The following is a 57,042-nucleotide window of genomic DNA, read 5'->3' on the forward strand; positions in this document are numbered from 1 at the left end:
TGATTTAGGCAACAACGCCGAATATAACTATAACTTCTCTCATGCAACAACTAGCCTAGAAGTTCAAACAATCTATGAGAAGTTATGGGTGTTTGAGGTTCAGTTGAATCAAGACAAAACTATTGAGAAGCTAAACCATGAGAAAGCAGAACATGAAAGGATTAGGGCACAAGCTACCCGGCAGCTAGCAAATCAAGGTTTTGTTGATAATGCTGCTCAAGAACTTGTGCAAAATTGCAGAGACCGCCTTGAAAAAGCTAATAGTGAGTTAAGGTTGTTGAATAAGATTTTAGAACAAGTTTAGGTGCATCATGCTTGGTCTAATTTACATCTTGACCCGTCTAAAGCTTCACACTTTATAGTAGCTATATTGATTGAGAGGGGCACTTTTTGTGTGCCCTCCAAAGTAAGTAGAGATACACTATGAAACGTTTAATTCTAAATATCACACTTTTGGTATTCATGACGCTTAGTAGCATTAGTGCCATGGCTCATGATTCAACGGTTAAGTACAGTATTGCGATATCTCACGATGGTGAGCAAATTGCGTATGGCAAAAGTGGGAGCTGGGAGACGGCGCTGATCTTCATTCACGGCTGGAGCCTAGACAGCAGGCTTTGGCAAAACCAAGTGGGTGAGGGCTTTCTTACGTGCTGTACAGCTCCCGAAACGACTAGGGCAGATTCACGTGAGAATAGGCTGATAATCCCCTCCTAACCTCCCCTTGGTTTACATCTCCAATCTCTTGTTGGTAATGGGAAAGGGGAGGAACTAAATACCGATCGCTATATGTGCTGGCATATGTTCAGCGACAAAGAATGTTCTCCCCCTCATTCTTGTGTCTCAAGAGATCGGGTCACTCCATTCGAGGGGGAGCTAGAGGGGGAGGCTTTGGCTTACTAGAACCATTCCACAATGTTGATGAAAGCGGTGGAGTCAGTGAAGTAGGGTGCTGTAGTTATTAAAAGATGGATGTAATCATTCTATAGATAAAACTAAGGCCTCGCATGTGCGGGGCCTTTTTGTGAGTTGGAGGTTTTGCTAGATACATTCATTTCAATTTGCGAGTAATGATCGCATCGTTCATTCGTTTATGGTCCTTAAACTTGTGCCTCATAGTTATATAAATGGTCTACCAACCACCTCTAGATATGTAATTAGCACCCCTGTTATTAGTAAGGGCTGACCGAATCTAGTGGTGCTTTCTACTGATAATCACTTTAACTATGTGTTTAGGACGTCCTGTTATGGCTAAGAAAATAATATTCATTCATGGTCGCGCTCAAAAGCCCGATAAAGCTTCCCTTCAAGCACTCTGGTACGAGGCTATAGAGCATGGCTTACAGCGAGATTGTATCGGCTCAAGTTCATTACAAGCTTTTAAAGATGTCGATAAACGGTTTGTCTATTACGGTGAGCTATCAAACACATTGTTAGAGAAACCAACGGAAGATCCTGCAAGTCGACAGCAAGCTCTGTCTGAACTCAAAAAGTACAAAACAAACCAGTTCAATAAAACAACGTATAACAAGGTATCTAAAATTGGTTTTCTAAAAGAGGCGTTAGCGGATACTTTTTCATCGCTATTTGGAAAGCTAGGTGTGGCCGAGACACTCATAACTAAGGTCGCGCCGGACATGGCGCACTATTGGAATGAAGATACCTATTTTGGCAGTGATGTTAGGCATAGGCTAATGGTTGAACTGAAGGAAGCGCTTGATAATCAGGATGATGTGATGATTGTATCGCATAGCCTTGGGTCGATGATCAGTTATGACGTGCTGTGGAAGTTGTCTCATTACGGAGAGTATAGACACGACTATGGTGCAGACAAGAAGGTCAACTTATTGCTGACGCTCGGGTCCCCGTTAGGCGATGAAAACGTAAAAGATAGGCTAAAAGGGAGCCGCTTGAAAGATGAGAAGAAGTACCCGTTAAACATTCAGCAATGGATAAACATATCGGCAGAAGATGATTTTATCTCTCATGACAGCAAAATTAAAAATGACTTCAAGGATATGCTCAAACTGGATCTAATACCCGGTGGAATGAAAGATATCCACCCGATTTATAACCTCAATATTCGCAACGGGAAAAGCAATCCACATGCTTCCATCGGTTATCTCATTAACCCTAAATTCATCACAGTACTGGACGAATGGCTCTCGAGTTGATTTGGTTTACCATCGTAAATTGCTTCTCTGCTTGTTCGTTGGAACGAAGATAAAACAAGGCCTCGCGTGTGCGAGGCCTTTTTGCGTTCTTACTAAAACTAAATATTAATCGAGCTTAACGAAAGCTTGGGATAATCGCCGGTATGCCCGGTAGAAGACCAACCAACGCCATTACACCACTAAGCACAATAAACATAGTTCCAGGCAACACCCAACGGCTCATTTTACTCAGTTCACTACTACGTTCTTTACAACCGACTAAGCCTAAGTTATCTAACAGCATGGTGAGAGCCCAGCCAAATGCAGGGTTAACGAGCGCTGAAGAAAATACAACAATCGCTGCCGACTGTGTGGTTTTTCCTTCACGCGTCATTTCCATTCCAGCTTCTAGCAATGGAACAAATACCCCAACAATCAGCGCCACACACAGTACAGGTTGCCAGATAGCTAAATCCATCGGGTAGCCCCAAACAGCAGCGATAATACAGAACAGAGCTGTGAGCAGCGCGCCGGCAGGAATAGGGCGTTTAGCAATCGCAGCCGGTACGATATAAGTCCCCCATGAAGACGTAAAGTTAGTACCGCCAAGCAGAGAACCGAACGTTTGACGAATTGATGCCGTGGTCATGGTGTCGTCGATGTTCATGTGTACTTTTTCGGTACGTTCTGGGTAGCTGATCTTTTGGAATACTTGATGCCCTAAGAAATCCGGTGACCACATCGCTACGGCTAGAATCGCAAACGGCAATACCACCATGAAGTGTTCAATCGTCGGTAGGCCTAGCATCCAACCTGTATCTTCTCCCCACCAATACATAGGGTTCATGTTGGGCAAGCCTGGCTCAGTGTGGAAAGCAAATGGGGCGCCCATGGCAAATGCAATCGTACCACCCAACAAGCAGCTAAGAGGTACTGCTAACCAACGTTTGCGGAAGTGTTCCAGTAGCGCGTACAAGATAATGGTGCAAAAGATCACCACAAACGCGATGTGGCTCATACCGATTCCTTCAGCCCAAGCGAAAAGCTTTTTCACTTGAGAGGCGGTTCCAACAAAGCCGAGGTAGAGCAATAAGCCGCCACACACGCCTTTACTGGTGAGGTTGGCCAACATGCTGCCACCTTTACTGATGGCTAAGATGAGGCCAAAAGCGCCAATCAACAGGCCAAACGCCATCGGGTGTCCACCTGCTGCAACCACAATCGGAATCAAAGGGATAAGTGGGCCGTGGGTCCCTGCGAGGTTTGCAGTCGGCAATAAAAAGCCAGAGAAAATAATAATGAAAACAGAGGCGATGAGCAGTTCATAACGAACGTTTTCTAGAATGAAGTCTTCATTTAATCCGAGAGCCCCAGCAAAGGTGGCTGCAATCGCGCCCACCATAACCACTTTACCAATGGTCGCCGCCATCGCTGGGATGGTGTCTTCTATCTCAAATCGATAATCTTTAAACGGCAAATTTGGACGCCAGCGCTTAGGCGACATGATTTGCAATTCGTGTTCTAGATACTGTTCTCGGGATTCAAACTCTGAGCTTGGTTTATGTTGTTGTTCATAGGTGAGTTCATCCTCATTGGCTTGAGGCTTCTCTGTTTGTATATGTGCGGACTCTAAAGTAGTGCTCATTTTGATTCCTTTCGTTCACACTCTTAGGTGTGTTATTCCAACAAACGTTGTTGACTCACGGTATGAAGTGCAAACAATGCGTCAACTTATAATTAAAAACCCATTAACATTTAGTTGTTAGTACCTTATACCAAACCAAAAAAAACAAATAGACTCAGTCGGTTAGACATTAGTCGTAGAGTCGGACGACTAGTATTAGACCCTGTAGATAGTATGTGTCTGGTTATTTGTAGTCCCTTAATTTCTCCCACGTTCTGCACTTGATAGTGATAGAATCTCCGCATTAGAGTTATCGAGAAACTAGGTATTTATAAACAATGTTTATCCATCACGTAAATGGCATCGACTGGCTGGTAATTACAGCCTTTGAAGAACTGAAAACTATGTTTATCGAAGATGCAGGCCCAATCCCAGCTTGCTTTTCTACCGCCAGCGAGTTGAGCCTGATTGATCAAGCCAAACGCAGTTATGGATTTTTGCCTAAACTCCGCGGTGTGATCACCGATACCGGCACTTTTCAAAGTAGAGATATTGAAGAAGATTTGAACCCACAGCTTGCGTGTATCGTTGAAGGGCGTGGTCGGGTTTTTATCTATCACGGCGACTACGTGGCTTTTGTCGATGACGAGCAAACCTTCATTACCCGTATGGACTGAGAGTGATTCAGTGAGTTGAGATCGGCGAATTGGTAAATCGGCGAGTTAGCCCACCTAGAATTTAAAACTAAAGGATTAATATGATGGCAAAAACGATCTCATTGGTACTTGGCAGTGGTGGCGCAAGAGGCTTGGTTCACGTTGGAGTCATCCGCTGGTTAATTGAGCATGGCTATCAGATAAAATCCATTTCTGGCTGTTCAATTGGCGCACTTATCGGTGGTGTCTACGCTGCGGGCAAGTTGGATGAATTTGAAGAGTGGGTCACCAGTATCGACCAAGGTGATATGGCGATGTTGTTGGACTTTTCATGGCAGTCGAGTGGTATGTTCAAAGGGGACAAGATCATCGACACTCTGCGTGGACTGATCGGCGAGATTTCAATTGAAGATCTGCCCATCCCTTATACCGCAGTTGCCGCTAACGTCGCCGATGAAAAAGAGGTTTGGCTGCAATCAGGTTCTCTGTTTGATGCCATTCGCGCCTCTATCTCTTTGCCACTGTTCTTGACCCCTCACGTTATCAATGGAGAAGTGCTGATTGATGGCGGCGTTCTTAATCCCGTACCGATTGCGCCTACCTTTGGTGATAATACAGACTTTACACTGGCTGTGAATTTAGGTGGTGAACCTGAAATGGTTAAACAGGAAGTGATACCGGTTTCCCTGCCAACAAAAGAGAGCAACCTGCATGAGAAGGTTGTGCATTTTATCGATAACCTCGGTAGCAGTGTAAAAAGCAAAATGAGCTTCAACTTTGCTTTTTACGATATTGCCAACCAAGCATTTGATGCGATGCAATCGACCATTGCTCGCCAAAAGCTGGCCGCTTACCCCGCCGATATCACGCTTGAGATCCCACGCAATGCTTGTGGCACCCTAGAGTTTGATCGCTCACAAGAGATGATCGACAGAGGCTACCACTTAGCACAGGCTAAACTGGGCAATCGACTTTAATGTATTTGCTGCTGAATGAGGGTAACTATGGAAACTGAACTCAAACTATCTGAACTCAAAGAATTGGTCACAACAAAAGATGTCATCGTGCTCACCAGCATAGAAGAGCCTGCTGTATCTTGGTTGATAGATTGCTATCAAGAGAATGCTGATATCCAAATTATCGAGAACGCACACCAACTAGATACTGAAGCGGTTTTGGCGCAATGTCGAAGCAGCCTTAACGAAAGTAAAAAGGTCATCCTTACAGCGCAGTTTCGTAGTCAACTGCCTATCATCAATATCGCTTCACTGTGTAACGAGAAGCGCAAATCATTGATCAATATTGAGCTATCAGGCTGGGATGAAGACAAACGCGTTCCTCATTCTTACAGTAGTTTCTAGCTTATATTTGTTGCTAGGTAACTGCAGTTTTTAGGTAACCGACAGCGTCTCTATAACCAGAGCAGTTCAACACAAGGTTGATCAAAGCGGTTAAGTCAGTGTCCGGAATTTGTTGACCACTACAGGGTGGTTGTATCGAATCAGGAGTAGAAAAGTCTCTTGAGATTTTACTTGTCTAAATTGTGCTTAATTATTTGTTCCACCACACCATTCATCGTCCTTGAGCTAATCTCCGGTTTCAAATACAAGGAATGATACTCAACTCCTGTTCGGTCTATATAGGCTGCTTGTAAGCCAGCGGATAGCGCACCATGAGTGTCCCAATCATGAGTAGCGACAAGACGAAGGTTTTCGACAGGCTCTTTTAAAGTTTCGGCTGCAAAGTTATACACATCTGAATTGGGTTTGAAACTGCCTGTTTCTTCAACGGAAATGACGGTGTCGAAATAATCTTCTAAGCCTGAGTTCTTGATTTGAGAAGTGATGAGATCGAGGGATGAGTTGGAAAAAGCGACGGTTTTAAACCCGTTCTCGCGCAATTTGAGCAAAGACGCTTTGATATCTGTGTGCGGTGGTAGATTGGCAAAAGAAGTTAACAAGGCACCTTTGCTTTCCGCCGTTAAATCACACTTGTACCGTTGTGCAATAGCGTTGAGCGCTGCATTCGCTAATTCAGAAAAAGTAGATTTTACGTTTGTTGCGATGCAAACCGTTGAAGAGTGTAAAAGCTTTGAAAACCAAAGTGATAATGCATCCTCCTTTCCAAACACCGCTTTAAATTTAGGCTGTAATGACTCCAAATTTAAAACCGTTTCGTTTATATCAAAAAGTATCACTTCTTTTTTCATGCAAAGCCCCCAGATTTAATTGAATTTTATGCTTACATAATCTGCTCTGACGATATGGTTTTCAACCTCCATTCAAGTAACTAAAGCTTTGCTCTCTAATTTGAAAAGAAGCTGGAATGCGTCAACGACAACCCGCCAACTCAAATCTGGCGTTGCTTTATGAGTATCATGCAACGCCAAATCTGAAACGATTTAGCTTATTTTGCGGCTTCGATGGTGCCTTTGAAAGTGCTGTCTAAAAAGTCATTGATCTCTTGTGAGTGGTAAATTGAGATAATCTTTTTATACGTTTCATTATTTTTGTCTTCTTCTCGCGCCGCAACAACCATCACTGCTAAAGGTGCGTCTTTTTTCTCTAAGTAAATGCCTTGTTTCTTAGGGTCGAGTCCAGCCGACATTACATAGTTCATGGTGATTGCAGCAGCATCTACATCGTCAAGAGAGCGGGGTAGCTGCGCGGCATCCACTTCAACAAATCGAATGTTCTTCGGGTTGCTAACAATATCGTTTAAAGACGCGTTGAAACCAGCGTTGTCTTTTAATGAGATCAGCCCTGCATCTTCAAGCAGTAATAGTCCACGCCCGCCATTCGTTGGATCGTTTGGAATCGCGATTCGAGCGTTTTCGGGAATAGAATCAAGCGAAGTGTACTTGTTCGAGTAAACGCCCATACGCATCAAAATTGAACGTCCGATAGAAACTAACTGGCTATCGTGATTGGCATTAAAGTTATCGAGGAATGGCTGATGCTGGTAACTGTTCAGTTGGATACTTCCATCATCTAATGCTGCGTTAGGGGTGATATAGTCTGAGAACTCGACGAGTTCAATGTTTATCCCTTGCTTTGCTGCTTCTTTGGCAACAGCTTGTACAACTTGTGCATGTGGGCCAACTGTCGCCCCAATCTTGATGACAGCCTCGTCTTTTTTTCCACATCCTGTTACACCGAATACGAAAGCTAATGCCAACAGGGATGCTGTGATTTTTTTGTAGCTGTTCATGATAACTCCATTTAATAAATAAAAGACATGTAGACGTCTAGCTATCTATATTATCTATTTGCGCGATCGGGTCAATAGGTTTGTTTGAAGCGAAGTTACATTGATGAGCGGTTAAGTCAGTGAATCAACGAGGCTTCTGTACGTGAGACTCGACCGACAATCCCCTTCTAACCCCCTTGGTTTACATCTCAAACCTATTGTTGGTAATGGGAAAAGGGAGGAACTGATTACCGACCAACAAAGGCCTCGCGAGTGCGAGGCCTTTTGGGTTTTGTAGGGAATAGGGCAGTCACTCGGAATCTAAAGAAAACGGGTTCAGTAAAGCTAACTATTAAGAAAGCTTTTGGTTAAAGAACTCAAGTGTACGTTTCCAAGCTAACTCTGCTTCTTCTTCAGCATAGCGGCCAGTTGAATCGTTATGGAAGCCATGGTTCACGCCGTCATAGATGTAAGCTGTGTAGTCTGCTTCGTTCTCTTTGAGTTCGGCTTCATAATCTGGCCAAGTCGCATTCACGCGTTTATCGATTCCCGCAAATTGGATGAGCAAGGGGCCTTTTACATTTTTTCTTAAATCTGGTGCGGCAGGAGTACCATAAAATGGAACGCCTGCATCGAGTTGCTCTGGCATGACAGCGGCCAACATATTCACGATATAGCCACCGAAGCAGAAACCGACTGCGCCTAGCTTACCGTTACTTTTTTCATGGGACTTCAAGAAGTTTGCCGCTGCGATAAAGTCTTCTTCGATTTTCTCTTTTGATAGCGACTTCTGCATCGTTCGACCTTCATCATCATTACCTGGATACCCGCCAAGCGAATAGAGTGCATCAGGTGCAAACGCAATAAACCCCGCCGCTGCGAGTCGTCTTGCCACATCCTTTATGTATGGATTGAGGCCTCTATTTTCATGAATGACCAATACAACAGGCGCATTGCCCTCTAACTCTTTGGGTACAACCAAGTAACCATAGCCTTCGCCGTGTCCTTTAGGTGAAGGAAACTTCTCGTAGGTTGCTTTGATGGAAGGGTCATTGAAAGAGACTTGCTCTGCCTGCGCATAATTAGGAATCAGTGCAGAAGTTAGCGTCGTCATGGTTAAGCCAAGTACAGCTAGCCCAGATAGACGAGCCATAAACTCTCTGCGATCAATCAGGCCGTGTGCATATTCGTCGTACCAATCAAATGCTTCTTGAGGGATAGATCGAGTCGGCGTTGATTGAGATTCGGTATTTGGATTCATAACTTTTCCTTGTTGTGAGTTGTTTGACCAATCAACTATAGTGGAAAATTTGATATAATTGAACGATCACTCAATAACTTTTGAGCTATTTGTTATATCAAAGTACAAAAATTAGATGACAGTCCGATAAAACGATCACTTCGAATCGATTTCCATCGCTTTGGTTTGTTTTACGGAGCAATTCAATACAAGGTTGATTTGAGGGTTAAGTCAGTGAAGTCGGGTGTGATGATTGTTTGTTTTTAGGGAGGCTCTAAATCGAAGTTGGGCACATTAGAGCTAGGCTTATTTTCCGCAGACATGGACAAGTAAGTTTCAATGCAAAACGCTTGATTTTACTCTGGTATAATCTTTCTCATAGGGACGACCTTAGCGTTATCAGAACCTTCTTGATGAGAGATAAAATAGATGTTGAAACTTCTGCGTCAGATAAAAAAATGGAAACTTGTAACGTTTGGCTTACTGATGCTCATTGCCGCTTTTTTTATCTACAACCAGTTCGGGAACCGTATGTCCCGTGTCGACGAGGCAAAATTTCTAATCGGCCAACTGAATACTGTTTTGGATGCCGCTGAGCAATATTCTCGTGACAATGGCTCTCTGCCTCCTATTACTTCCGATACCGACACGAACTTCGGCTACTTAAACATCAATCACTTAATTGAAAATCCGGGCTTATCAACATGGCGAGGACCATATCTACCTTATGGCGATACATGGATAGGTGGTGATCAGTACATCGATCACCCAGATTACATAGCAACGCAATTACTGCTTAAGGAAAAGGGCAGCCAATGGGCACGAGGAAGCTCCGAGACAGGTTGTGAATCGTCATCATCCACTTGCTCTGTTGCAGCTTGTATCTGGTTGGTACCAACAAAAGTCGCACAAGAAATTAATAAGATTGTGGACGGCAGTTCGAGTATAGAAAGCTCAGATGCGACAGGAAAAATACGTTACGAAAAAGCTTTTGGTGGCGCTCTTATCTGTATGATTGGAGATGACTATCCAATGCCTTCAGCACAGACAAATTAAGTCGTTTCTAATTACCTCACTGGCAACTTGGTCTTAGTTTTTACCTGACCGAAGGCGAAGCTGGATTCAATAGAAGCAATATTAGGCAGGCGAGTTAGTTGTTTACGGATGAACTGCTCGTAGCTTTTGAGCGATTCACTGACCACATGCAAAAGGTAGTCGTGATTGCCTGTCATCAGAAAGCACTCTAACACCTCATCAATCACTTCAATGTGTTGTTCAAAGTCTCGCATATTCTCTTCAGTTGGCTTTTCAAGCTTCACCAACACAAACACATTAACGGGCAGGCCACACGCTTCTTGGTCAACGCTGGCGTGATAGCCACGTATAATCCCTTGTTTCTCTAATGACCGAACTCGGCGTAAGCAAGGAGAGGGCGACAGTGCTACTCGATCGGCCAACTCTTGATTAGACAGCCGAGCGTTGTTTTGCAGTTCAGCCAGTATTTTCTTGTCGATCTCGTCCATTGGCATAATCCATCAATATTGAATTTAGTTTGGCAATATTATTGCTCAAAGTGTATGTCTTACTTCGCAAATAGCAATTTTTAACATCTGCCCAAAACTAAAATTAAAGAAGGAACAACAAGCATGGAATGACTTAGGAATTATGAATACTTCAACTCAACTTAGCCCGCTGCGTAAAACCACCAAACACGAACAAGCAGAAGCTCTTGCCGTTGAGCAAGCAAAGCATTTTGGTATCGACCCAAATAGCGATTACGGCATCACGCTGATTGAACTGGCGACGACACTGTACCAAGCCAATACCAAGACACACGATCTTTGGGCATTGACGGTTGATGGACTTTCAGAGCTCGATAAAAGTGACCGAATCGCTTGGTTTAACGCCAAACGTTTTTTGTCATTCCAGATCGCTAAGATCCTCGATAATCTGCAAAACCCAATGCGCGCCACTTACCAGTCTATTGCCACCAATAATGGTAATTTTGCGTCTAAAGGTGCGTATCCAATTTTCGATAATGTCGCTGCTATATTTTCTGCAAGCCCTGTGATTACACGTACCGCGACCTATTTGTTTGCGTGTACAGAATGGATTGAAGATGCGTTTAACGGTAAAGAGCCGTTGCACGATATATATTCTCGACTGCTTAACCCTACATCGATTTCACTGGCTAACCATATGGTTGATATCGAGGCAGGCTCTAGAGCCAACGAATACCTCGCATGGAACTTTAACTCGGGTATGGCGGCTATTGATGGGTTGTTGAGCCACTTGCTCGTGCATGAAGACATTGTTTTGGCTTCACGCAATATCTACGGTGGTTCTTACCAGCTGTTGGAAGATTGGTTTGGAAAACCTTCTAATCTGAATGTCGCGGTAGAGTGGGTGGATGGTTACTCCGGTGATGAGTTTGCGACGCGCCTTGATGAGGTTGCTGATAAATACGCAGATCGCATCGCTGCAGGTAAGAAAATCTACGTTTACCTAGAGTCACCGTGTAACCCGCATGGATACGTGTTGGATGTTGCTAGCATCAGTAAAGCTGGTCACTCTCGTGGTTGGGATGTGATTGTTGACTCAACAGTGGGTACACCATTGTTGCACCCAGTACTAAAACGTGACGATGTGATGGAAAGACCAGATTATGTGATTCACTCCTACACCAAAGAACTGGCGGGTTCTGGCACCACAACTGCTGGGGTTGTGATTGGTCGCAATGAGACTATGTTTGTGCCAAAAGGAGAGGAGGTCACTTTCACCAAGCCCAACGGTGATGAGGCCAAAATCCTATGGAACGAAACGCTGTTTTGGAATGTGTACTACATTAAGGGTGCATTCCTAGATGCAGATAAAGCGTTTGAAGTGCTCAATGGTATGAAAACGTATGAGATGCGAGTGGTGCAAAAAACGATTAATACACTGACTCTCGCGAAGATCTTTGATGCTCACCCAGACATCAATGTGTCGTGTCCTGCTTTGCCAGATAGTGATAACTATGAACACTGCCAGAACAACATGTACTTGGGGCTACCAGCGGCGCTTTTCACTATCGATATGGAAGGCAATGGCGACCGTGCGCCAATCAATCGAGATGGCTTCAAACAGTTCTTCGACATGCTTGAGCCCGCTATCGGCATGCAAGTAAGTTTAGGGCAAACCAATACAGTGGCGCTGTGTCCAGCACTGACTACGCACTCAGAACTCAGTGATGAAGCGCTCAATGAAGCCGGTATCAAACCGACGACAATGCGTATCTCTATTGGCTTGGAAGATCCTCGAATGTTCATTGCTCATATTGTCGAGGCGGCTAAATTGTCGATTGACCGCAACCACGTAGATTTCTCATCCAGCTTCCCGAGTGGTGACAATATCGATGAAATCTATATGCAAACTTATATGGATGTACACCAGAAGTTTGTGAAAAGCTTGCCGAAGTTCAGTCAGCTGAGTCAGTAACTTAGGTCAGTTAACAAGATTAGTCAGTTAAAGCCCGTCAATAAAAAAGCACCCAGCTGACTCAATAGTCGGTAGGGTGCTTTCTCGATGATCATATTGGTTTACCAAGTCACTTACTATTTAGGCTGGTGGCCTGTCTTCTTCGCAAGTTCTTGCATAGCCTCGGCAAACGTAGTTGTTCCGCCTTTCGCTTTAACCTGAACCACCTTATATCCTTGGCTTTCCAGCGCTTGGCGCTCTTCTAAAACGGCTTTGTCATCTGGTTGACTGCCTTGCACAGGCTGATGAATGTAATACCCTTCTAATTGACCATCTTCGACCCGTTGGTGGTGTTTCAGTGCATTGATATCAAAATTCATAGTAAGTCTTTTCGCTTTAAATGGAGAGTCTCTGTGGCAAAGGCCGCGAGTCTTTATAATTTTATGGTTTGTACAATAGGCATTTTAACCATAAGAAGCTAGCGAAAATTAAGCAATCCAATGGAATGAAGTCGGGTGGTCTTACTTCTTCAATCTCTTATTGAACGCTGGGAAGGAAAGGGGAGGAACTGAATGCGAACGTTTCAATACACCCTTATCTGACCTTTTCGTTCAACCATTGAGCGAAATCGGTACAAATCATCAACCTTTCCAAATGTGGAATCCTCACTTCTTTTATTGGCTCTGTTTTCCATTTGTGAATGGTTATAACCTAGTTTTCGTAGAAAAGAGAATCGAATAAGCCGTGAGCGCGGCGCTTTATAACGAATGAAAACTAGGTACAAGCATGAACGAAAACTTTTATAGATACGCGATTTACACTGTTTTTTCAGCGGCAGCATTGTTCTCCGCTTTTTTAGTCACCTCAGATAATGTTTCCCCTTTTACCACTCAAGCGACTTTGTATCGTAACGTCGCGACCATTGCGCCAGAAGTGTCCGGCGTAATTACCGACGTCATGGTTAGTAATGGCGAGTTGGTTGAAAAAGGTCAACCATTATTTGCTATCGATGCCAGTAGCTACCAATTGAAAGTGGCACAAGCGAAAGCCGAACTGCATCAAGCGCGTGACTCTGATTCAGCGAAATGGCAGCAATTAGCAGCAGCGAAACAAACACAAAGCCAACGAGAATTCGAATATCACAACGCGAAACAGAAACTCGCACGTAACCAAAAACTGCGTAACAAAGGGCTCGCGACGGAACAAGATCTTGATGATGCAATCACCAATACACAAGTTGCGAGTAGTGCGGTTGAAGCTGCGAACGCGGAAGTGAAACGCATTGAGGTTGAGTTATCGACCCAAGACCGCACAGCGGCCATTGAATTGGCAGAAGCAAAACTTGCCAGTGCGGAACTGGATTTAGGCCACACTCAAGTCGTCGCGCAAACGGAAGGCGTCGTGACCAACTTGCAATTGCAATCGGGTAGTTATATCACTCAAGGTACTTCATCATTGCTGCTGGTGGACGAAGCTCATGCGTGGATCAGTGCGGACTTCAATGAGAAAGGCATTGATAAGCTAACTAATGGCCGCGAAGTTTTGGTCTCTTTTGATGCGCTACCAGGCAAAAGTCTTTACGGGGGAAGTGAGTAGCCAAGAGCGTGCGATTTACGACACCAATAACACCAATGGCAAACTGTCTAGCGTGACCAATGATACGCGTTGGATCCGTGAGCAACAGAAAGTACGTACCCGCATTACCGTTAACGAACTGGATCCTTCGATGATCTCAGGTTCACGAGCGAGTGTGATTGTTGAAAGCGGTAACCCAATAATGCACGTTATTGGCTCTGCTTGGATTCACTTGGTTTCAACATTTCGCTACATCTACTAGTAGGAGATGACGATGTGGACATTTGAAAACACCGCACAGGGTCATTCTCAACGTAATGAAGCGCTGCGTGTCGCACTTACTGTGACGATTTGTATGGTGTTGGGAAAGCTACTAAACCTAGACTCTCCCGTTTATCTGGCGTTGTATCCAACCATCATCATGACCAAGAATAAAGATTACTCTTGGCTTGGTCTGATCCGTACCTTGGCACCCACTTTATTGGCAGCAAGTACAGCGTTGGTGGTGACTGAGGTATTTTCACAGTATCCGTTTGTGGTGTGGACCATCAGCCTGTTCTTCTTCGACTTTATGCGTCGTCGAGCCACTACGCCAGCGAAGAAAGGTAAAATGTTGATGCCAACCTTCAACTGGATTTTGATTGTGGTGTTTGTTCAGCATACCACCATGGATATGCCGATGCGTATTCATGAAATTTTGGTATCCATGTTGATTACCATGGTAGTAGCAAAAACCATGGTGGCTCTGTTCCCTGTTGAGCAAGGAAACAAGCCTCCTGTATTTAAAGAACAGCCTGTCACATTTGAGAGCAGAGCAATTTCACTCGCGTTGATTGGTCTTGGTTTGGCATTCTTGATGATTGTCGACATTATCTCTGCAACGTTCTGCATGGTGCCAGTGATTGCTGCTGCAACCCAAACCACACACAAAAGCTTTATCGACGTGGTTGACCGCCGTTTTCAAACTCAAGTGGGCGGCTGTGCATTCGCCGTGGTGTTCACCTTGTTGATGGCAGGGCATCAATCTACATTCGGTTACTACACCATAGTGTTGGGTTTATTTGCCTTTATGATCACCGCATCAATGGCCAAAGCGAAAGGTTCAGCCAGAGACATTCATGCCGATGCGTTATTGGCGACTATGCTGCCGATTCAGTTGTACATGACCAGTAGCAATTTAGGGTTGGAAAGTACCTTCCTACGCGCTTGGGAGCTGACTGTGACTTTGTTTGTGCTGTGGGCTTTGTGTCATTTTGTTCGTAAGCCTAATGGTGAAGAGCCGGCACTCGTTCGCTAATAATCAAATCCGGCCAACCGATTATGGTCTGATTTGATTGCGCCTTTCATAAAATTAAAAAATGCTTTTACTTTGGCTGAATCTTCTAAATCTTTATGAGTCATCATCCATAGGTCTGTATTTTGGTGCATCACTTCCATATCTACTCTTTGCAGAGTTCCCTTACTGTTACCTAAAAAGCAGGGTAAGTAGGCTAACCCCATCTGATTTTCAGCCGCGATGATCAGGGGCTCAAAAGAGTCGGCTTTCATGACAATTTTGTCTTCCGAAATCAGTTCAGAAACCTGTAGCGAAGCACTGCCTCTATGCATCATTAACCAAGATGCAGACTTTAAGGGGTGCTTACTCTTAAGGCCATTTATATATTCTGGCGATCCGTAAACACCAAAGGCAATTTTACTTAACTTGGTCCCAACTAAATGGGCTGGCAACTCATTTGCCGGGCGAATCGCGATATCTGCATCTAGGTGTGAAATATCCAATTGACGAGATGTGAGGCTGAGTTCTAACTGAATTTTTGGATAAAGCCGATGAAAAGCAGCCAAATGAGTACCCAGAATGAGGCGAGATAACGCATCGGTCGTCGTTATTCTTAGCGTACCTTCTAGCTTCAATTCCTGTCCAAAAACCTTGTGCTCCAATTCTCTTACTGTGGATTCGATAGCGAGAGCTGACTCCAGAAGCTTTTGCCCTTCAACCGTTAGTTTGTATCCGGTAGGAAGTTTATGGAAAATTCGTAATTTGTGACGATACTCAAAGGTGTCAATACGACGTAAAACGGTGCTGTGGTTTACACCAAGTGCTCTTGCCGCGGCCGACAGGGATCCTTCATTCGCCACTGTTAGAACATATTGCAGGTCATCCCATCTTATGTTGTGCATTTGCGCATATCCAACGTGTTCAATTAGTGAGTTTACCAAAAATTTAGCACAGCTATAGTTATCTCAACAAGGCAACAAACAGAACTGAAGTTCAAAGCATGCACTGATGGCACTTTTAATCTCCCACGCATTGAGCTTCAAAATTGACAATCAGGAGAAAGAAAATGTTAAAGAAAAATCTACTTATCGGTCTAGCGAGTCTTCTGGCTTTCTTTCAATTCACTCCAGCCCTTGCAGATGAAACAAAAGCAGTCGATTCAGCAAAGACACTAGAAACGGCTCAAGCATTCTTATGGGCGGCAGGCTCAGGTGATATGGCAAAACTCGAGTCATTAATGGCCGATGATTTTGTCTGGCACAACGAAGGTGACGCCGACATCCCTTGGATCGGTAACTGGGAGTCAAAAGAAAAAGTGCTCAACACTTTCTTTCCTCTATTTGGCGCAGGTTTGAAAGTCACAAGCTGGTCAACAGACTATAGTTTTGTAAACGGCGACCAAGCAGTATTCATGGGCAGCATGAGTGCCATTGCGAATGAATCTGGTGTAGACACGGGTAAATTCAGCTGGGCGGTTCGAGTTCAGGTTGAAGATGGCAAAGTGAAGAGTTGGAACTGGTTTGAGGATAGCTACGCAGTATCTAAAGCTTATCACGCCAAACAGTAACCACAGTGACCAATTAGGTTGTAAAGGCTCGATATGCTGTAGACGTATATCGAGCTTAACTTGGTTTTGAATAGCGACGCGAAGAGCCTATTCAACAATCCGACAGTTAAAAGGACACCTGAGACAATCTAGTTCTGAGTTTCAGTGTACGAGCCAAATAACGTACTTTGGCACTATTAAGTTTGGAGAAACTATCTATGAGCAATAAGCTAGCGAATGCGACTAATCTGTATATGGAAGGTATCCGAGATGGTCATGCATTAGAGGCGGTAACGAAGTACACCGGTCAACGTTATACTCAACATAGCACTGGGGTTCGCAACGGTATTGATGGTTTTGTTGAGTTCTTCGAACCGTTCTTAAAACGCTGCCCTGTTAGAGACATAAAGATCATACGTTCAATCGTCGATGGCCAATTCGTGTTTGTTCAAGCATTCCAAGATATTAATAATGGCGAATATAAGTGGGTGACTACGGATCTATTCGATACCGATAATGACGATAAAATTATTGAACATTGGGATGTGATTTCTGCCTTCGAAGCTCAACCGACGGAAGGGGAAGGTCGACTGCAAGGGCCAATCAATCATACTGACTTAGATAAAACAGAGGAGAATAAGAACCTTATCCGTGATTTTTTATGTGATGTCATGGTACTAGGGCAGAAAGACAAGCTATCAAAGTATCTCCAGCACGAAGAGCTAGCCGTTTATCAAGCCTCAGATGTGAGCCCTTTAGATAGCTATATTGGTGGCTATGACCAAGTGTTCAAGATTGTCGGTCAAGGTAACTTCGTAGCAGCTTACAGCCGAGTTATTGATAATGGTCTCGAGGTTGCGCGTTTTGATCTATTCCGAGTTGAGGGAGGTCAAATTAAAGAGATATGGGTAAACCAAGAGCCCGTGCCACCAAAAGCAGAATGGGTAAATGGCGGGAAGTTCTAGAGTCGCTTTAAGGGAGTTACGCCAATAATGCTATCGCTAAAACAAACCGAAAAAGCGCATCCTTGCTAACCTTACTGGTTGTGTGTGTTTAACCTCTTGAATCTTAGCCAACATGTTTTGTGATGGAAGAATATTTACACTGTTTTACAACTCGGCTTAACGCTCAACAATGCAATCGCGCCCTTGAGATTTTGCGTCGTAGAGGGCGTTATCCGCTCTTTTAATTAATGAATTCCAGTCATCGTTTATGAGGGCTTGAGTCACTCCAATGCTGACAGTATACGTGCCAGAAGAGAGCTCTTGATTGGAGTTGTGTTTTGCGTGGTTTCTTATTCTTTCAGCTATCTGCATTGCTTGAACTTTATTCGCTCTAGGTAACATGACAACAAACTCTTCTCCACCATAGCGAAAACAGAAATCGCTTGTGCGGCATGTATCTTCAAGAATTTGACCAAAGTGCTTAATCACATCATCTCCCTTGTCATGACCATAGGTATCATTAATTTTTTTGAAGTGATCTAGGTCGGCAATCAGTACAGAAATGTCACTCTCTCGGCCTGGTTGAACAAGCTTGGGTATCAGTTCTGCTAGGCCTCTACGGTTATAAAGGCCGGTTTGTTCATCAGTGATCGATGAACGATAGGTCTGCTTCAACAAACGATCAGTTAAGATCCAAAACACTGAAAATGCGAGGCTAACAATTGTGATTGTCATGATAACGAAAGACAATTTATGAATATCTGATATCAGGTAATAGTTCGAATTCGTTCCTTTGGTATGAGCAAGTACGCCCCTAATTGCCATATAGAGAATGTTGATAAACAGGGTCAGATTCAACAGACACTTTGCTTCTCTGTTATCGTGCTTTTCCCCTGAATAGTTTGCACAGAGGGCTAAGATACATATCGTCACAACGAGAATACTTCGAGCCTCGATCCTAGAAGTAACAGAAGGCGCAATTAGGGCGCTATAAAGGAAGAAGCTAATGCCAAGGGAGCTAATGATGATTGATATTACGAGAAAAGATCGACTTGCTCCTCGTAACACGGTTATGCCGACGAGTAACAAACCAAAAGCCGTTGCGTATGCACCATTGGAAAGAAAAACGATGGATTCTGAAGATTGAGTAACGCCGAACGAAAGTGGGGTAACACTGGCTCCTAACAGCAAAGCAGCATAAGCAATATAATTTACCCCTAACGTGGTGCCTGCGAGTATATATTTATGCGTTAACAACATAGCACTCGCAACCGTAGCTGCTAACAAAGAGGTATATATAGCTAAGGTGTGTACATCCATGAAATCACCAACAACGTAAAAATGAACTCTCTCAATTCAGTATTGCGCAATTTGTATTATGAATGTTTAGTAGTTAATCATTATTAAACTATATGCTGATGCACATCAATTTTTGCTCAGGTGCATTTGTAAGCGTAGGGCAAGGTGCGAGTTATTCAGGAGCCTAACCTTAGCTTTGTTATACCTTTATTTTAAATTCTCTAAGCCCGATGTATCGACGCCTTTTAAGGTGTCTTTTGCTACTTCATCTAAATCCGTCGTTGTCGATTTTTGAGGATAACTAGCAGCGGCACCTTTACCGATCGCTGTTGCTTCTGCTTGTAGCTTTTTCCCCTCAGACTCACCCGCGATCCAGCCTTGCTTGTAGTCACTGTCTGATTCAAAACGCTTTCCATCTTTTATGTAGTTTTCGAAGCTATTGCCGCTTTCTTGCATGCCGCTATGCCTACCGTCATGAAAACCTTGTATCTAAGAGGTGTTGTGACCACTCTCAATCAAAGCACTATCACTTGTTCCGCATCCGGACAAAAGAAAAACCAATAAGATTAAAAACAGTTTGTTCATACTCAAAGCCTCGGAACTCAGTCGTTTAAATGATAAGAATAGACCAAGATCATCTCGCAAAGGCATAACAGCGCTCTAGGCGGGAAAGCTTGTTTGAGAATCATGATATTCAAAACTTGAGAGAGTAGAGTTATTACTGCCTTATTAGATCTAGAACGATAGCAAATCACTGGGTGGTAATTTGCTATCAATTACAGAGTGAATATCCGTTGTGCATATTGGTAAGTTCAAGAATTAAGACGAGGTGACTTATTGCTTATTTGAACGGTTAACGATAAAACTCAATATCACGACTGCAATACTAAAGCCCACAACACCAATCCAACCCGCACGTTCAAATACCTGAATTCCCACAAATGAACCAAACGCACCACCGAGATAGTAGCCAAGCATATAGATTCCGTTGATACGACTTTGAGCTTGTGGGTCAATTGAGAATACGCGTACTTGGTTCGATACTTGAGCGCTAAATACCCCAAGGTCGATGAGAATGATACCGACGATCAATCCAGCCAATGTGTCAGCGAAAAGCCCCGATATAATAAAACCAGCAGTAATAATAACTAACGCCATACTGATCATGTTTCGAGAGCCAAACTTGCTCACCAGTGACCCTGAAACTTTTGCTCCAATGACTCCAGCAAGAGCAATAACACCAAACATTCCTGCCTGTTGTGCATTGTAGTTAAACGGAGATTCACTGACATGCAGAGCTAACGTCGCCCACAGCGCATTGAACGAAGCAAACCAAAGCGCGCCAGTTAAAGCGGAAGTACGCAGTGTCGCATGCTGCTTGATTAACGTGGCCATGCTCGCAACCAGTTTAAGGTAAGGTATTTTCGTTGTCGGCGTGTTCGTCGGTAAAAAGGCATACAGCAACACACCAAAGACCATCGCAATAATTGCTGACATCATAAATACCGCGCGCCACCCAAACTGCTCACCGATGAACCCACTGAGTGTACGCGAAAGCAAGATGCCCACAGTTAGGCCTGTCATTAATGTGCCAATGACTTTTCCTTTCGTTTCTGGAGTACTTAGTGACGCTGCAAATGGAATCAGCTGCTGAGTGATGTTGGCACTCAAACCAATCGCAAAACACGCAACAACCAGAGCCACTAAGCTAGATGCAGTAAACGCGACAAAAGATGACAACACCAACATGACAGACAAGATCGCTATTAGGCGTCTGCGGGGTAACGTGTCTCCTAAGGGCGATAAGAATAGCAATGCCACGGCATAACCAATCTGACCGGCAGCTGGCACTGCGCCTAGCTGTTCGCTTGTTAACCCTAGCTCTGCGCCGATCTTAGGTAAGATGGGTTGGTTATAATAAAGGTTTGCAGCAGTTGCCGAGACTGCGCTCGACATCAGTAATAAACGTCCTGTGCTCAACACTTCTGTGGTCAATTTTGACATGGTGACACCTTAACTTTGGTTCATCGTTTTAATGAATGATTTCGATGAGCTAAGTCTAAGGTTAGCGATTGAATAACAAAAATAACCATTTGATTTAAATTCTATACGAATATGGTATAGATAACTTTCTAAGCCATGTTTTGTTGAATCGCCTCAATTTCACTCTGTACGACAGCAACAAAGACACTGGCTGTAGGGGATAGAGTATGCGAATGGTGTGTCATCACTAATGGCATTTGTACGTCCACAGATTCAAGATTAACAAATACACATCCCTCACTGCGTAAATCACGAATTGCATACGGTGCGATAGATACACCTAAGCCAGAAGAGACTTGGGTTAACACGGTTTGCATGTTGTTGGGTTGTTTTTTTATATTTGGAGAGAATCCAGATAGGTCACATTGAGTAATGATGGAGTCAAATAATCCTACCGCTTGTTCACGTTCAAATAAGATGAAAGGGTCTTGCTGCAGTTGTTTCATTTGAATGGTGGAGTATTTAGCCAACTCGTGGGTGACGGGCAAAACAGCAACAAGCTTATCTGTATAAATCGTCACCGAGGTGTAATCATCAACAAGCAGGTTCGGCAGTGGGCGAGAGAAGCTAATATCGATCTCTCGTTTGTCCAGAGCTTCGATCTGTTCAGAAGCCGTCATCTCAACAAGATCAACATCAATATTGGGGTTTTCAGCAATATACTGTCGAACTAAACGAGGCAAAAAGCTCAGAGTTGCGCCTCCAAGATAACCAATAGTTAAAGTACCAATACAACCAGAAGAAGCTCGAATCGCGGACTGTTTTGCTTGTTCCGTTTGTTCGATGAGTCTAATCGCATCTTTAAGTAAGTGCTGCCCTGCGGCGCTAATGACGACTTCGCGAGATGTACGGAAAAATAGGCTCACTCCAAGTTCGTGTTCAAGGCTTGTGATATGGCGGCTAATGGCAGGTTGAACGGTATTTAACTCTTTTGCAGCTTTTGAAAAACTGCAATGTGTCGCGACAGCCACAAAGCTTTTTAGTACTTTGATTTCCATATAGCCTCAATATAAACCTAGGTGATAAAAAAGCGCTAACTTGCGCCTATATTGCTTTTATTATCAATCACAAAGACCTTGCTAGCAAACCTTAGGGTAATAACGTTTGCAAGGCTCTGGTCACTTGTGAGAGTGGGGCGATAATCCTACGTATTCAGCTTTCAAGCTTTCTGTTTTCTAGATAATTCTTTTTCAAACTTTTAGTTTTCGAGCTCTTCGTTTTCGAGATTGCGCCGAACTAAATCGTGCATTTGTTTTACAGTCATCAGTGCTAACCAGGTAATTTCTTCTACTGAACGTTGACCCGTTGTGGAAGTTGGGTTGTGGGCTTCAATCACAGATTGATAAATTGAATCGCCGCAAGCCTCTTCTATTGGCATAGCTCTATATAGTTTGGTTTATTTGAAAGCTAATCTATGAGGTTTAAGACAGTAAGATAGGGTTCAAAAATAGACAGCTTGGTAGTTGATGGAATCAGTACAGAACGAGATTCGACTTAATCCTATCTTCTCGCTGCGATTGTATTCATTGATCGAGTGGTCAAAGCCATAGGCTGTCTACGGGGCCATATATTGAGTTATGCCTTGCTGTGTCGCTGTTATTTCATCATGGCCATGACCGCAGAACACGTCACGAACGCGATATTTTCGAAGCACTTTCATCACATCAGTATCGTTCTCTAGGCGGATCGCTTTCATCCAATCTGCACCGACTGGAATGACAGGGTGGTGAACAACCACGATAGGATCATTGGCCTTTCTCAATTGTTGTTTTAGCTGAGCCATGCCGCGGTTATCAATACGCCCTGAACCAAGTGGGTGGCGGCTGTCTAGCGGCTTGAAGCTTGAGTCTAGGAACACAAACTCTCGTTCACCGATGGTGGCTTTGTCGGTGACATAAATCGTCGAGCCTTTTAGCTCTGTGCGCATTAAGCGAGAGTCATCATGATTACCCGCAATCACGTAAATGGATTGGTCGCTAATGTGTTGCCTAATGAATGCCTCTAATCGAACGTAGTCGCCAGACTTTGGGTTACAACAAATATCACCAGTCAGAAAGATGGTCTTGCATGCCGTGTCTTTGTTGACGTATTCCAGTGCTCTGCGCAGGTTCTCATAGCTGGATTCATCGGAAAGGTGGCAATCACTGATTTGGTACACGGTATTCATTGTTATTGTCCGGTAATTCGATACGTAGAATTAAAAGTGATAGAAAAATGCCTGCTAAGTCAGCAGGCATTTATTGGTGTTATTTCGCTTTTGATGCGGCGTGGTGTTCAATCATGAAGGCAATAGCTTCATCGTTTAAACAAGATTTACTCACATATTGGCGCTGTTTACCGATATGCAGGATAAAACCAAGATCGGTCTGCTCAAGTTGGTCGATGTCACTCCACGCGATGGTGTTGGTCGCTTTGTGGTTTTTGTAACTTACTCCGTTAGCGTCACCTTGAAAGACAATTTTGCTGCCTGCGCCTGAGCTGATTTTTTGTCGCCATAACCACCAGGTTCTTTTGCAGTACACACTGAATGCTTCAATCACACTCAAAACAATAAAGAACCAGCCAACATAGCCGTTAGGTAATAGTTCAAACTCCAGCAGAACCACACCAAAAATAAGAAACAGTATTCCTTTTAAGTAGGCTTTTGGAAATTGAGTCGGAAGGCTAGTTTGATCATAACACTCCGCGAAAAACGTCTTGTCGAGTTTGTATTCTGTAGTGAAACCGGGTTCTTTAGACATGTGAGGCTACTTTATGGTTCTCTGTGAATGGGCTGTCAGTGGGCAGGTGTCCCACGCTGCAATTTTGCAACTTGATTATTGTATCGCTTCTCACTGTTTTTATTTAGATATTTTGGCTCTGTTTTGTAAATCGATGATACTTAACGGGTCTATTCTAACTTTAGCTATCAGACTAGTGTAGGGGCATCTTTAAAGTCACCTAAAAAATTGGTGATGGGATGGATAGACCTGTGGAGTCACCCGGTTGTTGGGACTACTGGCATTTTTGGATAAAACTTCGATCTCATTTTGTTGGTTGATGGAGTCTATAGTGATTAGCGTGCTTTATCACTACTGTTGAGGGGCTGGCATAGTCTGCTCTAACAGAATAAACATATGAAGCTTGCAAAGTTCATCACTGTTCACTCTGAGAGGCCATGCCCAAAGCGATACCTTGGGCATGGCCTTATTCTATTTCAGTTTTAGGATCAGTACTCGATGAATAATGACACCTGCTTAACGTTAATGAAGAAACTTCTTTCATAGGGAGAAGAGGTAAGAGCAATATCTAGTTTGTTCAACCCAGACACTCTCTTCTCATTTAATGCTTCTAATAGTTTAGAGTTGGTAAACCTAAGCGTTTGACCGGCTTCTACGTTGTTGAATGTAGTGAGTGGATTACTCCATGCTGCACATATTGTAAAAGACTCACAGAACGTGTCGTAATCCAGTGTGTTTGGAGACCAAGTTTGATTAACGATATGCGCAGTTACATTGTTGAATGGAAATTGAAGAGTTGAATCTCCGAAATCAACAATAAGCGTTGCCTGTTTAATTTTCCCTCGAACCTCACTTAAGTCAAAACTCGCTAGTGTTTCGTAGTCGTATGGGATTGAAGCCCCCGCTCTTAAGTAACCACCGACACGATGTTGCGTGACATGTGTTGCCGGGGTTGCTTGCCAGTTTTCTCTTTCCAAACCGAATAGGTTAGAGGGGAGGGTCACATTCACTGGCGGACTGAAATCAGAGGCTTGGTATGGTGGAGTTTGACCGAGAACTCCTTGTCGATAGGAGTCAACGCCACTGTAGATTAGCAGTGCGTTCAGTTCATAAGGACCATCGGCTTGCTTAAACGTGTCACCAGGAACGGTAAACTTGATGGTGTTTTCGCCAGCCTCAAGCGGTTCTTGGAAACTCACTAGCTCTAAATACTCTCCGGCTGCACCAACGATATTTACCGAACCTGTGTAAGTTCCACTGCGCGTAACATGGATAGGAAACTCAAAACTCAGCGAATCAATGTAGGTTCCATCTTGCGACATAGTCGGTGTGGTGACTAAACTCCCCGTGACTTCAATCGGTTCGCGGCAACGCTCAAAAGATGCTAAATCAATAAATTCTTCAAACTGAATTCGAGGGGCTGAAATTCGTATGTCATCTTGAGTGATTGCGTAGATGATCGTCGGGTTGGAGGTCAAAGTAGACGCTGAATCAAACGCGCCAAAAATATCTTCAGTTGAGTACTGTAGAGTGACGATTTGCTTCGCAGGTTTGAGTTGCAGACGTTTGCTTGTGTTCAGCTCGTCAATTCCATCGGTGAGGTAACCATGAATGGCAAAATCCCCCGCGGATTTAACATCAAGTTCCAAGCGCTGCTCTAAGGCAATAACACAGCCTTCAGAGGAAAACAGTGGAGCGAGTGAGAGGTTGACAAATTCAATGTCAGAGGGTAGTACGTGGATTTTTTTACTTGTCTGGCGAGTGATAGTTGTTCCATATTCTTCAAAAGACGTTATGCCTTCAATTAGATAATCCCCTTCAGCGGGTGGAACGAAAATATTGCTGTAGACACCATCTTTAGCAATAGCATCGAAATTGACACCCTCATCTTTAAGCGTCAGGCGTGTTTTTATTCCAGCTTCATCAATGATCACTGCGCTGGTTTGGGCACCTGTGATTGGATTCCCTTTGTTTGTCAGCAATGCAGAAACGGGAACTGGTTCACCGACCACAAATTGGTTTGCAGCTATCGCCATGCCAAACGCAATAGGGGATTGGATCGCAACCTGAGCAATAATTACTGTGTTGTAACTTGGGTTTGGAAAATCAACGACGATCTTCCATTCGCCAGGTTCAGGGTTAGTTACTTCAGGCAAAAATAAATAGCTGCCCGGTAGCGGCGGACTTTGTGTGTCACCTGAAAGTATGTTCGCTTGCACATCATTGGATGATGTTGCGACTTGCCCGTTAGGCTTGACTAAATATACGGTTGCATCATCCAACGGCACGATGATTTCTGCTTTTAGGGCTTCCGCTTTGTCGATGGTAAATAGCATTGTGACTTCGTTATCGTTACTAGTCACTGGTTGAGATAGTGTCGTGCTTGTACTCATCCCAACGGGTATTGCATTACTGGCAATAGCCGGTGTGATGAAGGTACAGAAAAGACTGAACACCATCACTAATTGCTTGATGAATTTCATTGTGGCCACTCCTTAGCGCATTGAAATAATTTGTTGTAGAAAACGTTCAACGTTTTGTCCCGTTTTCATTGTTGAGTGGTTAGCCAATACGTTACCCAATGCATTGGTATAACTTGGGTTAGCGCTTGCCAAGGTCACAACAACATCATTTTCTTGCGGTACTGTTTGAATGGCTTGGTAACTGACTATGGTGATTGGATGAGCTTGTGGTCCATGCACACTTGGCATTGTGACCGATTGAGTTTGAGTATCGAGGTAGGCCGCAGAACTAAAGCTTCTTAGCGCCTGCCAAGCGGTAACGCCTGCCCAACGCGATCCCCACGGGAATAGGCCAACGATATCAGGATCTTTCTCAATAACACCGTCTTGGTTGAGATCGGCATTTGCCCCAATAGAAAATGTATTTGCAATATTGCCGCGAGTACGCATTTGGATCGCGTTTGATGCTGTATCCGTTGTTAGATCACGGATACCAGGCATTTTAGGACCCGCAAACGGAATATTTGGGAGTTGCATGTACTTGCCAGCGTAATTATTTGGATCGGTACTGACGTTACTGTAGATATCGGCGTAGTGGTCCATTTTTATCACCGACAAATCTGCTGCGACGCTACCAAGGTGAGGTGTGGAGAAAGTAGAAAGGGAGGTTATCTCAAAGGAAGGGCTAAGTGCTTTGAGGTTTTGGGTATCTAGCCCGCCTTTACTGTGTGCAATGACGTGAACTTTGTCGGATTTCAACTCATCGAGAAAACCCTGAATTTTGTTGTTCAAGATATTAGCGTTAGTCGCTGTGGTTCCATTTTTGTCAGCAGAGAAACGAGTATAACGAATGCCATAGTCATCAAGTGTAGAAAGCACGCCTGGAGCCGTATCATCATCCCAAGTGTCTGATTGTGCAGCAATGCCATGAGCAAGAATCACAGGAATGGCAACATCAAACTCGATTGAGACCCAATCGACAGACATACACCAGTTGTCTCCCGTATTGCCAGTATCAATATCGACGCGAATCTCATTGTTTTGGCCGAACTTGATATCACTGATATCGACTTGAAGGTTAGTATCCGTCCAGCGGTTATCAGAGCCTTGCAGCGTACCTAAAGATTTTCCGTTAAAAGATACGACATCTATTTCTGGAGCAATATTACTGACGTTGGCATTGGAGTCTATGTCGAAGACCGGCATGCTAATCCTTGCGTTAGAACCGAGAACGCCTTTTTGCTGCATATCGCCCAGTTTACTTGGGGCAATTCTCCCGTCACTTTGTAAAACGTTGGGGCTGACAACCATAGGAACAGGTAAAGAGATAAGTAGAGGTCCGCCAGAAGCATAGGTACAACCGGTATCCAGACCAGGACCAGAATTGACAACATAAACGCCGAGTACTTCTTGCGGTGGGGCTATCCCAGAGCTTTGTGAACGCATCGAGAAATTACGCAATTCGTGTGAATCAGGTATATCTTCGGCACTCGCGAAACTCGGAGAAAGTAACAAAACACTGAGCGTGGCGCTCGGAATGTATAGTTTCATTTGTTTACCTTTGAGTATAGGTTATCCAAGAATTTGGTTGAAGAAAGCTCTATCTGTAGTTGTAAGGTAAAGGCTTGGAGTTTGATGTGAAATTTATTGGGTATAATTTCGGCTTGTTACTCAATTGATAAAACTGCTGCTCTATTTTTTTTCAAAATAGGAAGAGTGCGATCGTAGTTTCTGGATTGCGGAAGTTATGTCCTTATTTTCAAAAGGAGGGGGATAGTGCTCTAATATTGTTAGAACAATCTAAGTTAGTTTATGAAAGAGTAGCTAAGAATAGGAAAATCAAAGTTGGATGTAGGTTTGTTACAGAACTACATAGAGCGCGCTGTTCTGAATGGCTGACTACTAACCTAACTGGCTGTGCAAAGTTAGGTTAGTAGAAATTATGTGGCTGTTAATTCAGATTTGAGAGATAAGGGCTAGTGTTTTTTAGTAAAAATGGTAAAGGTCGCAATAAACTGAGGTTTGTTATTACATCGTTCGCTACATAGTGAAAACAGGCGACATACCGCTGTCTTGTCCACTCATTAGCAACAAGCCAATTAAGACAAGCAAAACCCCACCAAAGAGTTGTAAATAATGACCTGCGGCTTTCAATGAGGCATTGCTGTTCTTGTTGCCTGCTGCCAAGTAGCGCTTCACTAAGTGTTTGCCTGTTAGCGTCATCATTGCGATTAATGAGGTTGTTAATGCTGTCCCTACGGCCATCGCAAAGGCGCTCAATACGCCCATCCAATATAGGCCAACCATGTTTGCGAAAAGCAGTACCATGATGGCTCCGGTGCACGGTCTTACGCCAATCGTCACTATAATTCCAGCATATTCTCGGAGCGTTGAGGCTTTGTTAATTGCGTCTGCATCGGCAACATGCTGGTGGCCGCACCCACAGTCGGCATGAGAATGATCTGCATGAGTGTTAGCTGCGGCTTGCATTGTGCTAGTAGCGTCGATTATCGGAGAAGGGGCTGATATTGATGAACGAAGTTCCATTGGCGAACGCGCTGAAATTGTCGCAGCTGTGTCTGTTGCGAGTGTAGTGATGGCTTTCACTTTCAGCTTAGGCTTACGCATAGCGGTGTAGATGTTTTTCAAAGCCTTCCAACATATAAGCGCGCCGACGACCGCGACTAAGGCAAAGCTTAATGAAACAAACATATTCGCTTTGTCATTCACTACTCGCATGGAAGCACTAAAGCCCCACAGCAACACGCTTACTAGTAAGATTGCGACCAATGCTTGTAAAAAAGCGGAGACGACCGTAAGCACTAAACTCGCCTTGGCTTTGGTTGGGTGAGTCGCTAAGTAAGTCGACACGATAACTTTGCCGTGCCCAGGCCCCAAAGAATGAAGCATGCCATAGATAAAGCTGAACCCGATAAGGTAACTGCCTGCGCCCCAAGGGTTGGATTTAGCTTCATAGAGCAGGTCTGCAAGTTCTGAATTGACTTCTCTTTGCCATTGAATGCTAGAGATAACTAATGATGGCCACATGGACCACAGTTGATACGCACCAATAGCAATAAGCACGAACGCGCCAGCACCAATGAGGTAGTGATTGATTTTGGATTGATTTTTCTTCATTTAACAAGAACCTATATCTGAAATCTTTCTGTTAATTAGTTGCCATGCTTAATCAGCTAGACGCTGACTTAAAGGCTGAAACGAATCACTGCGACTAAGAAGCGGGAACCGCCGCACAATGAAGCTCAACCGATTGTGTAAACAGTTGGCCTAGCGTGTTATCTGGATCTGCATCGACAGGTAAAGACATTGCATAACTCATTTGCTCTGGCGTCGGGTTAGGCTCGATTAATTCTAAATGGCATTGTCTTGCTAGTTCAGGTGACAATGTCACGTCGCTGTTGGATAGCCACGACATGTCGACAAAGTAACTAGGGTCAAAAATCAATACGCGAAGCGAGTTTCGTGTCACAGGCTTAGGTTTAGAAAGTGGTAGGTCAAATGTTAGAACCATCTTGGCTTTATCACGCTCAAACTTTGCGTTCTCAACCACCTGATATTTGATGGGCTCTTCACCATCATAAAAGTACGTGAAGTAGTGCTCGTACATCATGTTTTCGATTACAGACGCAGCGAGCTTTTTGAATGTTTCAGTTTCTGTATCGGCAGAGACGTCTTCTCCATCCAACATGTACATCGAGGTCATTGCATCAAAAGACCACTCCATAGAGAGACCGGTGATCATGCCATTCTCTCCCTCAATATGAGTTTTCATCTCTATCCAAGAGTGAGGGTGGGCATATAGATTTGGCGCAAAACACAATAATGCTAGGCCAACAGTCAAGCCCTTGAGAGAGCGAAAGCATGTCGAGAAACGGCTTACATAGCGTGTGGAGAGGCGATTGATGACATCGATTAGAATAAATGGCTGTTTCATGAGAAATGATGGTAATTTAGTGTGATGTTATATTATAACAACCCGATGCGTTGTTCACTTCAAATATAAGCTTGTTTACATTGAAGCCGACTGCAATTCTTGATTTTCAATCCAACCTATTTTTCCTATAAACATCTTTGATTGGTCCCTAATTCGACATTATTCAGACTAGTGTGTGACGTTGAATAGTCGATTAAGCTCTCGGTTGTGCGAGGCCTTTTTGTAATGGGTTTGAGCTTGGCTCTTGATAACAGGCATTAACAACGCAAAAAATACCCCCAGTAAAAATACTACCCCCTAGTATATATGGTTATTTGAAAGGTAACTGAGATAGGCTGAAGATGACGGTAAGTTTGGGTGCTTGTGATCTTAGTTATCGATCCAGTAAATCTTATTTTTCACATGATAGTTATTGGCATATGCTAATAATGGGGCGTATGCTGAACTCCTGATCATCAATAACAGGAAGTTACTATGTTATACGCAGTACCTTGTCGCGACCTTCATGTTGGCAACCACTTTGCTCGTTCCCCACAGATCGCGATTGTCGATGAACAACGACAGATAAAACAGATTGTTCCTTTGATTGACTCCGACACCTCTTGCAATAAAAAGAAGCAATGGATTTCGGTTCTCCGTTCTTACGATGTGAAATCTGTGGTGGTTCGTTATATTGGTAAGAAGATGCTGGCGCACTTGTTCAATAACGATATTCGAGTCTTGGCATCGACAGGTAAGGCAGAAATCGGGGCTTTGGATTTCGACAATCTACGGGAAGTGACCGATCTCGATTATGGTCGCGAGCCGAGAAATAGTGGGTGTGGCAATAAAACGTGCGGCGAAAACGGGCACAAAAAACAAGCTTCGATTCTAATGGTACAGCCTAATCAGCTAGGTGCTATTCGAGGGTTCCGACAATGACCTTTTTGTTGACGCTATTGGGGTTTGTCGGAGTCGTTACATTGATGGCGATAGGCGTGATTTTTTCGCGCAAGCCAATCAAAGGCAGCTGTGGAGGATTGGCGCAGTTAGATATTGAGCGTGAATGCAATTGCAAGGATGTGTGTGAAGGGCAAAGCAAAAAGCTGTATCAGATTACTGAGCCATCAAGCTAAGTATCGAAGTAAGCATCAGAGTTCTCGCTCACTGAGTTAAATAACTTCTGGCTAACACGTTAATTAACTACTTTGAATCACCAACGCGTGACCATTGACGATGCACTTGGCGACTTTAGCTCGTGCACGCTTGATAATGTTGCCGAACGTTTGGCGAGACACCTGCATTTGTTCAGCGGCTTCAAGCTGGCTCAGGCCTTCTTGATCAGCCAAGCGCAAGGCTTCGAGCTCTTCCAATAGCAATTCTTCTTTATGAAGCTCGTCCATAGGAACACCATTGGGCTTAAAACAAGAGTAAGCCGTACGGGTACACAACTGGCGATGTTTTTTTGGTCGAGCCATATCAATCTCTAGCAATCTATGGGTAAAGGTAAGTATGAAGGTTTTCATTCCACACAATCATCGGCGTTGCCAAGTGTGCAGCCAAGGTTTTTTCAACGACAGCGCCATTTGTTTTGAAGCTATTGGCGAGCATGACACTTTAACTAAGCATGAGGCAGTAGCTAAATATAAAACCAGAGCCAAGATTGTACCAACAGATAAAACTGAGGGCTACGATGGCATCATGCAAGGTGGCATTGTCACTACACTGCATGACAGCGCGATGTTGCATTGTCTATTTCAGAATGATATCAAGGCGATGACGGTGAGTTTAACCTCTCGTTTTCATCATCCGATTTTGATTGGTCAAGAACTGGAAGTTCGTGCCCAGTGGGTGAAAAGTAGACGTAATATCTACTTCCTAGAAAGCCAAATTACTCAGTGCGGAAAGTTATGTTCGTCGGCACAAAGTCAGTTTATGTCAGTTTCTAGCTATCAAACTTAAGCTTGGTATAGCGGTGTTGTTTTATCAGTTATAAAAGTCCAACTACGGTTTCATAATCACTGAAAATAACGTGTACGAAGAAGAGATTAACCGCGCCCTGTTGAAGATTCGTGAGTCACGAAAGTGGCGTAAAATCTTGGTCGATTATTTCGCAGATCAGTAATCGAAATTAGAGGCTTATTCAAAAGCTTTTGGACTTTCGCCGTTACAGTTGATCTGAATCTGAGGCCTTGATCTTTTTGAAGTATTTAAATGCACTCCAAACCGCGTAAGCCGCAACCCCTACAATCAATGCCGAGCGAAGGAGAATAGGCGCATCATGCTCAAGTTGACCAACATGAGGAACAATACTGGCAAACAATCGACTGGTAAAAAGCAGCCCCATTACTAACATAATTACTTTATTCATGTGACCTGCCATACAATTGAGTACGTTGCACAGAACGAGTTTTGGGGCGATTACACGGTTAACACGCCAGACAACGATTCTGCTCGAAATAAAATCATGCGCTTCTCAAACGTAACCGTCAATGCGATATCGGCGTTAAGCCAGTAAGCTAAAATTTCGTTTTTGGAAGGGGGCTGTTCTGGTGCTGGAGTTTCGAGTTCGAGACTGTGGGAGGGCTATGACATCTTCCCGTGAAATTGATTTTCCGGATTTAATATTCTGATTTATGATCGCATGCATTCTAGGGGGGACAAATGTCCTCCTCTTTGTTTCTATCGGCGCAATAATATAGGTGCTACAAAAATCAAATAATAAAGGACACCCCTATGGACCTATTCGCCCTACTTGATATCAATAATACCTTAGTCAATATCCCAATAGGGGGTGGCTACGCGATGAGCTGGATTGAAGCATTCGGCACCGTGTTTGGTCTGTTGTGTATTTGGTTTGCAAGCCAAGAAAAAACCATTAACTACCTGTTCGGATTGCTGAATGTCACCTTATTTGCGGTTATCTTTTTCCAAATTCAGTTATACGGACTGCTACTTCTTCAATTGTTCTTCTTCTGTGCCAACATTTACGGTTGGTACGCATGGACACGTCCTAATGAGCAAGGTGAAACGCTAGAAGTTCGTTGGTTGAGCCAAAATAAACTAGTAGCAACGGCCGTAGCGTGTGTGATTTCTATTGCTTTGTTAACTATGTACATCGACCCATTCTTTTTTGCGCTAGCAAACATCGCGGTAGATAGCTTGAATCTATTTGGTGCGGATTTAGCGGAGCCAGTGCTTGAACCGGATGCGTTCCCATTCTGGGATGCCACGATGACCATTCTATCTATTGTTGCTCAAGTTCTTATGACACGTAAGTATGTTGAAAACTGGATACTGTGGATTGTGATTAACATTATCAGCGTTGGTATTTATGCGACGCAGGGTGTGTACGCAATGTCTGTTCAATACGCAATCTGTTTATTGCGGCAAACGGTACTCGTGAGTGGGCACGCACAGCTAAACGAAACAGTGATAAATCGTTAACTCAAGCAACGGCTTCTTAGGAGTGAAGATGGCAAAGCAACCTCATATCTGCGTTGATGAAACGCAAATTGCTCCGTTAGTTATTGTTTGTGGTGAGCCAGATAGAGCGAATCGAATCGCTAACTTGCTTGAACATGCTGAACTGGTCTCTGAAAACCGTGAATATCGAATCTTCACTGGTCAATATCAAGGTAAAGCGATATCGGTTTGCAGCACGGGCATTGGTGCACCTTCAATGATCATTGCGGTAGAAGAGCTTAAGTTTTGTGGTGTGACTCATATTGTCCGAGTAGGGTCTGCAGGCGCAATGCAGTCACATATCGGGCTTGGTGAGCTAATTATTGCAGAGGGCGCGGTTCGTGATGAGGGGGGATCTGCGGCTTACGTTAAACCGTCGTATCCCGCTTATGCAAGCTTCTCCCTGCTCAAAGAGCTAGATGGGTTCTTGCAGCAGCAGTCAACACCTTACTATTTAGGAACAGTGCGCTCACACGATAGCTTTTATACCGATGATGAACAGGCGCTTTGTCAGTACTGGAATGGCAAAAGCATTTTAGGTGCAGACATGGAAACATCCGCGTTGTTTACCGTTGGACGCTTGAGAGGGCTTAATGTAGCTTCTATCTTGAACAATGTTGTCTTGTATGAACAAGATGTAAAAGAGGGCGTTGGGCAATATGTCGATGAGGCTGAGGCAATGATGCAAGGAGAGCGGCTAGCGTCATTAGCGGCACTGGAAGCATTAATTACTCAATAAGAGCCTGAATAAATGCAAGACGAAAGCGACGGGAGACCGTCGCTTTTTTATTGGGTTCTCTCCTGTGGTTTAAGTGGTTACAATCGTTTGAATATAAACAGCAGTAATGCAATGAGAGAGTAAGTATGAAGATTGCACCATACTCAAGCGGACGCTTTAAAAACTACTTAGAACAAAAAAGCTCTGAATTTAGAGATCTCATCTACCAACACCAATTTAACTCTCGTTACTTCAATCAAAATGATGAAATCCTACGTCAAGGTGAGCAGCTTCAGTATCTTTATGTAGTGCCCGCAGGAAGAGTCTCTATGAGTATTTCCGCGGCTAATGGGCGACGCTTTCAATTGGGCGAAGTGAATTGTGATTACCATATCTTCGGTGAGATGGAGTTTTTCACGCAGACCCCTTGTCAGTGGAACGTAGTGGCTGATGAACACATGCAAGTTGATGTTATTTGCATTCAGAGATTAGCAGAAGCACTACTTGAAAATCCGGGGATGATGTTCTTCTTTGCCTCTGCATTGGCGGAAGATTATCAAGACTCTATGGGTATTTACACTAACCGTCTTTTACACTCAATTACCTACAACATTGCCTACGACTTATTGGTTCAAAGCGAGACAAATACTGTGTTAGGCGGTTTCGATAAAGTGAATCAAGAAGCGGAACGTTTTGGCACATCGAGCAGAGTGTATCGAAGAGCGGTTAAAGACCTATTAGACAAAGGTTTCATCAGAAAAGGAGAGCAAGGGTTAGAAATTGTCGATCAGCGAGCACTGCAAGCTTTTATTGACTCCTACGAATAATAAAAGAGCTTGGCACTTACTTAAATGCCAAGCTCGGTTTTTCAATGTTTACTATTAACTACTCGCATCTATTTATGAGCGACTTTCTCTCAGCAACTAGCCCGTAAGTGTCCGCGCACCATTACCGGCGACTAAGTATTAATCCTTAAGCTTTTGCATACATGAGTGTTCTATAACCACCGATTAAGTTGCGTGCTTTAAAGCCGTTGTTGACGAGTTGGCGATAAGCTACGTTACCACGTAACCCGACTTGGCAGTAGATTACAATCTCTTTGTCTTTTGATAGTTCGTCCATGCGGTGACGCAGTTGGTCGACAGGAATGTTGATTGCGCCTTCAATAAAGCCACCATTTTCTAGTTCGCTAGGGTTACGAACATCGAGTAGGAGTTGGTTGTCGCTTAATGTTGCAATCTCATCGAAATGAATAGGTGTCGCGTCACCTTTAATAATATTGTTGGCAACAAATGCGGCTTGGTTAATCACGTCTTTGGCACTCCCGTAAGGTGGTGCATAGGTTAATTCAAGGTGTTGAAGCTGATCAACGGTCATACCTGCACGTTGAGCTACTGCCATAACATCAATGCGTTTATCAACGCCATCTTTACCGACGGCTTGCGCACCTAGTATTTTCCCTGTCTTAGGGGCGAATAACATCTTGAACGAGACAATCTCAGCGCCAGGATAGTAGCTAGCGTGGCTTGCGGTATGCACATAGACTTTTTCATAGTCGACGCCTTCACGCTTCAACTGTTTTTCGTTTTTCCCTGTTGAGGCAACGGCTAGGTCAAAAATCTTACAGATAGCTGTGCCCTGTGTACCTTGATAGATTTCATTGCGTCCGAGCATGTTGTCGGCAGCCATACGACCTTGACGGTTAGCAGGGCCAGCAAGCGGAACTAGAGTTTGTGCACCTGTGACAAAGTCTTTTTCTTCGACCACATCACCCACAGCGTAGATGCTAGGATCGCTAGTCTGCATCATTTCATTGGTGTAGATACCACCTAGTTCGCCAATTTGAAGTCCTGCTTCTTTTGCTAACTTAGTCTCAGGACGCACACCGATAGCCATGATTAAGATATCAGTAGTTAATGACTCGCCATTATTAAGTGTTAATTCTAATTCACCCTCTATGTGTTGGTGCTTCTCGCTCTCGCCTGAATCAAAACTTGCGATGTGTTCGTTAGGTATATATTTCACAGACTCAAGCGCGACGCCGAGTTTTAGGTCGATGCCTTTGTCACGAATCTCCGCATGGGCAAAGCCGGCCATTTCCCGGTCTACTGGCGTCATTACTTGGTCAGCCATCTCAATCAACGAAGTCTTGATCCCAAGCTGATGAAACGCTTCCATCATTTCCAAGCCGATAAAGCCACCGCCAACAACTGTCGCGTGCTCAGGTTTATTCATTTGGATTGTTTCGATGATGCGATCCATATCTGGAATATTGCGTAGTGAATGGGTGAGGGGGTTATCGATTCCTGAGATGGGAGGAACGACGGCACCGGCTCCAGGGCTGAGTAATAAGAAGTCGTAACTCTCGCTGTAGTGATTACCATCAACAAGATTTTTGACTGTAACGGTTTTATTGGTGCGATCAATAGAGGTAACTTCGTTCATCACTCGTGCGTCAACATTGAAGCGAGCTAAGAAGCTTTCAGGTGTTTGTAACAGAAGCTTGCTTCTATCCTCGATATCGCCACCTATGTGGTATGGCAATCCACAGTTGGCAAAAGAGACGAATGGTCCTCGTTCAAACATTATGATTTCGGCTTCTTCACTAAGACGACGAGCGCGTGCAGCAGCTGAAGCACCTCCAGCTACGCCACCGATGATTACAATTTTAGTCATACGTTTACCTATTACTGTCTCTAAGTTTAACTATACAAATTGCCGAGCATAGAGCTTGTATCTTCTTAATGATCAGTACTGGCTGGTCGCCGGCGATTGAGTAGTTTTCGAAATACCTAGATACTATAAAGATGTAAATTAGCATTGTCTAATATTTATTTTAAAGCTATCACCTCGGGATTGAGCGTTTGGTCCAAGGGCTGTGATTAGACTAAAGCACGCTAGTAAAGGTAATACGCGTTAGCGAGTCGAGTACAGGTTAGCCAAATTAACTGTCATGAGCATAATGAACAGGATCATGGATGTGCTGACTGATTACGTTCTTCAGATCTTGTTCATACAGATCTAGCCAGGCATAACGCTCGCGATACAACTTACGCTTTTGACGTTTTAGAGCTTCAAGATCTTTCCTGTTCGGGTTTGTCGGGAGACGATAGAAATAGTTATCATGCACCTGTCCATCGTGCTCTTCCCACAGACTGTCGTATTTAAGGCTGATGTCTTTGTTTTTCTTACCGTAGCGTAATGAGTTCGAGACATGACCAGACTCTTTTACCGCATAGATATTGTCGATACCCAAGTTAATAGCGAGCAGTCGTAGTGTTTCTACCATGAAGGATTTAGGTCTTAAACCGTAAAAAGCTTTGGTGAATGTGCGGCTAAATCCATTGTCATTGGCGCCACCCTGTATACCGCCGATGTAGATGTTGTTGTCGAAAACAGTAAACGAAATGGTATACATTTTTTCGAGTTGAGAGTTGGTCAATGAAATTGTCAGTTCACCTTCTTTTCTCGCGTTTCTTTCGAAGCTGAGATTAACCAGATAAACGTTGTCATCTATCTCAAGTTTTAAAAGATTGAGCCTTTCGTTATAGATTTGGTGTCTAGCTTCTGTTGCGAAGGTGTTTTCAAACCAGTCGTAGTGTTTGGATAAGATATCGATCTTTTCTTTATTGCTAAAGCCAGTACATAAGTAGGGAGTCACAAATTTAGAAAGGAAGTTGGGTTGCTTGATAAATAATAACTTTCTCTCTTCAGAGTTGAAATTATTACTCATTTTTCGAGTAGCTGAATAATAAAACAGGGCTCGAATAGTAAACTTAACTATCGCTTTGTACTTACCCTTATTTTTATGGGTATTTGCTTCAATCCCCATGCGAACGACATTCATAATCACCTCAAAGAAGAAGGATTGCTCGAACATAGTCGTGTCATGAACCCTTCCAATAATCTCACCAATAACAAGAAAATGATGATAGTGAAAAAGGTGATTTGGGTAAGTATGGATATGTATAGCTATGTAACTCAATCAGTTACTTAGCGTTCAGATTTTGGACAGATGTGTTTGTCGCTTTAGTGGGGAGGGGTATCAATGTTATTTATTAGAGGCGCTTGCTCCTAAATCAAAAATGCCACTACAAATCTGCAGTGGCATTAGAACGATAACAAACTATCACCTTGCTTAAACCTAAACTTTAGTTCTTATATAAACTAAAGTTCTAACAGTTTAGCCAGTTCACGCTCTTCGAGAAGCTCTTCAATGCGTTGACGAGTCTTAGGCGTTTCGGCTTGCGCTTTAGTCGACTTGCCTGCTTTTTTGCTTCGGCTCGTTTTCGCTTTTTCCTTAGTCGTCATCGTAATCTTCCTTGTGTTTTTTGTGTTACAGGTTGCACGTTTCTTTTAGTGCCTTGCCCGCTTTAAATGCTGGCGTCTTTGATGCGGCAATCTGAATCTCTTCTCCGGTTCGCGGGTTACGACCAGTGCGAGCAGCTCGAGAGTTAACTTTAAAGCTACCAAATCCAAGGATCGATACGTCATCACCGTTCGCAAGCGAAGTAGAGATACCTTCAACTAGCGCATTTAGTGCTGTTCCTGCTTGGTCTTTTGAGATGTCTGCAGAAGTCGCGATGTGTTCAACTAATTGAGATTTGTTCATAATCTATATTCCTTATTGAGTACGGCTGGCGTCTACCTTTAGCACCTAGCTTATGCGATCTTATCAACAGCAATTGAAATAATGTCAGTGAGCGGGTAGAGCTTTGTAAAGTAACCAACAGAATTGACTATAAAAGCATCTGTCGGTTCAATCAATGCAATTCATTGATTATTATTGGTTTATAGACATGTTGCCCAAATTTACTTGAGAAAAGAGCATTAGGGTTGCCCGTTCGATTCATAATCCAAATCGAAGCTGTCATCTATCACGTTGATAACGAAAGAGTAAAAACAAAGAAGCCCAGCTTAATTGCTGGGCTTCATGTTGTGCTGTCAGAGCGATTTGTTAATTCAGAACTATTTAGTAATAAAAATTTGTTCTGTTTCTAGTGATGTCATCGTGCGAACTTGACGCCAAATGTAGTAGAAAATACCTAACATCATCAGCATGCTTGGGATGGCGATTGCTGGGTAGCTGTAAAGTGTCAGCTTGCCAAGTTCTTCATTAAAGGCAGCGGTGCCAGCAGGGCTAGTCACAATCCAAGTCGCTAGGAAGTAGTTCATAGCTGAAGAAAATGCGAAAGTACTCGCGAATAGGTAGTTGGATGTCATTAGACAACGATCAAACTTTGCTTGGTTACCGAACTGCTTTAGGCGCTCTTCAATAAGAGAGATATTTAACAGGGCCGGTGTGAAGATAACTTTCTGGATAAACGGGTAGCGGGTGAAGGTTGAGCCAAGAACCGCCAAACCAATTAGACCAGGGATTAATGCTTCTTTTAGTGCTAACCAACGAGTGTCTAGCTCAAAGAAACCAATACCGCCCGTCAATAGCACGCTTACAAAGCCGAGCGCAGCGATGAAGTTGAACTTCTTATTGCGGATTAACTCCATGCCACCATAAGCAATAGGGAAGGCAAGGGCAACAAGCAAAGCTAAGCCTGTTCCGAGATGCTCATCTCCACTGAACTTCATTAAAATGAATGAAGGAAGAAAGACGTTAAACACGACTTCGAAAAGAGGACTCGATTTTTTGTTTTCTGTGTTACTCATAATTTCTAAATACATTATGTTATGGATTTATTCTCAGGGATTGTTGTTTACCTCGCCCAAGATGTAAAGCCTTAAGGCGTCATGCTGTGTAACGACATGTGACATCAACGACATCTCTGAGCCTATATAACGCTCAATTTAATACTTTGTGAGGGATGTTTATCTGGCCGACTTGGGGAAATCGAGTGGAAATTTTGGTTTAGTTTATTCAAACCTAATTCAGTTTATTGCGTTGTCGCGTACTCTCACTCACATTCACCGCTCTTAAACGATTGATGAATGTGAAATGAGGCAGAACAGAAAGGAAGAGTTATAAGCCCATTATTGGTCGAAAAGTAGGTTAAAGCTCAAAGGGATTTGGTCGGAAATCGCTAATCCACCCACGGTCGCTGAAAGTTTGTTTAGATTCTCTGTCGATATCCCAAAATCAGCGCCATTGACGATGATTGTTGAAGCTGAGCTAACCATGACAAACCCTGAGGATGGAACCACCACAACTGGGAAGTCGATCGTTTTGGTTACGCCGTGTAAAGTAACTTCCGCTGCTACTGTTGTTCTTTTTGGATCACCAGATAGCATCGACGGTTCAACCTTCCCAGAGATCTTCACTTCAGGAAAAGTCATCGATTCAAAGTAGAGTTCATTCAGTCTCTGGTCACGAATAGCGACTCCGGTGCTCACGCTTTTCAAGTCCAATACTATTGAAAACTGACCCTCTTCGGTAAGTCCTCCAGACATAGGTTTGATGGATGCGGGCTCGACAACAAACTGCTTTTTAATGGTCGCGAATGTGATGTTCGATAACTTCGGATCTAATGTGTAGCCCGACTCCGCGAAAGATTGAGCGGAGATAACGGTGCATAGGAGGCCGAATGTAGAGATTAGTTTTTTCATAAGTTGTCACCAGATTGATGAATTCACAGGTTTACGTTCTTGAGTCGTACGTTTTTAAAATGACTTTTTGGAAAGAGTGATTGAGAGAAGCTTAGTTCAGCATTCGAAAAATTACCGCAGGAAAAGAAGAGCGTCGCTGTATTACTGGAATCATGATCGACGAAGTGACTTGTTTATTTTTAGTTATGTTATAACATAACTAAAAATCACTCTTGCCAAGAATAATTATTCTGTTGGTAAAAGGGAAGCGATGAGCATGTATCAAGGAGACGACGTAATGAATGCCGTGTTAACCAAGCCTTTGGCTACCAATAGCAGCCAGCCACTTAACATTAGTTCCGTTGTGAGTATCAAGGATAAGGCAAATCACAAGCCAAGCTTGAGTGCTTCTGAGCAGCCAACGGTATTAGCGGAAATCTACCAAAGTGATATTAATATAGCGGTATGGCAGCGACAGTTTGATGAAGGCTTAACGACGGCAATTAGTGAATTTATCGCCTTGAATCCAAACTTTAGTAAGTCTGTTAGCGTGTCACCTGATAATGCTTTCGATAAGTTGGAATTTGCTACCGATGGCACCGCCTCTAAAGCGCTATTAGAAAACATGGCAGAGCTGGTGGATATGTTCTGTTGTTTGTTTGAGCTTGAAGAAGTCGGATTGCGTTTAGCCGTTCTGAATAAAGCGATGTGCCCACGTTTCCATTTTGATCAAGTGCCTTGCCGCTTGGTGACAACTTATCATGGTGTTGCGACTCAATGGTTGCCAAACGACTTAGTCGACCGTTCTAAGCTAGGGCTAGGGGCTAACGGAAAGCCTGATTCTGTTTCAGGCCTGTACAACGACGAATCTGACATCCAGAAAATGGCCAGTGGTGATGTTGCGTTATTAAAAGGGGAGCGTTGGAGTGGCAATGAGAATAGAGGCCTTGTTCACCGTTCACCAGTCACTTCATCTGACGAAACACGATTGCTGTTAACGTTGGACTTTGGTTGATCAACTTTTGACTATTTAGTTCGCAACCTGTTTCTATTCAGACGTTCAACTCATTTAAATACCTTCCTAATGAGCTAACGGCATGGCGCGATCTGTGCCGTTATTATTCTCAAACAGAGACACTCATCAGCTGACCATGTTTAGCACATTAATTCAAAATTTAGAGTCTACCATTCTCTAAATCAATGCGTTACGATGCGTGCACTTACTCACATATATCAATATTTCAGTTCCTCATCGGTTTCTTAATTTATTTTAAAGCGTAAAATATATCCCGCTTGCAAACCTCTTTGGCAACCAATTTGTTCGCCACGGTTTTTTACTTCCACATTATAGGTTTCCTATGTTCAAGAAACTCTCGCTTAAAAATAAACTGGCGATTTCAGCCAGTATGGCCATTATCCTGGGGGGGATCTTGGTCGAGGCATTGTCTTTTCGTGCTTCATTGCAAAGGTTGGATACAGAAGTTGAACAGCGTTTAGAAGGCGCATCGGCTTCTTACAATCAATATGTATCGGATTGGATCTTATCCAAAGAGCGTGCGCTTACTTCTCTTTCGAAAGAATCCAAACAAGAAAGCTTGGTGACTCACCTAAAACAGGTTCGTGATTCAGCCTCTTTTGATAATGTCTTCTTGGCGTTTCCAGACGGTTCGCAAAAGAACGCAAACGGAGTGGTATTGCCGCCGGGCAATGATGACCCACGTCTATGGGGTTGGTACACCAACGCGGTAGCAAACCCTAGTAAGGTGTTCATGGATAATCCAACGGTTGCAGCTGCAACTGGGGCGAATGTTGTGTCGCTGGGTACTGCCATGCAATTACATGGTCAACAGGTTGTGTTAGGCGCGGATGTTGAAATTACCGACATTCTTAATAGCCTAGAGCAAGTGATTCTTCCGGGTGAAGGTTACATGTTCATCGCGACCAATAAAGGCACGGTTTATACGCACCCTGACACCAAGTTACTGAACAAAAATATCAGCTCACTTGGGTTAGATTTTGCGGACGTACAAAAGGCGCTGACTAGCGGTAAAGACACTTCTATCGAGTTGAATGGCAGCGACTATGTTCTGTACGCACGTGCGATTGATGGAACGAGCCTGATTACTGTGAGCGTTGTTAACCATGACTCTCTGGTTGCGCCACTATTTGATGCAGTGATTGGTCAAGTGTTGGTGACGCTACTTGTGGTGATCGTATGTACCATACTGTTTAACCTGTTGTGTACGATTCTATTCCGCCCGTTGAACCACGTTTCTCAAGCACTGGCGCAAATCGCGAATGGTAGTGGTGATTTAACTCAACGCATTCATGTTGAAAACCAAGATGAAGTGGGCGAGTTGGCTCATAACTTCAATACCTTTGTTGGAAGCTTACAGCAGTTGATTGGCCATATCCGTGGGCAGTCAGAACAGCTAAACAGCCAGTCAGAGCAAAGTGCTCAGCGTGCGAACCGTTCGGTGGATGAGCTTAATCATCAGCAGCAAGAAATCACTATGGTCGCGACGGCCGTAACTGAAATGGCGAGCGCCACGCAAGAGATAGCATCGCATGCCGAGCAAACAGCAAAAGCGGCGCAAGATTCAGCGACAAGCACTAACAGTGGTCACGCTCTGGTTGTGGATACCAAAGGTTCAATCAATAACCTAGCCAATGAAGTTAATGAAGCGGGTAGTGTGATTAGCGAACTTAACAAGCATGCTCAAGAGATCTCGACTGTACTCGCAACGATTCAAGGCATTGCAGAGCAAACCAACTTACTTGCTTTGAATGCTGCGATTGAAGCGGCTCGTGCTGGCGAACAAGGTCGTGGCTTTGCTGTGGTTGCTGATGAAGTACGTGTGCTTTCGCAGCGCACTCACTCTTCAACAGAAGAGATCAAATCAACGATTGATATCCTGCAACGCACGACAGCTCAGGCGGTTGAGCTGATGGAGAGCAGTTCTAAGTTGGCAATACATTCAGTAGAAGATGCCGATCGAGCTTCGCATGCGCTTGAAGAGATCAATACTGCAGTTGCTTTGATCAGCGATATGGCGACTCAAATCGCGACGGCTGCTGAAGAGCAAACACATGTGACGGGTGAAATTACCCAGAACGTGACGACCATTAAAGATGTTACCGACCACTTAGTTGTGGGCGCACAGGACAGCTTAACTGAGTCGAACGAACTTAAGAGCCAAGCCGCTGGCTTAAGTGACAAAGTGGCGACTTTTAAGCTTGCTTAACTGGTTCGCTCACTGATGCCTGATCAGTGAGTGCACGTTAAGCAATAAGCCAAAGCGACGTAGATTACGTCGCTTTTTTTGTATTTGTGAGTAATCGAATTCTTTACTAATCTACTTCTGAAAACTCTTTCAGCGCACTCATTGCAGCTTCTGCTTTGTCTTTTTGAACGAAGATGTGGTCGTGATAGTAGCCCGCAACCACGTTAGCGCTAATGCCGTAAGAGCCAAGCTTTGTCGCAAACGCCGCCGTTAATCCAACCGCTTCAAGGCTCGAATGTACCGATAAAGTGATCAGGCTAAACACAGCGTCGAAGTCTAGCTGAGCTTTGGTCGCAACGTCTTCTTCCAGAACCAGCGTTAAACCTTCTTTTTCACGAAAAGTCGAGATTGGATTGAGCTGAACATAGTCTGCTAGCGCTCCGTCGACAGTGCAAAAAACATAGTTACCGTCGATTAATTCTGGTGACATGGATTTCAGTAGGAGGTCTAGGTCGGTAATGGCAGTCATAGTCAGTTTCCCTGCGTTAATAAGCTAATTGATGATGTATGCAGTCACGATAGAAGCAACTGACAGTTAAGTAAAATTAATGATTTTAATTCTGCATCAGTTTTACTAATGGCAAGTTTTCCTCCTTAGTGATGGCATCGTACTTCTACCAACTTGTCGATTGTTCCATCTCGTCAGATAAATGGTCGATAAAGGCTCTTAACAGCGGTGTGACTTGTTTACGCGTTCCATAAATAGCATGAACACCGAGCGTTTTAGGTTGCCATTCAGAAAGCAGTGGCACTAATAGACCATCACGCATCAAGGTTTCCACTGAATGGAAGGGCAGTAAACAGATACCGTTGCCTTTGAGTGTGGCAGAAAGCAGAACCTCTGAGGTGTTTGCACTGATATTCCCTTTAATCGGAACCGATTCGAGCCCATTGGGGCCATTGAACGTCCAAGCGGTTTTGCCAAAGTAACTGAACGATAAACAGTTGTGGTGCGCTAGATCTTGGGCTTCTGTGGGTGTGCCTTTCTCTTTTAGATATTGAGGCGATGCGCAAATCACGGAGCGGCATTCACCGATCTGCTTCGCGACAATATTGGGCGTCAGTTCGTTGGTTATGCGAATGGCCAAATCGATGCGTGACTCAACCAGGTTGACGGTCTGATCAGTCGAGATAATGTCGATAGAAACCTCTGGCCATTTGGCGATGAAGCGACTAATTGATTCCATCAAGAAGCTATCGACAATCGAGTAGCTCGCAGTAATACGCAGCTGACCTTTTAAATGCTCTCGGTTTTGGTTTCTGATCCCAGCTAGGGATGTTTCCAGTGCCAAAAGTTCTCTGGCGACCTCAAGTGTTTCTTTACCTGCGCTGGTTAAACTCAAGCTTCGTGTTGTTCTGTGAAGCAAGCGTGTGTCCATCCATGCTTCTAACTCACCCAAATAACGAGTGACCTTGGTTCGTGAGAGATCAAGGTGCTCTGCCGCAGCGCTTAAACTGCCACGTTCCACTATGGTGACAAAGACATTCATTGCCTCGAGTTTATCCATTGTTTTATTGCCTAGAGAATTAAACCGACCTCAGTATATGTCCGAAAACTGCAACAGTTAAAGTTAATTTGATGTCTATTTCATCTAAAAACAATCAAATAAGATATTTGGACATTCAGCGAGTTGGCAGGTGTTCAACTCCAAATATCGGAATAAAGCCATGAATACGTTATCGAAAACCCTGTTATCAAAAAGCATGCTTTTAGGAACCATAAGCCTAGGAACCGTGCTGGCATCAAGTGTTGCGCTAGCGACAGAACTGAACATTACTCACTATAACCCCGGCGAGAACGCGATATTCCCGGCAAGCTCGGTATTGGTCTCGGGTGAGAAAGAAGTGATTCTGTTTGATGCGCAATTTAGTGTGGCTGATGGACAAAATTTGGTGGAGCAAATCAAAGCCACAGGCAAAAAATTATCGATGATTTACATCAGCAGCGGCGACCCAGATTACTACTTTGGTTTGGAACCGATAGTTTCGGCATTTCCTAACGTTAAAGTCGTTGCCAGTGAAGCCGTTGTCGCGCATATCAAACGCACCAAAGATGCAAAGCTTGAATACTGGGGGCCTATATTAGAAGGCAACGCGCCCTCTAAGGTGATTGTTCCAATGGTGATGAACGACACAACATTAAGCATCGAAGGTGAAACCATCGAAGTGAAAGAGATAAATACACACCAAGCTTACCTATGGGTTCCGTCTGAAAAAACGGTGTTTGGTGGCGTGTCGGTGTATAGCGGTGTGCATGTATGGATGGCAGATACTGCATCGAAAGAGATTCGTAGCCAGTGGTCACAATCGTTGGAGCGTATGAAAGCACTAGAGCCAGAGGTTGTAATTCCGGGTCACTATTTAGGTGAAATGCCAACAGGAATAAATGCAGTTCACTTCACGAAGGATTATGTGGCTGATATTGAAAAAGCGTTGGCGAGCAAAAGTAATCCAACATCGGTCGAGATCAGTGATTACATGAAGAAAGCCTACCCGAAATTTGAGGCTACGGAAGGCGATTTAGAACTTGGCGCGAAAGTGCTAAGCGGCGAGATGGCTTGGCACTAGAGTTGATTATCTCGGTTGTGTCCCAGAACAGTCTGAAGATTGTATGCTAGATTTATTGGTGATACACAACTGGAGATATCGATGATCTGGCTTTCAGTGAAAGTACTACAGATTGGACTTGTCTATGGATACAGGAAGTATCAAAAAACGAAAAGAGCTCCAGCTTAGGAGCTCTTTTTTTGTTTCGGAGAGACGACTTTCTATTTCAAGTGAGAAAGAAAATCAGCATTTACCCGGTTTACTGTTAGTAGTCAGATTAGCCTAGTAGCCAGATCCGCCCTGCAACTCAATATCACCAATAAGCGAAAGTATGTTGAAAATAGAACCCATTACTCCTCACATCGGCGCTCGTATTCACGAACTAGAGCTTTCTACATGCAGTGCTGATGAACTCGATAAGGTGTATCAGGCACTTATTGCCCATCAAGTGATCTTTCTCGACGGGCAGACTTTGTCTCCAGAACAACACTTGATGATTGCACAGCGCTTTGGAACGTTAGAACCTGCACATCCTTTCTTCCCTCGCGTGGAAAGTGCGCCACAGGTGAGTGTGATTGAAACAACCCGTGGCAATGCGCCAAAGGAAAGTTATTGGCATACCGACTTAACGTGGCGCAGCTTGCCGTCGAAAGCTTCCCTGTTGCATGCTCAACACATTCCAAGCATTGGTGGTGACACTATCTGGTGTTCTATGACTGCGGTTTTTGAATCTCTACATGAAGATATGAAAGCTAAGTTGAGAGGGTTGTCGGCGACTCATTCGCTTGTGGCCTTTGAAGGTATAGAATCAGAAGACATTGATCTCGATTGGCACAAATCCTTGATTAAAACAGCACAGGAGAATCCGCCAGTGGTTCACTCTGTTGTTCAAGTTCATCCTGAAACGGATAAAGAAACGCTCTGTATCAATGAACAGTTTACTCGTTATATCAACGAACTCGACCGCAAAGAGAGTGATGTTTTACTCAGCCAACTGTTTGAAATTGCGAGACGCCCTGAGTTTCAAGTTCGTTTCAAATGGGACAACGGCTCAATGGCGATCTGGGATAACAGGGTAACGCAACATTACGCAGTGATAGATTACGGGGATATTCCAAGAAAAATGCATCGAGTAACAGTGACATAGCAGTAAGCTGAACACAGTTATCAAAAGAACACCGCGCATGCCCATCCCTGAACCAAGCACTCGTACTTAAATTTAAGCGTCAGCAGGGTGCATCATTCATCTACGCTTAATAATAAAAACAAATGCGTTGGTACATATTTGATTGAAACCTCACTGCTCGGACGTGATGTGTAATATAATCGGCGCCAAAATATAAGTATAAAAACCAAATCATAGAATTAATAAACGTCAGGGCTTAGAGAGCAAAGTATTTCGTATGAACGCGATTCGTAAAGTTTACCAGTACGCAGAACCGAATTTAACCCTCGTGGGTTGGATGGGCTTTGTCGGCTTCCCAATTTACTACATTGTGTGGGAGTTTTTGTTCCCGCAACCCTACGAAAACTTAGCGCTTCGCCTGTTTTGCTCGGTATTGTTCTTTGGCATTATATTTCGCAATCGCGTCCCATTTGAATGGCGAAAATACCTTCCGGCTTATTATCAAGTTGCCGTAACTATCTGTTTGCCAGGTTTCTTCTTCTACATGCTGCTAATGAATAATTGGTCCAACGTTTGGGTTATGTCATTCATGTCGGCTATTTTCCTCCATATTTTATTGGTGCACGTGACGAGAGTGATGTTTGCACAAACCTTTGCCGGTATTGGGATTGCCACCTTATGCGCTTGGGTAGCACAAGGCTTCTACCTAGAACTCACAATGGATTGGACGCATGTGCCAATCTTTTTGTTTATCTACTTATTCGGCAACTTGTTCTACTTCCGCAATCAGGTGGAACATGAAAACAAGGTGTCATTGGCGAAGTCTTTTGGTGCAGGTATCGCCCATGAGATGCGAAACCCTCTAAGCGGTTTGCTTACCTCTATTGATGTCATGCAGTCCATATTGCCGAACCCTAAAAGTGGCGATCAAAAAGGGCAATATGCGTTAAGCAATGAGGAAGTGATTCAGCTGCGTGAAGTGGGCGATGAAGCGATGGAGATCATTCATTCCGGTAACGAAACGATAGATCTGTTACTGACTTCAATTGATGAAAACCGAGTCTCTCGCTCTACGTTTAAGAAGCACTCAGCGCAAGCGGTGGTTGAGAATGCGATAGACAGCTTCAATTACAAGCGCTCTGCTGATAAGTCAGCAATCTCCTTGGATGTGCAGAGTAACTTTGAGTTCTTGGGTAGCGACACCTTGTTGAAATACGTCATGTATAATCTGTTCAAGAATGCGTTCCATCATCGTAGCCCTGAAGATTTTCATATTCATGTCACCATGTTCAGTGATGAAGTGACGAACCAGATAATGGTGACGGATAACGGCTCTGGTATTTCGAGCGATATCATTCGTCGTATTTTCCAAGACTTTTACACCACAGGCCAGTCGGGTAATTACGGTTTAGGTTTGCCATTTTGTCAGAAGGTCATGCGCTCGTTTGGTGGTGAGATTAAATGCCAGTCTGAAGTGGATCAATGGACACAGTTCACGATGACTTTTCCATCTTTGTCTTCCCATTCGGTGAAAGAAATCAAGAATGAACTGACTAAACTTAAGACTGTGCTAATGGTGAGTGACCAGAAAGTTCTCACCAATAAAATGACTGAGGTAGCCCGTTTTATGGGGTTTGAGCTCACGGTGTTGGATGTAGCATCTGCGCTTAAAAATAAGGAATACCAGTTCGAATTCGACTTGATATTCGTTGACATGGAGAGCTTGGATTTAAGAGCAAGTTGCCTCGATAGGATTGAATCTTTACTTTCATTCACTGAAGCTCGAATCATCTATTTGTATGAACATCACCCAATTAAACGTGTCCGAAACGTTGCTTTTGAACCTATTTGGGTGGAAACACAAGTTTGGCTACTGAATACCAAGGCGACCATTGAACGCTTACTTTTCGACTCCAACTATGTGATGCCATCAGTTTCTGTAAAACCGTTAGAAGCTACCAATAAGCGCACGATCATGGTGGTCGATGATAACGAATCTCTGCGCCGATTTACCGCGATGTTATTGGAAAAGCAGGGCTTTGATGTTGTGCAGAAAGAAGATGGCCAACAAGCATTAGACGCGTTGGATAGCGACGAGATCGACTTGATTCTGATGGATATCGAAATGCCCATCATGGATGGAGTGGAAGCTTCACGCCGAATTCGAAGTGCCAATAAAGCGTACTCTTCGGTGCCAATTATTGCTCACACAGGTGACAGTTCTCCTGTGACATTGGAAAAAATGGAATCATCAGGCATGTCAGATTTTATCGTGAAACCGGCAGACAAAAATCGATTGTTCGACAAAATTGCTCACTGGATTTGATTTGTTGTACCGTCCGGTTATCCAGCTGAGCTAGATGAATAGATGAATAGATGAATAGATGAATAGATGAACACAAGAAAAGAGCTCAGCAATTCGCTGGGCTCTTTTTGTATCGCGACATGATAGCGTCCATTCAGTCCTGCCGTTTATATTGATTATCGGAAGGGGGTCTTATCTTTCAAAGAATCCTGTTGTGTGAATTACCGTTACAATCACACGAATTCTAATTCCGGATGATTGTACACTTCATGACAAACGGTGAGCACATGGTCAATATCTCTTGGTGTCATGTCGGCATTGACCGAAAATCGGATGATGTTTTTGTTTTTGCCCGTCGCGGGGCGGCAGAAAACCGCACCAAATACATCTCGTTCTTCGAGGAAATCACGAACACGTTCGGTGTTTCTTTCACTACCACATTCTAGTGCCACGATTTGAGACTCGCTGCGGATGTTAAAGCCAATCCGTTTGAGGCCAGTAGTAAGCGATTTAGCGCTTTTGAATAAGGCTTCTCGTTTGTCTTCTGCGCCTTTTATTACCTCTAATGTTTTCTCTAAACGAACCACCTCTTGTGGTAACACGGTCGAGCTGAAAATAGCTGGATACGCGACAAAAGGTAAGGTTTCTGAAAGCTGCTTTGGCCCAAGGATAGCACCTGCACGATAGGCAAAGGTTTTAGCCAAGCTAACGGTAATGAAGTCGACTTGATTAGTGAGACCCAATGCGTGAACTAAGCCAGCACCATTTTCCCCATGCGTACCCAGTGAATGCGATTCATCAACGACAACGGCACAATCAAACTCTTGCGCCATTTCGTAGATGTCGCGTAGTGGGGCGATGGTGCCGATTGTGCTGTAAATCGAATCGACCACAATAACGCCTGAGCCGTGGCGCTCTAGTTGTTTGCGCAGGTGATTCATATTGTTATGCATAAACGGGTGGGCGAGGGCGCCTGCAGCGCGAATGCCTTCCCATAGCGACATGTGTGCAAAGAAGTCAATGTACACAGGTGTGCCCGGTGGGCAGATGGTTTGCAATAGCCCAATATTAGCAGCCCAGCCAGACTGAGAAAGCAAACAGCTCTCCATTCCGACATAGTTCGCGAGCTCAGTTTCAAACGCAGGTTTAGACTGCTCATCTTGTAAGAAAATTGCAGACATCACTACGTTGTCATCTTGTTCGACAATCGCCGCTTGATGGGCCTCTTGGATCGGTTTGTTATGTGACAGCGCTAAGTAATCATTGCTCTGCATCACAACGGAATTACGCTGGGGGCGTTTACCCAATACTAAATGCTTCTGGCTTTGGTTCTGGGTAATCAGGTCTTGAATATAGAAGTTCAAGCGTTCTTCGATAAAGGAAGGTAGTGGTTTGTTTTTTGTTTTATCACTCATAATAGTTCTCTTCAAATACAGGAAAACGCCAGCGCTGACGGCTGTATATTGACGATAAAAAGTGATGTGTCATTAGCCAAGTTGCATAATTTTGTGGGTGCTTGCAAACTCAGCATTTAAGGGTTTTGAGGCGAGTGGGTTTCCTTACGGTTCGGGGCTTTACCCGAATTAAGATAGGAATAATAGCCTTCTTTTTTATGACAAAAGGCTATTAGAATTCGGCATTCGAAGGCATTTAAAAAAGCGGATTTTGAAAGGCTACGTGCTACGTGCTGTTAGCTGTGAATATGGATAAGCTCGATTAAGGCATCCAATTGCTGCTTGGCTCCACCCTCTAACGAATACCCAATATTGATGCGTAAGCAATTGCTGTAAAGGTCGAGAGTGCTGAACAGGTGTCCAAGCCTAATATCAATGTTCTTCTCGGTAATGCCCTGAGCAAAGGCTGACTGGTTCAAGCTTGGGATTTGCAGCCAAAGCACCATGCCACCTTGTGGATTACTTATCTTCACATCTTGAGGAAGGTGCTGAGCCAAATAACTTAGGTATTGTTGGCGCAAAGACAAGATCTGAGTGCATCTTCTCCTCACGTGCTTAGCGTATTGGCCAGATCCAATAAAGTCAGCAACCGCAAGCTGAGTGGGCAGGGCAACGCCGTAGCTCGCAGCTGAGAACTGAGCCTTGTATTCGTTGATAAACCTGCCCGGCAAGCAGCATCCCAAACGGTAACTCGGTGACAAATTTTTCGATACTGATCCACACCATAAGACATATCCGCCTTTGTCGTAGTATTTCGCGGGGAGCGGCGTGTGTGAGGAGTAGGACAGTTCCAGATACACATCATCTTCAATGATCGGCACTCGATAGTGATTCGCTAATTCAGCCAGTTTCTGCTTTTGAGTGGCTGACATGTTGATCCCTTGAGGGTTCATATGAGAGGTACAAAAGATCGCGGCATCGACTTGTTTATTTTTCAAATGCGCTTCCAGTTGTTGCAAGTCGACACCATCATCTAGAGACGGGATCTCGATGATTTTTCGCGACATTTGTCCGAGCAATTCCAGAATACCGTTGAAACATGGCGAGCTAATAGCGATGGTGTCGCCTTCTTTGGTACACGATTCAAGTGCGGCCTTAATCGCAGACATACAGCCAGCCGTAATCACCATCTCTTCAGGTGAAAAGTGCACATCGAGCTTGGCAAAATGAGTGGATAATGCCTGTCGTAAAATCGGCTCACCTTGTGTATCTGGGTAATGGTTAAGCCTGTTGCTCATACGCCTAATAGCGCGACGAAAACTTCGTTCCAGTTCAACGATCGACTGCTCATCATTAGTGGTGCTCGAAACCCCTGAAGGCCCATTGATTGACTTGTGAGTCGATGAGGTTTGCCTAACGCTGGACACCTTACTCTCAAACTGTGCCCACTCTGGGGTTGAGTGAGCAGGTTTATGAGGAGAAACAAAATATCCCGCTTGCGGTCGAGAATGAATCCAACCTTGTGATTCCAGTTCTTGGTAGCAGCTCACCACGGTCGACATGCTGATCGCCTGTTGCTTGGCGCTACTTAGTCAGTTAAGGCTTTGTGTTCGGTGTGGGTATCTGGGGTATGGCTTCATGGTCGATCACTGCTGGTTTATCGTCTGGGCTTTCATCGGTCTTGCTTTCAACCAACGTATTAATCGGCATGGCGGTTGGCGTGTGGGTGTTCAAGGAGAGTGCTTCCGTTCGTAAATTAATGGGTGCGATGCTAGCCATGTGTGCCTTAGCGGTGTTGGTTTCCGCAGCAACGGGCAACGTGACACTCAAAGGTGTTATCTTGATTATGATAGCGGCATGCAGTTGGACCTTGATGGGCGTGATTGTTAAGGCATCTAAAACCACTCAGGCTTTTGCATTTAATGTGTGGGGGATGCTGTTTGCTCCGGTGCCATTGGTGTTGTTTGCCGTGATGTTACACGGTGACCAAATCATCTGGCAGGGTATTGAACAATGGGATTGGAATACGACGATTGCGGTGCTGTTTCAGGCTTATCCAACCACGCTATTTGGTTATTGGGTGTGGAATAAGTTATTAATCCAATACCCGTTAAGCACAACCGCACCGTTAACCTTGCTGGTGCCAATATTCGCATTGATAAGTGGTTACTTTATGTATGACGAAGTATTGTCAGTCGCTCAAGTTGTTGCATCGGTACTGTTTCTAATCGGGATTGGTTTGATTGTGAAGCCTGCGAATGTAACGAATACCAAAGCGACACAAACACTTGCTGAACAAAAATGATTGAAGAAAGCTGATATTGCATGAGCAGCTTTGAATGACAAATAAGACCTCGCACTTGTGAGGTCTTATTCTATGTCGAAGAAGTGAAGTTATTTAAATAACCAACTTACTAAGCAATCAACTAACCATACACGCAAGTAACTGGCTCTCAAGATCATATTCTATTTCTAGACCGATCATTTCTATTCTGATTTCGATACACTTATCGAGTTCTGATTCCGTCAAGCCATCCTCTGTTAAGTTGTAACCGAAAACCTCAAAAGAACATAGGCTTTTATAAGTGAATTCGAATTAAATTCTGAAATGATACAAACCTTATATTTAATAACGCTTATTTAGTAACCTTTGTTGAGTCCCATATCAAATCAAGTGGCTGATTTTATTGGGTATCGGAGAAAAGTCTCAAAAATTATTATTTAGTTCGCTAAAGTTTTAAATTCTATTAATGGTTGTTTGTATGGAATATAACTCCATTTCGTTACTGTTGAGTAGATGGTTTTTAGCTATATATGTGAAATTTGAAGCGAGTTATCTTTCTGATTTGAAAGAATAATTAAATAGTTAAGATAAAAAAGTTGGCGAAAATCAGAAGCTTGGCATACACTTTCCTTGTAAATGACCTTATCTCATTGATTGAATAGGGTAAATGCTTTGGCGCTACTGGCGATGGTAGCAATGTTTAACATAGCTTTGAGGAAAGTTTTATGGCACTCACGAAGGCCGATTTGGCTGAGAACCTGTTTGAGACACTCGGATACAGCAAGCGGGATGCCAAGGAAACGGTGGAAGTGTTTTTCGAAGAAGTTCGTAAAGCGCTCGAAAATGGCGAACAGGTAAAACTGTCTGGTTTTGGTAATTTTGATCTTCGCGAGAAAAACGAGCGACCTGGTCGTAACCCGAAAACTGGTGAAGACATTCCAATTTCTGCTCGACGTGTTGTTACTTTTAGACCGGGACAAAAACTAAAGGCCCGTGTCGAAAATATTAAAATCGAGAAGTAGCCAAGCAATAGACCACGCCTAGCGTGGTCTTTTTGTATCTGCATAGAGTTTAAGCTAAACGCATTTCTTTAATTTTTAGTAACCTTTCTCAAACTCCATCTATTTACTGTCCGGTAAGAACTTGCTTTAGATGCGAAAACAGAGGCTAGGCCTCTGACTTTGAATCTTCACTCTAAAGGGCTTGTTGAACCTTACTTGCGATGTCTTCAGACACCCAAGGCTTCCATACCTGTGGTGAGCTTTCTAGAAAGTAATACATGGCTTCTTCGGCGTCGGCTTGGTTGTCTTCCATCCAGGCCAGCAACTCACTCATTTGTTTATTGGTAAAACCACGCTTTTCAAAGTATTGGTAGGCAAGAGGTTCGTTATTAGCAAAGGCTTCTGTGGTGATTGTGTGAACCGGTGCTGGTGGATACATGGTCACTTTAGGAGATTCACAATCAGGTTGTGTCGTACAGTTACGGAATTCCTCAATGTCAGTACCACTTCCGAAATCAACCTTCACCATTTCATACTTACCTAGCACAGGCGTAGGCGACCAGTAATATCCAAACCATGCTTTTTTGCGTTCGTAAGCTTTCGCTATCGTACCTGCTAAAGCGGCGCCTGAGCCGGGATCAACCATTTCAAAATTGTGATCTTCTAACTTAAGCGCATCGAACAGGTGACCGGAGGTAATCTGACAAGTCCAACCCGCAGGGCAGCTATAAAACGCAAACTTCTCATCATCTTCTGGGTGTTCAAACAGCTTTGCGTTTTTAATCACACCTTCAATGGTTGTAAGCTCTGGGTACTGTTCAACAAGGTAGTTTGGTACCCAGAAACCTTCTTCACCGCCGTTGACCAAAGACTTGCCCGCGTAACGTAGACGCTTATCCGCAACACCCTTATCCAACGCTTCTTTGATGCCATTAGTCCAAAGCTCTGGCGCAACATCAGGTTGACCTTTTTCAATCATTGACGTGCCCGTAGGGACGCTATCACCGGGGATTAAGTCCGCTTCACAGCCGTAGCCGTTATTCAAAATGAATTGGTCGACATGAGCAATAAGGCTCGCCGAGTTCCAGTTCATGTCTGCAATGGTGATCTTTCCGCATTCGTCAGCACTAGCGTGTACAGAAAACGCAGCAAGTAGCGCGATGGAAAGCATGGATTTGTTATTCTGCATTGACGTAATTCCTTTTCTTGTCAGAAGCTTATTCGCTATAGAAACAGAAATGTTCGACGGAGAAAAGAGACTGAGATCTAAATTTAAACGATCTGATTATTTGGGATAGGAAGTGGAGAGGCTACTCAACAAGTACTAAAAAGGGCTGCGAGTGCAGCCCTTGTGATGTTTATTGGAATAGCCTATCTATGTGTTAAGCCGCTTTAATGTGCGTTGTAATGTACGGTTGCCATGCTTGTTGGTAAAGCTCTAAAGATTGGCGTCGTAGGCTATTGATTTGTGCCGCTTCGATATCGTTGATTGGGCGATGTTCTGCAATTGCGTGACGCTCAATACCTTGGATAATTTCGTACAGCTCGTGCTCAGGACCACTTTTCACATCAGCAATCGCTTTTAAGTGAAGTTGAACCTCTGCAATGATGTTGGTTTTAGGCAAACGAACCAACAAGTTAAGGTCACGGTAACCAGAGTCAGCCGGCGATTTAAACTTATTTTTCAGCTTAACAACGTCTGCTTCACGGCTTAGCGCTTCGTAAACTTCAACCAAGCTCTCTACATCGTTCGCGATGATAGTTGCACGGGTTAAGTCGGTAATTTTTGTCACATCACCATCAAGCTCAAGGGCGATTTTTTCTTCTGCGCGAGCTTGAGATTTAACGCCAGCAAATAGCGCTTCAGAATTGGTGAGTAGGGCAGTACTTTTACAGATAGTTTCTAGTTCAGCTTGGCCTTGATGCGCTTTGCTGTACAAAATATCGAAGTCGGTGTAAGGCTGAGTCGGGCGTGAGTCGAAGGCCTTGATGCCGTAAAGGCCGCTCAAACTATGACGGAATACGTTTGAAGATACTTGGTTTTGCGCAGGAGTGCGCGTTTGATCTGTTGAACTTGTTGAAACAGGTGCTGCTGCGAATGCAGGCGCTCGGCTCAATACCAAAAGCATTAGGGCCGTCGTACGGAGAAATACACTCATTCAAACTCCAAAATACAAGGTTACAAAAAACGGGTAGTCAAAAGGGGTAACCAGTAACGCACAAGAGTAAAAACAGCTTAACTAATTTCACTACATATTAAATGA

50 protein-coding genes and 9 pseudogenes are annotated in these 57,042 nt (G+C 43.8%); 26 read left to right on the forward strand and 33 right to left on the reverse strand.

The genetic code is table 11. The annotated features are described in order from the left end of the window. From AB4486_RS13870 to AB4486_RS13880, 3 genes and pseudogenes are all read left to right on the forward strand, one after another. Positions 1-304 (forward strand): annotated as a pseudogene (locus AB4486_RS13870) (recombination protein RecF); the annotation flags it as partial. Positions 305-423: 119 nt separating this feature from the next. Further along, a pseudogene (locus AB4486_RS13875) lies at positions 424-639 on the forward strand (alpha/beta fold hydrolase); the annotation flags it as partial. 608 nt (positions 640-1,247) lie between these two features. Next, positions 1,248-2,174, forward strand: coding sequence for a hypothetical protein (locus AB4486_RS13880; protein WP_372117395.1), 927 nt, complete (start codon positions 1,248-1,250; stop codon positions 2,172-2,174). A 115-nt stretch (positions 2,175-2,289) separates the two neighbouring features. Here the strand turns inward: AB4486_RS13880 and AB4486_RS13885 are convergent, their stop codons facing one another. Further along, positions 2,290-3,798, reverse strand: coding sequence for a DUF3360 domain-containing protein (locus AB4486_RS13885; protein ID WP_017059070.1), 1,509 nt, complete (start codon positions 3,796-3,798; stop codon positions 2,290-2,292). 317 nt (positions 3,799-4,115) lie between these two features. On the opposite strand from AB4486_RS13885, the gene AB4486_RS13890 reads away from it, so the two are divergent. The 3 genes from AB4486_RS13890 (at position 4,116) to AB4486_RS13900 (ending at position 5,794) form a co-directional block, all read left to right on the forward strand. Further along, on the forward strand, positions 4,116-4,454 hold the full coding sequence (locus AB4486_RS13890) for a hypothetical protein (protein ID WP_017059071.1): 339 nt from the start codon (positions 4,116-4,118) through the stop codon (positions 4,452-4,454). 83 nt (positions 4,455-4,537) lie between these two features. Beyond that, the gene (locus tag AB4486_RS13895; protein ID WP_017070388.1) at positions 4,538-5,410 is read left to right on the forward strand and encodes a patatin-like phospholipase family protein; all 873 of its coding nucleotides are present in this window, start codon (positions 4,538-4,540) and stop codon (positions 5,408-5,410) included. A 15-nt stretch (positions 5,411-5,425) separates the two neighbouring features. Continuing rightward, a complete protein-coding gene (locus tag AB4486_RS13900) occupies positions 5,426-5,794 on the forward strand; it encodes a hypothetical protein (protein WP_372117397.1) in 369 nt (122 codons plus the stop codon). Between the two features lie 167 nt (positions 5,795-5,961). Here the strand turns inward: AB4486_RS13900 and AB4486_RS13905 are convergent, their stop codons facing one another. The 3 genes from AB4486_RS13905 to AB4486_RS13915 all read right to left on the reverse strand — a co-directional run bounded on the left by AB4486_RS13905 (position 5,962) and on the right by AB4486_RS13915 (position 8,883). Beyond that, entirely contained in the window at positions 5,962-6,642 is a 681-nt protein-coding gene (locus tag AB4486_RS13905; RefSeq protein WP_017065459.1) for a haloacid dehalogenase type II, read from the reverse strand. Positions 6,643-6,839: 197 nt separating this feature from the next. Then, positions 6,840-7,643, reverse strand: a complete 804-nt coding sequence (locus AB4486_RS13910) for a MetQ/NlpA family ABC transporter substrate-binding protein (protein ID WP_372117399.1) — start codon at positions 7,641-7,643, stop codon at positions 6,840-6,842. A 331-nt stretch (positions 7,644-7,974) separates the two neighbouring features. Then, positions 7,975-8,883, reverse strand: coding sequence for a dienelactone hydrolase family protein (locus AB4486_RS13915; RefSeq protein WP_017059076.1), 909 nt, complete (start codon positions 8,881-8,883; stop codon positions 7,975-7,977). A gap of 408 nt (positions 8,884-9,291) precedes the next feature. Here AB4486_RS13915 and AB4486_RS13920 point away from each other — a divergent pair, with 408 nt between their 5' ends. Continuing rightward, positions 9,292-9,918 (forward strand): type II secretion system protein, encoded by a 627-nt coding sequence (locus AB4486_RS13920; RefSeq protein ID WP_372117402.1) that lies wholly within the window; start codon positions 9,292-9,294, stop codon positions 9,916-9,918. 11 nt (positions 9,919-9,929) lie between these two features. Here AB4486_RS13920 and AB4486_RS13925 read toward each other — a convergent pair whose 3' ends face one another. Continuing rightward, entirely contained in the window at positions 9,930-10,385 is a 456-nt protein-coding gene (locus AB4486_RS13925; RefSeq protein ID WP_017068562.1) for an Lrp/AsnC family transcriptional regulator, read from the reverse strand. Between the two features lie 142 nt (positions 10,386-10,527). Between AB4486_RS13925 and AB4486_RS13930 the strand changes: the two genes are divergently transcribed. Continuing rightward, positions 10,528-12,339, forward strand: a complete 1,812-nt coding sequence (locus AB4486_RS13930; protein ID WP_372117404.1) for a PLP-dependent transferase — start codon at positions 10,528-10,530, stop codon at positions 12,337-12,339. A 116-nt stretch (positions 12,340-12,455) separates the two neighbouring features. On the opposite strand, the gene AB4486_RS13935 is transcribed toward AB4486_RS13930, so the two are convergent. Beyond that, positions 12,456-12,698 (reverse strand): hypothetical protein, encoded by a 243-nt coding sequence (locus AB4486_RS13935; RefSeq protein WP_372117406.1) that lies wholly within the window; start codon positions 12,696-12,698, stop codon positions 12,456-12,458. 406 nt (positions 12,699-13,104) lie between these two features. On the opposite strand from AB4486_RS13935, the pseudogene AB4486_RS13940 reads away from it, so the two are divergent. Both AB4486_RS13940 and AB4486_RS13945 read left to right on the forward strand, forming a co-directional pair. Next, a pseudogene (locus AB4486_RS13940) lies at positions 13,105-14,155 on the forward strand (HlyD family secretion protein). A 12-nt stretch (positions 14,156-14,167) separates the two neighbouring features. After that, positions 14,168-15,190: a DUF2955 domain-containing protein gene (locus AB4486_RS13945; protein ID WP_372117408.1), complete on the forward strand. Its 1,023-nt coding sequence runs from the start codon at positions 14,168-14,170 to the stop codon at positions 15,188-15,190. Here AB4486_RS13945 and AB4486_RS13950 read toward each other — a convergent pair. After that, on the reverse strand, positions 15,187-16,071 hold the full coding sequence (locus AB4486_RS13950; protein ID WP_017059087.1) for a LysR family transcriptional regulator: 885 nt from the start codon (positions 16,069-16,071) through the stop codon (positions 15,187-15,189). The two genes, AB4486_RS13945 and AB4486_RS13950, sit on opposite strands and share 4 nt — an antisense overlap. 164 nt (positions 16,072-16,235) lie before the next feature. Here AB4486_RS13950 and AB4486_RS13955 point away from each other — a divergent pair, with 164 nt between their 5' ends. After that, positions 16,236-16,736: a nuclear transport factor 2 family protein gene (locus AB4486_RS13955; protein WP_017059088.1), complete on the forward strand. Its 501-nt coding sequence runs from the start codon at positions 16,236-16,238 to the stop codon at positions 16,734-16,736. 197 nt (positions 16,737-16,933) lie between these two features. Continuing rightward, on the forward strand, positions 16,934-17,680 hold the full coding sequence (locus AB4486_RS13960) for a nuclear transport factor 2 family protein (protein WP_017059089.1): 747 nt from the start codon (positions 16,934-16,936) through the stop codon (positions 17,678-17,680). Positions 17,681-17,836: 156 nt separating this feature from the next. On the opposite strand, the gene AB4486_RS13965 is transcribed toward AB4486_RS13960, so the two are convergent. The 11 genes and pseudogenes from AB4486_RS13965 to AB4486_RS14015 all read right to left on the reverse strand — a co-directional run bounded on the left by AB4486_RS13965 (position 17,837) and on the right by AB4486_RS14015 (position 30,138). Then, positions 17,837-18,979 (reverse strand): diguanylate cyclase, encoded by a 1,143-nt coding sequence (locus AB4486_RS13965; protein WP_102333223.1) that lies wholly within the window; start codon positions 18,977-18,979, stop codon positions 17,837-17,839. 186 nt (positions 18,980-19,165) lie between these two features. Beyond that, on the reverse strand, positions 19,166-19,414 hold the full coding sequence (locus tag AB4486_RS13970) for a hypothetical protein (protein ID WP_102333224.1): 249 nt from the start codon (positions 19,412-19,414) through the stop codon (positions 19,166-19,168). A gap of 378 nt (positions 19,415-19,792) precedes the next feature. Then, positions 19,793-20,962 carry an MFS transporter gene (locus AB4486_RS13975; protein WP_102333225.1) on the reverse strand — a complete coding sequence of 390 codons (1,170 nt, stop codon included), beginning with the start codon at positions 20,960-20,962 and terminating at the stop codon, positions 19,793-19,795. A gap of 128 nt (positions 20,963-21,090) precedes the next feature. After that, complete coding sequence (locus tag AB4486_RS13980; RefSeq protein WP_372117411.1) at positions 21,091-21,999, reverse strand: LysR substrate-binding domain-containing protein; 909 nt, start codon at positions 21,997-21,999, stop codon at positions 21,091-21,093. Between the two features lie 200 nt (positions 22,000-22,199). Then, entirely contained in the window at positions 22,200-22,379 is a 180-nt protein-coding gene (locus AB4486_RS13985; protein WP_017059095.1) for a hypothetical protein, read from the reverse strand. A 63-nt stretch (positions 22,380-22,442) separates the two neighbouring features. Then, positions 22,443-23,168, reverse strand: a pseudogene (locus AB4486_RS13990) (metallophosphoesterase family protein). Between the two features lie 79 nt (positions 23,169-23,247). Next, the gene (locus AB4486_RS13995; RefSeq protein ID WP_017059097.1) at positions 23,248-23,742 is read right to left on the reverse strand and encodes a YcxB family protein; all 495 of its coding nucleotides are present in this window, start codon (positions 23,740-23,742) and stop codon (positions 23,248-23,250) included. A gap of 467 nt (positions 23,743-24,209) precedes the next feature. After that, positions 24,210-26,204: a choice-of-anchor X domain-containing protein gene (locus tag AB4486_RS14000; protein ID WP_372117414.1), complete on the reverse strand. Its 1,995-nt coding sequence runs from the start codon at positions 26,202-26,204 to the stop codon at positions 24,210-24,212. Between the two features lie 12 nt (positions 26,205-26,216). Next, on the reverse strand, positions 26,217-27,734 hold the full coding sequence (locus AB4486_RS14005) for an esterase/lipase family protein (RefSeq protein WP_372110580.1): 1,518 nt from the start codon (positions 27,732-27,734) through the stop codon (positions 26,217-26,219). Between the two features lie 489 nt (positions 27,735-28,223). Beyond that, positions 28,224-29,321 (reverse strand): nickel/cobalt transporter, encoded by a 1,098-nt coding sequence (locus AB4486_RS14010; RefSeq protein WP_372117417.1) that lies wholly within the window; start codon positions 29,319-29,321, stop codon positions 28,224-28,226. A 94-nt stretch (positions 29,322-29,415) separates the two neighbouring features. After that, positions 29,416-30,138 carry a DUF1007 family protein gene (locus AB4486_RS14015; protein WP_029235926.1) on the reverse strand — a complete coding sequence of 241 codons (723 nt, stop codon included), beginning with the start codon at positions 30,136-30,138 and terminating at the stop codon, positions 29,416-29,418. A gap of 474 nt (positions 30,139-30,612) precedes the next feature. Here AB4486_RS14015 and AB4486_RS14020 point away from each other — a divergent pair, with 474 nt between their 5' ends. Further along, the gene (locus AB4486_RS14020; RefSeq protein WP_017059102.1) at positions 30,613-31,059 is read left to right on the forward strand and encodes a NifB/NifX family molybdenum-iron cluster-binding protein; all 447 of its coding nucleotides are present in this window, start codon (positions 30,613-30,615) and stop codon (positions 31,057-31,059) included. Next, positions 31,056-31,253 carry a (Na+)-NQR maturation NqrM gene (nqrM, locus tag AB4486_RS14025; protein WP_017059103.1) on the forward strand — a complete coding sequence of 66 codons (198 nt, stop codon included), beginning with the start codon at positions 31,056-31,058 and terminating at the stop codon, positions 31,251-31,253. Before AB4486_RS14020 ends, nqrM begins: the two co-directional genes overlap by 4 nt. Positions 31,254-31,316: 63 nt before the next feature. Here the strand turns inward: nqrM and AB4486_RS14030 are convergent, their stop codons facing one another. After that, positions 31,317-31,595 (reverse strand): DUF134 domain-containing protein, encoded by a 279-nt coding sequence (locus tag AB4486_RS14030; protein ID WP_029235478.1) that lies wholly within the window; start codon positions 31,593-31,595, stop codon positions 31,317-31,319. A gap of 34 nt (positions 31,596-31,629) precedes the next feature. On the opposite strand from AB4486_RS14030, the gene AB4486_RS14035 reads away from it, so the two are divergent. Continuing rightward, positions 31,630-32,079, forward strand: a complete 450-nt coding sequence (locus AB4486_RS14035; protein ID WP_372101449.1) for a PaaI family thioesterase — start codon at positions 31,630-31,632, stop codon at positions 32,077-32,079. 34 nt (positions 32,080-32,113) lie between these two features. Next, positions 32,114-32,242 (forward strand): annotated as a pseudogene (locus tag AB4486_RS14040) (ABC transporter substrate-binding protein); the annotation flags it as partial. Positions 32,243-32,284: 42 nt separating this feature from the next. Here the strand turns inward: AB4486_RS14040 and AB4486_RS14045 are convergent. Then, positions 32,285-32,488 carry a hypothetical protein gene (locus AB4486_RS14045; RefSeq protein WP_017059106.1) on the reverse strand — a complete coding sequence of 68 codons (204 nt, stop codon included), beginning with the start codon at positions 32,486-32,488 and terminating at the stop codon, positions 32,285-32,287. A 365-nt stretch (positions 32,489-32,853) separates the two neighbouring features. On the opposite strand from AB4486_RS14045, the pseudogene pnuC reads away from it, so the two are divergent. The 3 genes and pseudogenes from pnuC to AB4486_RS14060 all read left to right on the forward strand — a co-directional run bounded on the left by pnuC (position 32,854) and on the right by AB4486_RS14060 (position 35,127). Further along, a pseudogene (gene pnuC, locus AB4486_RS14050) lies at positions 32,854-33,584 on the forward strand (nicotinamide riboside transporter PnuC). 8 nt (positions 33,585-33,592) lie between these two features. Next, on the forward strand, positions 33,593-34,321 hold the full coding sequence (locus AB4486_RS14055) for a nucleoside phosphorylase (RefSeq protein WP_372117419.1): 729 nt from the start codon (positions 33,593-33,595) through the stop codon (positions 34,319-34,321). 125 nt (positions 34,322-34,446) lie between these two features. Beyond that, complete coding sequence (locus AB4486_RS14060; RefSeq protein WP_372117421.1) at positions 34,447-35,127, forward strand: Crp/Fnr family transcriptional regulator; 681 nt, start codon at positions 34,447-34,449, stop codon at positions 35,125-35,127. Between the two features lie 145 nt (positions 35,128-35,272). Here AB4486_RS14060 and AB4486_RS14065 read toward each other — a convergent pair whose 3' ends face one another. From AB4486_RS14065 to AB4486_RS14090, 6 genes are all read right to left on the reverse strand, one after another. Then, entirely contained in the window at positions 35,273-36,976 is a 1,704-nt protein-coding gene (locus AB4486_RS14065; RefSeq protein ID WP_372117424.1) for an FAD-dependent oxidoreductase, read from the reverse strand. 268 nt (positions 36,977-37,244) lie between these two features. Further along, on the reverse strand, positions 37,245-38,147 hold the full coding sequence (locus AB4486_RS14070; protein WP_133151375.1) for a VirK/YbjX family protein: 903 nt from the start codon (positions 38,145-38,147) through the stop codon (positions 37,245-37,247). A gap of 320 nt (positions 38,148-38,467) precedes the next feature. After that, positions 38,468-38,611, reverse strand: a complete 144-nt coding sequence (locus AB4486_RS14075; protein ID WP_017059112.1) for a hypothetical protein — start codon at positions 38,609-38,611, stop codon at positions 38,468-38,470. A gap of 25 nt (positions 38,612-38,636) precedes the next feature. Beyond that, positions 38,637-38,912 (reverse strand): HU family DNA-binding protein, encoded by a 276-nt coding sequence (locus AB4486_RS14080; protein WP_017059113.1) that lies wholly within the window; start codon positions 38,910-38,912, stop codon positions 38,637-38,639. Between the two features lie 356 nt (positions 38,913-39,268). After that, the gene (locus tag AB4486_RS14085) at positions 39,269-39,964 is read right to left on the reverse strand and encodes a VC0807 family protein (protein WP_017059114.1); all 696 of its coding nucleotides are present in this window, start codon (positions 39,962-39,964) and stop codon (positions 39,269-39,271) included. A gap of 321 nt (positions 39,965-40,285) precedes the next feature. After that, positions 40,286-40,858, reverse strand: a complete 573-nt coding sequence (locus AB4486_RS14090; protein ID WP_017069838.1) for a YceI family protein — start codon at positions 40,856-40,858, stop codon at positions 40,286-40,288. Positions 40,859-41,135: 277 nt separating this feature from the next. Between AB4486_RS14090 and AB4486_RS14095 the strand changes: the two genes are divergently transcribed. Beyond that, positions 41,136-41,852 (forward strand): DUF1826 domain-containing protein, encoded by a 717-nt coding sequence (locus tag AB4486_RS14095; RefSeq protein WP_372117492.1) that lies wholly within the window; start codon positions 41,136-41,138, stop codon positions 41,850-41,852. Between the two features lie 343 nt (positions 41,853-42,195). Then, positions 42,196-44,082 carry a methyl-accepting chemotaxis protein gene (locus AB4486_RS14100; protein ID WP_081228642.1) on the forward strand — a complete coding sequence of 629 codons (1,887 nt, stop codon included), beginning with the start codon at positions 42,196-42,198 and terminating at the stop codon, positions 44,080-44,082. Positions 44,083-44,188: 106 nt separating this feature from the next. Here AB4486_RS14100 and AB4486_RS14105 read toward each other — a convergent pair whose 3' ends face one another. Then, entirely contained in the window at positions 44,189-44,590 is a 402-nt protein-coding gene (locus tag AB4486_RS14105; protein WP_102333242.1) for an ACT domain-containing protein, read from the reverse strand. Between the two features lie 145 nt (positions 44,591-44,735). Further along, positions 44,736-45,629 (reverse strand): LysR family transcriptional regulator, encoded by an 894-nt coding sequence (locus AB4486_RS14110; RefSeq protein WP_372117427.1) that lies wholly within the window; start codon positions 45,627-45,629, stop codon positions 44,736-44,738. A 160-nt stretch (positions 45,630-45,789) separates the two neighbouring features. Between AB4486_RS14110 and AB4486_RS14115 the strand changes: the two genes are divergently transcribed. The 3 genes from AB4486_RS14115 to AB4486_RS14125 all read left to right on the forward strand — a co-directional run bounded on the left by AB4486_RS14115 (position 45,790) and on the right by AB4486_RS14125 (position 50,120). After that, positions 45,790-46,689, forward strand: a complete 900-nt coding sequence (locus tag AB4486_RS14115) for a Vmh family MBL fold metallo-hydrolase (RefSeq protein WP_017066263.1) — start codon at positions 45,790-45,792, stop codon at positions 46,687-46,689. A gap of 310 nt (positions 46,690-46,999) precedes the next feature. Beyond that, positions 47,000-47,815: a TauD/TfdA dioxygenase family protein gene (locus AB4486_RS14120; RefSeq protein ID WP_372117430.1), complete on the forward strand. Its 816-nt coding sequence runs from the start codon at positions 47,000-47,002 to the stop codon at positions 47,813-47,815. 256 nt (positions 47,816-48,071) lie between these two features. Next, positions 48,072-50,120: a response regulator gene (locus tag AB4486_RS14125; RefSeq protein ID WP_372117432.1), complete on the forward strand. Its 2,049-nt coding sequence runs from the start codon at positions 48,072-48,074 to the stop codon at positions 50,118-50,120. A 212-nt stretch (positions 50,121-50,332) separates the two neighbouring features. On the opposite strand, the gene cqsA is transcribed toward AB4486_RS14125, so the two are convergent. Then, positions 50,333-51,514 carry an alpha-hydroxyketone-type quorum-sensing autoinducer synthase gene (gene cqsA, locus AB4486_RS14130; RefSeq protein WP_372117435.1) on the reverse strand — a complete coding sequence of 394 codons (1,182 nt, stop codon included), beginning with the start codon at positions 51,512-51,514 and terminating at the stop codon, positions 50,333-50,335. A 275-nt stretch (positions 51,515-51,789) separates the two neighbouring features. Further along, positions 51,790-53,076 (reverse strand): annotated as a pseudogene (locus AB4486_RS14135) (PLP-dependent aminotransferase family protein); the annotation flags it as partial. On the opposite strand from AB4486_RS14135, the pseudogene AB4486_RS14140 reads away from it, so the two are divergent. After that, positions 53,067-53,798: pseudogene (locus AB4486_RS14140) on the forward strand (DMT family transporter); the annotation flags it as partial. The pseudogenes AB4486_RS14135 and AB4486_RS14140 overlap by 10 nt on opposite strands. Before the next feature lie 117 nt (positions 53,799-53,915). Here the strand turns inward: AB4486_RS14140 and AB4486_RS14145 are convergent. Further along, a pseudogene (locus AB4486_RS14145) lies at positions 53,916-54,053 on the reverse strand (GTP-binding protein); the annotation flags it as partial. Positions 54,054-54,502: 449 nt separating this feature from the next. Here AB4486_RS14145 and ihfA point away from each other — a divergent pair. Further along, on the forward strand, positions 54,503-54,799 hold the full coding sequence (ihfA, locus tag AB4486_RS14150; RefSeq protein WP_004734853.1) for an integration host factor subunit alpha: 297 nt from the start codon (positions 54,503-54,505) through the stop codon (positions 54,797-54,799). Between the two features lie 172 nt (positions 54,800-54,971). Here ihfA and AB4486_RS14155 read toward each other — a convergent pair whose 3' ends face one another. Together AB4486_RS14155 and AB4486_RS14160 are read right to left on the reverse strand one after the other, a co-directional pair. Next, a complete protein-coding gene (locus tag AB4486_RS14155; RefSeq protein ID WP_102427801.1) occupies positions 54,972-55,967 on the reverse strand; it encodes an ABC transporter substrate-binding protein in 996 nt (331 codons plus the stop codon). A 193-nt stretch (positions 55,968-56,160) separates the two neighbouring features. Next, complete coding sequence (locus tag AB4486_RS14160) at positions 56,161-56,937, reverse strand: phosphoribosylglycinamide formyltransferase (protein WP_372117438.1); 777 nt, start codon at positions 56,935-56,937, stop codon at positions 56,161-56,163. Positions 56,938-57,042: the final 105 nt, after the last annotated feature.

The sequence above is a fragment of the Vibrio sp. 10N.222.55.C6 genome (assembly GCF_041473395.1).
GTDB classification, from domain to species: domain Bacteria; phylum Pseudomonadota; class Gammaproteobacteria; order Enterobacterales; family Vibrionaceae; genus Vibrio; species Vibrio crassostreae_C.

Excerpts from the sequence above, each read along its gene's own strand:
- nqrM (WP_017059103.1), top strand. The coding sequence starts at position 31,056 with ATGACCTTTTTGTTGACGCTATTGGGGTTTGTCGGAGTCGTTACATTG.
- AB4486_RS13950 (WP_017059087.1), bottom strand. The coding sequence starts at position 16,071 with ATGCACAACATAAGATGGGATGACCTGCAATATGTTCTAACAGTGGCG.
- AB4486_RS13915 (WP_017059076.1), bottom strand. The coding sequence starts at position 8,883 with ATGAATCCAAATACCGAATCTCAATCAACGCCGACTCGATCTATCCCT.
- AB4486_RS13985 (WP_017059095.1), bottom strand. The coding sequence starts at position 22,379 with ATGCCAATAGAAGAGGCTTGCGGCGATTCAATTTATCAATCTGTGATT.
- AB4486_RS13960 (WP_017059089.1), top strand. The coding sequence starts at position 16,934 with ATGAGCAATAAGCTAGCGAATGCGACTAATCTGTATATGGAAGGTATC.
- AB4486_RS13995 (WP_017059097.1), bottom strand. The coding sequence starts at position 23,742 with ATGTCTAAAGAACCCGGTTTCACTACAGAATACAAACTCGACAAGACG.
- AB4486_RS13945 (WP_372117408.1), top strand. The coding sequence starts at position 14,168 with ATGTGGACATTTGAAAACACCGCACAGGGTCATTCTCAACGTAATGAA.
- AB4486_RS14125 (WP_372117432.1), top strand. The coding sequence starts at position 48,072 with ATGAACGCGATTCGTAAAGTTTACCAGTACGCAGAACCGAATTTAACC.
- AB4486_RS13935 (WP_372117406.1), bottom strand. The coding sequence starts at position 12,698 with ATGAATTTTGATATCAATGCACTGAAACACCACCAACGGGTCGAAGAT.
- AB4486_RS14075 (WP_017059112.1), bottom strand. The coding sequence starts at position 38,611 with ATGACGACTAAGGAAAAAGCGAAAACGAGCCGAAGCAAAAAAGCAGGC.
- AB4486_RS14065 (WP_372117424.1), bottom strand. The coding sequence starts at position 36,976 with ATGACTAAAATTGTAATCATCGGTGGCGTAGCTGGAGGTGCTTCAGCT.
- AB4486_RS14070 (WP_133151375.1), bottom strand. The coding sequence starts at position 38,147 with ATGAATGTCGTTCGCATGGGGATTGAAGCAAATACCCATAAAAATAAG.
- AB4486_RS13905 (WP_017065459.1), bottom strand. The coding sequence starts at position 6,642 with ATGAAAAAAGAAGTGATACTTTTTGATATAAACGAAACGGTTTTAAAT.
- AB4486_RS13880 (WP_372117395.1), top strand. The coding sequence starts at position 1,248 with ATGGCTAAGAAAATAATATTCATTCATGGTCGCGCTCAAAAGCCCGAT.
- AB4486_RS14120 (WP_372117430.1), top strand. The coding sequence starts at position 47,000 with ATGTTGAAAATAGAACCCATTACTCCTCACATCGGCGCTCGTATTCAC.
- AB4486_RS14045 (WP_017059106.1), bottom strand. The coding sequence starts at position 32,488 with ATGAATAAAGTAATTATGTTAGTAATGGGGCTGCTTTTTACCAGTCGA.
- ihfA (WP_004734853.1), top strand. The coding sequence starts at position 54,503 with ATGGCACTCACGAAGGCCGATTTGGCTGAGAACCTGTTTGAGACACTC.
- AB4486_RS13955 (WP_017059088.1), top strand. The coding sequence starts at position 16,236 with ATGTTAAAGAAAAATCTACTTATCGGTCTAGCGAGTCTTCTGGCTTTC.
- AB4486_RS13900 (WP_372117397.1), top strand. The coding sequence starts at position 5,426 with ATGAGGGTAACTATGGAAACTGAACTCAAACTATCTGAACTCAAAGAA.
- AB4486_RS14015 (WP_029235926.1), bottom strand. The coding sequence starts at position 30,138 with ATGAAACAGCCATTTATTCTAATCGATGTCATCAATCGCCTCTCCACA.
- AB4486_RS13910 (WP_372117399.1), bottom strand. The coding sequence starts at position 7,643 with ATGAACAGCTACAAAAAAATCACAGCATCCCTGTTGGCATTAGCTTTC.
- AB4486_RS13975 (WP_102333225.1), bottom strand. The coding sequence starts at position 20,962 with ATGTCAAAATTGACCACAGAAGTGTTGAGCACAGGACGTTTATTACTG.
- AB4486_RS14060 (WP_372117421.1), top strand. The coding sequence starts at position 34,447 with ATGAAGATTGCACCATACTCAAGCGGACGCTTTAAAAACTACTTAGAA.
- AB4486_RS14090 (WP_017069838.1), bottom strand. The coding sequence starts at position 40,858 with ATGAAAAAACTAATCTCTACATTCGGCCTCCTATGCACCGTTATCTCC.
- AB4486_RS14160 (WP_372117438.1), bottom strand. The coding sequence starts at position 56,937 with ATGAGTGTATTTCTCCGTACGACGGCCCTAATGCTTTTGGTATTGAGC.
- AB4486_RS13895 (WP_017070388.1), top strand. The coding sequence starts at position 4,538 with ATGGCAAAAACGATCTCATTGGTACTTGGCAGTGGTGGCGCAAGAGGC.
- AB4486_RS13965 (WP_102333223.1), bottom strand. The coding sequence starts at position 18,979 with ATGGATGTACACACCTTAGCTATATATACCTCTTTGTTAGCAGCTACG.
- AB4486_RS14055 (WP_372117419.1), top strand. The coding sequence starts at position 33,593 with ATGGCAAAGCAACCTCATATCTGCGTTGATGAAACGCAAATTGCTCCG.
- AB4486_RS13920 (WP_372117402.1), top strand. The coding sequence starts at position 9,292 with ATGTTGAAACTTCTGCGTCAGATAAAAAAATGGAAACTTGTAACGTTT.
- AB4486_RS14035 (WP_372101449.1), top strand. The coding sequence starts at position 31,630 with ATGAAGGTTTTCATTCCACACAATCATCGGCGTTGCCAAGTGTGCAGC.
- AB4486_RS13885 (WP_017059070.1), bottom strand. The coding sequence starts at position 3,798 with ATGAGCACTACTTTAGAGTCCGCACATATACAAACAGAGAAGCCTCAA.
- AB4486_RS14085 (WP_017059114.1), bottom strand. The coding sequence starts at position 39,964 with ATGAGTAACACAGAAAACAAAAAATCGAGTCCTCTTTTCGAAGTCGTG.
- AB4486_RS14115 (WP_017066263.1), top strand. The coding sequence starts at position 45,790 with ATGAATACGTTATCGAAAACCCTGTTATCAAAAAGCATGCTTTTAGGA.
- AB4486_RS14030 (WP_029235478.1), bottom strand. The coding sequence starts at position 31,595 with ATGGCTCGACCAAAAAAACATCGCCAGTTGTGTACCCGTACGGCTTAC.
- AB4486_RS13890 (WP_017059071.1), top strand. The coding sequence starts at position 4,116 with ATGTTTATCCATCACGTAAATGGCATCGACTGGCTGGTAATTACAGCC.
- AB4486_RS14005 (WP_372110580.1), bottom strand. The coding sequence starts at position 27,734 with ATGAAACTATACATTCCGAGCGCCACGCTCAGTGTTTTGTTACTTTCT.
- AB4486_RS14110 (WP_372117427.1), bottom strand. The coding sequence starts at position 45,629 with ATGGATAAACTCGAGGCAATGAATGTCTTTGTCACCATAGTGGAACGT.
- AB4486_RS14155 (WP_102427801.1), bottom strand. The coding sequence starts at position 55,967 with ATGCAGAATAACAAATCCATGCTTTCCATCGCGCTACTTGCTGCGTTT.
- AB4486_RS14010 (WP_372117417.1), bottom strand. The coding sequence starts at position 29,321 with ATGAAGAAAAATCAATCCAAAATCAATCACTACCTCATTGGTGCTGGC.
- cqsA (WP_372117435.1), bottom strand. The coding sequence starts at position 51,514 with ATGAGTGATAAAACAAAAAACAAACCACTACCTTCCTTTATCGAAGAA.
- AB4486_RS13970 (WP_102333224.1), bottom strand. The coding sequence starts at position 19,414 with ATGCAAGAAAGCGGCAATAGCTTCGAAAACTACATAAAAGATGGAAAG.
- AB4486_RS14095 (WP_372117492.1), top strand. The coding sequence starts at position 41,136 with ATGAATGCCGTGTTAACCAAGCCTTTGGCTACCAATAGCAGCCAGCCA.
- AB4486_RS14105 (WP_102333242.1), bottom strand. The coding sequence starts at position 44,590 with ATGACTGCCATTACCGACCTAGACCTCCTACTGAAATCCATGTCACCA.
- AB4486_RS14080 (WP_017059113.1), bottom strand. The coding sequence starts at position 38,912 with ATGAACAAATCTCAATTAGTTGAACACATCGCGACTTCTGCAGACATC.
- AB4486_RS13980 (WP_372117411.1), bottom strand. The coding sequence starts at position 21,999 with ATGGAAATCAAAGTACTAAAAAGCTTTGTGGCTGTCGCGACACATTGC.
- AB4486_RS14020 (WP_017059102.1), top strand. The coding sequence starts at position 30,613 with ATGTTATACGCAGTACCTTGTCGCGACCTTCATGTTGGCAACCACTTT.
- AB4486_RS14100 (WP_081228642.1), top strand. The coding sequence starts at position 42,196 with ATGTTCAAGAAACTCTCGCTTAAAAATAAACTGGCGATTTCAGCCAGT.
- AB4486_RS13930 (WP_372117404.1), top strand. The coding sequence starts at position 10,528 with ATGAATACTTCAACTCAACTTAGCCCGCTGCGTAAAACCACCAAACAC.
- AB4486_RS13925 (WP_017068562.1), bottom strand. The coding sequence starts at position 10,385 with ATGGACGAGATCGACAAGAAAATACTGGCTGAACTGCAAAACAACGCT.
- AB4486_RS14000 (WP_372117414.1), bottom strand. The coding sequence starts at position 26,204 with ATGAAATTCATCAAGCAATTAGTGATGGTGTTCAGTCTTTTCTGTACC.